This window comes from Stenotrophomonas sp. AS012628, from assembly GCF_010608305.1.
Taxonomy (GTDB): Bacteria; Pseudomonadota; Gammaproteobacteria; order Xanthomonadales; family Xanthomonadaceae; genus Stenotrophomonas; species Stenotrophomonas geniculata.
Genome location: NZ_VMBJ01000017.1, coordinates 1 through 56,096 on the forward strand (window position 1 = coordinate 1; position 56,096 = coordinate 56,096).

General features: G+C 64.6%; 53 protein-coding genes (1 of these 53 running past the window's edge). 9 read left to right on the forward strand and 44 right to left on the reverse strand.

All coding sequences use genetic code 11. The annotated features are described in order from the left end of the window. Positions 1 to 83 precede the first annotated feature (83 nt). A complete protein-coding gene (locus G5A07_RS09720) occupies positions 84 to 434 on the reverse strand; it encodes a DUF1304 domain-containing protein (protein WP_019338688.1) in 351 nt (116 codons plus the stop codon). 30 nt (positions 435 to 464) lie between these two features. Next, a complete protein-coding gene (locus tag G5A07_RS09725; protein WP_191863228.1) occupies positions 465 to 1,793 on the reverse strand; it encodes an MFS transporter in 1,329 nt (442 codons plus the stop codon). Positions 1,794 to 2,080: 287 nt separating this feature from the next. Here G5A07_RS09725 and G5A07_RS09730 point away from each other — a divergent pair, with 287 nt between their 5' ends. After that, positions 2,081 to 3,478: a serine hydrolase domain-containing protein gene (locus G5A07_RS09730; RefSeq protein WP_019338690.1), complete on the forward strand. Its 1,398-nt coding sequence runs from the start codon at positions 2,081 to 2,083 to the stop codon at positions 3,476 to 3,478. 141 nt (positions 3,479 to 3,619) lie between these two features. Here the strand turns inward: G5A07_RS09730 and G5A07_RS09735 are convergent, their stop codons facing one another. After that, positions 3,620 to 4,378: an SDR family oxidoreductase gene (locus G5A07_RS09735; protein ID WP_019338691.1), complete on the reverse strand. Its 759-nt coding sequence runs from the start codon at positions 4,376 to 4,378 to the stop codon at positions 3,620 to 3,622. A 114-nt stretch (positions 4,379 to 4,492) separates the two neighbouring features. On the opposite strand from G5A07_RS09735, the gene G5A07_RS09740 reads away from it, so the two are divergent. Further along, positions 4,493 to 5,386, forward strand: a complete 894-nt coding sequence (locus G5A07_RS09740) for a LysR family transcriptional regulator (protein WP_019338692.1) — start codon at positions 4,493 to 4,495, stop codon at positions 5,384 to 5,386. Between the two features lie 120 nt (positions 5,387 to 5,506). On the opposite strand, the gene G5A07_RS09745 is transcribed toward G5A07_RS09740, so the two are convergent. After that, on the reverse strand, positions 5,507 to 5,899 hold the full coding sequence (locus tag G5A07_RS09745) for a hypothetical protein (protein ID WP_191863229.1): 393 nt from the start codon (positions 5,897 to 5,899) through the stop codon (positions 5,507 to 5,509). A 111-nt stretch (positions 5,900 to 6,010) separates the two neighbouring features. Here G5A07_RS09745 and G5A07_RS09750 point away from each other — a divergent pair, with 111 nt between their 5' ends. Next, positions 6,011 to 6,382, forward strand: a complete 372-nt coding sequence (locus tag G5A07_RS09750; RefSeq protein ID WP_160317669.1) for a hypothetical protein — start codon at positions 6,011 to 6,013, stop codon at positions 6,380 to 6,382. A gap of 292 nt (positions 6,383 to 6,674) precedes the next feature. Here the strand turns inward: G5A07_RS09750 and gcvH are convergent, their stop codons facing one another. The 9 genes from gcvH to nudE form a co-directional block, all read right to left on the reverse strand. After that, complete coding sequence (gcvH, locus tag G5A07_RS09755) at positions 6,675 to 7,070, reverse strand: glycine cleavage system protein GcvH (protein WP_010482723.1); 396 nt, start codon at positions 7,068 to 7,070, stop codon at positions 6,675 to 6,677. Between the two features lie 93 nt (positions 7,071 to 7,163). Continuing rightward, positions 7,164 to 8,276: a glycine cleavage system aminomethyltransferase GcvT gene (gene gcvT / locus G5A07_RS09760; protein WP_010482722.1), complete on the reverse strand. Its 1,113-nt coding sequence runs from the start codon at positions 8,274 to 8,276 to the stop codon at positions 7,164 to 7,166. A 144-nt stretch (positions 8,277 to 8,420) separates the two neighbouring features. Then, the gene (locus G5A07_RS09765; protein WP_010482721.1) at positions 8,421 to 8,864 is read right to left on the reverse strand and encodes an NfeD family protein; all 444 of its coding nucleotides are present in this window, start codon (positions 8,862 to 8,864) and stop codon (positions 8,421 to 8,423) included. Between the two features lies 1 nt (position 8,865). Continuing rightward, a complete protein-coding gene (locus G5A07_RS09770) occupies positions 8,866 to 9,825 on the reverse strand; it encodes an SPFH domain-containing protein (RefSeq protein ID WP_191863230.1) in 960 nt (319 codons plus the stop codon). Positions 9,826 to 9,891: 66 nt separating this feature from the next. After that, complete coding sequence (locus G5A07_RS09775; protein WP_010482717.1) at positions 9,892 to 10,194, reverse strand: DUF962 domain-containing protein; 303 nt, start codon at positions 10,192 to 10,194, stop codon at positions 9,892 to 9,894. A 160-nt stretch (positions 10,195 to 10,354) separates the two neighbouring features. Continuing rightward, positions 10,355 to 10,684: a YnfA family protein gene (locus G5A07_RS09780; RefSeq protein ID WP_100446428.1), complete on the reverse strand. Its 330-nt coding sequence runs from the start codon at positions 10,682 to 10,684 to the stop codon at positions 10,355 to 10,357. Continuing rightward, positions 10,681 to 11,520, reverse strand: a complete 840-nt coding sequence (gene mazG / locus G5A07_RS09785; protein ID WP_019338695.1) for a nucleoside triphosphate pyrophosphohydrolase — start codon at positions 11,518 to 11,520, stop codon at positions 10,681 to 10,683. The genes G5A07_RS09780 and mazG overlap by 4 nt, the downstream gene beginning before the upstream one ends. 13 nt (positions 11,521 to 11,533) lie before the next feature. Continuing rightward, positions 11,534 to 12,337, reverse strand: a complete 804-nt coding sequence (gene cysQ, locus G5A07_RS09790) for a 3'(2'),5'-bisphosphate nucleotidase CysQ (RefSeq protein WP_010482714.1) — start codon at positions 12,335 to 12,337, stop codon at positions 11,534 to 11,536. Further along, positions 12,334 to 12,897 (reverse strand): ADP compounds hydrolase NudE, encoded by a 564-nt coding sequence (gene nudE, locus G5A07_RS09795; RefSeq protein ID WP_010482713.1) that lies wholly within the window; start codon positions 12,895 to 12,897, stop codon positions 12,334 to 12,336. The genes cysQ and nudE overlap by 4 nt, the downstream gene beginning before the upstream one ends. Before the next feature lie 77 nt (positions 12,898 to 12,974). Here nudE and bioA point away from each other — a divergent pair, with 77 nt between their 5' ends. Both bioA and G5A07_RS09805 read left to right on the forward strand, forming a co-directional pair. Then, entirely contained in the window at positions 12,975 to 14,366 is a 1,392-nt protein-coding gene (bioA, locus tag G5A07_RS09800) for an adenosylmethionine--8-amino-7-oxononanoate transaminase (RefSeq protein WP_223107650.1), read from the forward strand. Then, positions 14,357 to 15,094, forward strand: coding sequence for a 16S rRNA (uracil(1498)-N(3))-methyltransferase (locus tag G5A07_RS09805; RefSeq protein WP_043399181.1), 738 nt, complete (start codon positions 14,357 to 14,359; stop codon positions 15,092 to 15,094). Before bioA ends, G5A07_RS09805 begins: the two co-directional genes overlap by 10 nt. A 104-nt stretch (positions 15,095 to 15,198) precedes the next feature. Here the strand turns inward: G5A07_RS09805 and G5A07_RS09810 are convergent, their stop codons facing one another. The 7 genes from G5A07_RS09810 to pilG form a co-directional block, all read right to left on the reverse strand. Continuing rightward, positions 15,199 to 15,663, reverse strand: a complete 465-nt coding sequence (locus G5A07_RS09810; protein WP_010482710.1) for a chemotaxis protein CheW — start codon at positions 15,661 to 15,663, stop codon at positions 15,199 to 15,201. Further along, entirely contained in the window at positions 15,660 to 17,000 is a 1,341-nt protein-coding gene (locus G5A07_RS09815; protein WP_191863232.1) for a chemotaxis protein CheB, read from the reverse strand. Before G5A07_RS09815 ends, G5A07_RS09810 begins: the two co-directional genes overlap by 4 nt. Continuing rightward, complete coding sequence (locus G5A07_RS09820; protein WP_191863233.1) at positions 16,987 to 23,691, reverse strand: Hpt domain-containing protein; 6,705 nt, start codon at positions 23,689 to 23,691, stop codon at positions 16,987 to 16,989. Before G5A07_RS09820 ends, G5A07_RS09815 begins: the two co-directional genes overlap by 14 nt. Before the next feature lie 100 nt (positions 23,692 to 23,791). Continuing rightward, positions 23,792 to 25,828, reverse strand: coding sequence for a methyl-accepting chemotaxis protein (locus tag G5A07_RS09825; protein ID WP_010482706.1), 2,037 nt, complete (start codon positions 25,826 to 25,828; stop codon positions 23,792 to 23,794). A 41-nt stretch (positions 25,829 to 25,869) separates the two neighbouring features. Next, a complete protein-coding gene (locus G5A07_RS09830; RefSeq protein ID WP_010482705.1) occupies positions 25,870 to 26,400 on the reverse strand; it encodes a chemotaxis protein CheW in 531 nt (176 codons plus the stop codon). After that, positions 26,400 to 26,762 (reverse strand): response regulator, encoded by a 363-nt coding sequence (locus G5A07_RS09835; protein ID WP_005410717.1) that lies wholly within the window; start codon positions 26,760 to 26,762, stop codon positions 26,400 to 26,402. Before G5A07_RS09835 ends, G5A07_RS09830 begins: the two co-directional genes overlap by 1 nt. An 18-nt stretch (positions 26,763 to 26,780) precedes the next feature. Then, a complete protein-coding gene (gene pilG / locus G5A07_RS09840; RefSeq protein WP_005418455.1) occupies positions 26,781 to 27,182 on the reverse strand; it encodes a twitching motility response regulator PilG in 402 nt (133 codons plus the stop codon). A gap of 240 nt (positions 27,183 to 27,422) precedes the next feature. On the opposite strand from pilG, the gene gshB reads away from it, so the two are divergent. From gshB to G5A07_RS09855, 3 genes are all read left to right on the forward strand, one after another. Next, complete coding sequence (gene gshB, locus G5A07_RS09845; RefSeq protein ID WP_019338700.1) at positions 27,423 to 28,370, forward strand: glutathione synthase; 948 nt, start codon at positions 27,423 to 27,425, stop codon at positions 28,368 to 28,370. Then, complete coding sequence (locus G5A07_RS09850; RefSeq protein ID WP_010482701.1) at positions 28,370 to 29,254, forward strand: energy transducer TonB; 885 nt, start codon at positions 28,370 to 28,372, stop codon at positions 29,252 to 29,254. The genes gshB and G5A07_RS09850 overlap by 1 nt, the downstream gene beginning before the upstream one ends. A 191-nt stretch (positions 29,255 to 29,445) precedes the next feature. Continuing rightward, positions 29,446 to 29,754 (forward strand): transposase, encoded by a 309-nt coding sequence (locus G5A07_RS09855; protein WP_262405885.1) that lies wholly within the window; start codon positions 29,446 to 29,448, stop codon positions 29,752 to 29,754. 226 nt (positions 29,755 to 29,980) lie between these two features. Here G5A07_RS09855 and G5A07_RS09860 read toward each other — a convergent pair whose 3' ends face one another. The 21 genes from G5A07_RS09860 to G5A07_RS09960 form a co-directional block, all read right to left on the reverse strand. Continuing rightward, positions 29,981 to 30,226 (reverse strand): DUF2274 domain-containing protein, encoded by a 246-nt coding sequence (locus G5A07_RS09860; protein WP_191863234.1) that lies wholly within the window; start codon positions 30,224 to 30,226, stop codon positions 29,981 to 29,983. After that, positions 30,223 to 31,500, reverse strand: a complete 1,278-nt coding sequence (locus G5A07_RS09865) for a TrbI/VirB10 family protein (protein ID WP_191863235.1) — start codon at positions 31,498 to 31,500, stop codon at positions 30,223 to 30,225. Before G5A07_RS09865 ends, G5A07_RS09860 begins: the two co-directional genes overlap by 4 nt. 2 nt (positions 31,501 to 31,502) lie before the next feature. Continuing rightward, positions 31,503 to 32,495: a P-type conjugative transfer protein TrbG gene (gene trbG / locus G5A07_RS09870; protein ID WP_191863236.1), complete on the reverse strand. Its 993-nt coding sequence runs from the start codon at positions 32,493 to 32,495 to the stop codon at positions 31,503 to 31,505. Continuing rightward, positions 32,492 to 33,196 (reverse strand): conjugal transfer protein TrbF, encoded by a 705-nt coding sequence (gene trbF, locus G5A07_RS09875; RefSeq protein ID WP_191863237.1) that lies wholly within the window; start codon positions 33,194 to 33,196, stop codon positions 32,492 to 32,494. The genes trbG and trbF overlap by 4 nt, the downstream gene beginning before the upstream one ends. Before the next feature lie 29 nt (positions 33,197 to 33,225). Then, positions 33,226 to 34,617 carry a P-type conjugative transfer protein TrbL gene (gene trbL / locus G5A07_RS09880; RefSeq protein WP_010280360.1) on the reverse strand — a complete coding sequence of 464 codons (1,392 nt, stop codon included), beginning with the start codon at positions 34,615 to 34,617 and terminating at the stop codon, positions 33,226 to 33,228. Further along, a complete protein-coding gene (locus G5A07_RS09885) occupies positions 34,614 to 34,928 on the reverse strand; it encodes a hypothetical protein (RefSeq protein ID WP_191863238.1) in 315 nt (104 codons plus the stop codon). Before G5A07_RS09885 ends, trbL begins: the two co-directional genes overlap by 4 nt. A 12-nt stretch (positions 34,929 to 34,940) precedes the next feature. Beyond that, positions 34,941 to 35,684, reverse strand: a complete 744-nt coding sequence (gene trbJ / locus G5A07_RS09890; RefSeq protein WP_191863239.1) for a P-type conjugative transfer protein TrbJ — start codon at positions 35,682 to 35,684, stop codon at positions 34,941 to 34,943. Next, a complete protein-coding gene (gene trbE, locus G5A07_RS09895; RefSeq protein WP_191863240.1) occupies positions 35,681 to 38,131 on the reverse strand; it encodes a conjugal transfer protein TrbE in 2,451 nt (816 codons plus the stop codon). The genes trbJ and trbE overlap by 4 nt, the downstream gene beginning before the upstream one ends. Before the next feature lie 12 nt (positions 38,132 to 38,143). Next, positions 38,144 to 38,413, reverse strand: a complete 270-nt coding sequence (locus tag G5A07_RS09900; protein ID WP_010280369.1) for a VirB3 family type IV secretion system protein — start codon at positions 38,411 to 38,413, stop codon at positions 38,144 to 38,146. Continuing rightward, a complete protein-coding gene (locus G5A07_RS09905; RefSeq protein WP_191863241.1) occupies positions 38,410 to 38,796 on the reverse strand; it encodes a TrbC/VirB2 family protein in 387 nt (128 codons plus the stop codon). Before G5A07_RS09905 ends, G5A07_RS09900 begins: the two co-directional genes overlap by 4 nt. Then, complete coding sequence (gene trbB / locus G5A07_RS09910) at positions 38,793 to 39,863, reverse strand: P-type conjugative transfer ATPase TrbB (RefSeq protein WP_191863242.1); 1,071 nt, start codon at positions 39,861 to 39,863, stop codon at positions 38,793 to 38,795. The genes G5A07_RS09905 and trbB overlap by 4 nt, the downstream gene beginning before the upstream one ends. Further along, the gene (locus tag G5A07_RS09915; protein ID WP_010280375.1) at positions 39,860 to 40,348 is read right to left on the reverse strand and encodes a ribbon-helix-helix protein, CopG family; all 489 of its coding nucleotides are present in this window, start codon (positions 40,346 to 40,348) and stop codon (positions 39,860 to 39,862) included. The genes trbB and G5A07_RS09915 overlap by 4 nt, the downstream gene beginning before the upstream one ends. Then, the gene (locus tag G5A07_RS09920; protein ID WP_191863243.1) at positions 40,345 to 42,351 is read right to left on the reverse strand and encodes a conjugal transfer protein TraG; all 2,007 of its coding nucleotides are present in this window, start codon (positions 42,349 to 42,351) and stop codon (positions 40,345 to 40,347) included. Before G5A07_RS09920 ends, G5A07_RS09915 begins: the two co-directional genes overlap by 4 nt. 234 nt (positions 42,352 to 42,585) lie before the next feature. Continuing rightward, a complete protein-coding gene (locus G5A07_RS09925; protein WP_191863244.1) occupies positions 42,586 to 42,852 on the reverse strand; it encodes an EexN family lipoprotein in 267 nt (88 codons plus the stop codon). Further along, positions 42,849 to 43,793, reverse strand: a complete 945-nt coding sequence (locus G5A07_RS09930) for a LysR substrate-binding domain-containing protein (protein ID WP_010280381.1) — start codon at positions 43,791 to 43,793, stop codon at positions 42,849 to 42,851. The genes G5A07_RS09925 and G5A07_RS09930 overlap by 4 nt, the downstream gene beginning before the upstream one ends. Positions 43,794 to 43,897: 104 nt before the next feature. Next, complete coding sequence (locus G5A07_RS22590; RefSeq protein ID WP_191863267.1) at positions 43,898 to 44,284, reverse strand: hypothetical protein; 387 nt, start codon at positions 44,282 to 44,284, stop codon at positions 43,898 to 43,900. A gap of 74 nt (positions 44,285 to 44,358) precedes the next feature. Then, positions 44,359 to 44,979: a DUF1349 domain-containing protein gene (locus tag G5A07_RS09940; RefSeq protein ID WP_191863245.1), complete on the reverse strand. Its 621-nt coding sequence runs from the start codon at positions 44,977 to 44,979 to the stop codon at positions 44,359 to 44,361. Positions 44,980 to 45,126: 147 nt separating this feature from the next. Beyond that, a complete protein-coding gene (locus G5A07_RS09945) occupies positions 45,127 to 46,308 on the reverse strand; it encodes an MFS transporter (RefSeq protein WP_191863246.1) in 1,182 nt (393 codons plus the stop codon). An 18-nt stretch (positions 46,309 to 46,326) separates the two neighbouring features. Next, complete coding sequence (locus G5A07_RS09950; RefSeq protein WP_191863247.1) at positions 46,327 to 49,020, reverse strand: excinuclease ABC subunit UvrA; 2,694 nt, start codon at positions 49,018 to 49,020, stop codon at positions 46,327 to 46,329. 338 nt (positions 49,021 to 49,358) lie between these two features. Then, positions 49,359 to 50,543, reverse strand: coding sequence for an MFS transporter (locus G5A07_RS09955; RefSeq protein WP_129485092.1), 1,185 nt, complete (start codon positions 50,541 to 50,543; stop codon positions 49,359 to 49,361). Between the two features lie 318 nt (positions 50,544 to 50,861). After that, the gene (locus G5A07_RS09960) at positions 50,862 to 51,566 is read right to left on the reverse strand and encodes an NAD(P)H-dependent oxidoreductase (RefSeq protein ID WP_191863248.1); all 705 of its coding nucleotides are present in this window, start codon (positions 51,564 to 51,566) and stop codon (positions 50,862 to 50,864) included. A gap of 112 nt (positions 51,567 to 51,678) precedes the next feature. On the opposite strand from G5A07_RS09960, the gene G5A07_RS09965 reads away from it, so the two are divergent. After that, complete coding sequence (locus tag G5A07_RS09965; RefSeq protein WP_191863249.1) at positions 51,679 to 52,602, forward strand: LysR substrate-binding domain-containing protein; 924 nt, start codon at positions 51,679 to 51,681, stop codon at positions 52,600 to 52,602. Between the two features lie 151 nt (positions 52,603 to 52,753). Here the strand turns inward: G5A07_RS09965 and G5A07_RS09970 are convergent, their stop codons facing one another. The 3 genes from G5A07_RS09970 to G5A07_RS09980 form a co-directional block, all read right to left on the reverse strand. After that, positions 52,754 to 54,742 (reverse strand): relaxase/mobilization nuclease and DUF3363 domain-containing protein, encoded by a 1,989-nt coding sequence (locus G5A07_RS09970; RefSeq protein ID WP_191863250.1) that lies wholly within the window; start codon positions 54,740 to 54,742, stop codon positions 52,754 to 52,756. A 436-nt stretch (positions 54,743 to 55,178) separates the two neighbouring features. Beyond that, positions 55,179 to 55,766, reverse strand: a complete 588-nt coding sequence (locus G5A07_RS09975; RefSeq protein WP_191863251.1) for a S26 family signal peptidase — start codon at positions 55,764 to 55,766, stop codon at positions 55,179 to 55,181. Further along, a protein-coding gene (locus G5A07_RS09980; protein ID WP_191863252.1) for a DUF2840 domain-containing protein crosses the window boundary here: on the reverse strand, positions 55,763 to 56,096 show its 3' portion. The gene runs 212 nt beyond the window's last position; only the last 334 of its 546 coding nucleotides appear in the window; its start codon lies beyond the right edge, outside the window; its stop codon occupies positions 55,763 to 55,765. Before G5A07_RS09980 ends, G5A07_RS09975 begins: the two co-directional genes overlap by 4 nt.

Below are 56,096 nucleotides of genomic sequence, written 5' to 3' on the forward strand. Positions count from 1 at the left end.
CCCCGCGAACCCAACCCGCCCGGCCAACCCCATGACAAGCTCTACGCGAGCAACCCACGAGGGGCTGCGCCGTTGGCTGGAAACTACGCTACCGCGCGAAACACCAACGCCAGGATCGCAGGCACCGCCTGGATCATGAAAATGCGGCGGCTCACGCTGTAGGCGCCATAGCACCCGGCCACCACCACGCAGGCCAGCGAGAACGTCACCAGCACCGGCTGATTGATCACCAGCCCCACCACGATGCCCGCCGCCAGGAAGCCGTTGTACAGGCCCTGGTTGGCCGCCAGCACGCGCGTGGTCTCCGCCTTCTCCGGCGTGTTGCGGAACGTCTTCAAGCCCAGCGGACGGGTCCACAGGAACATCTCCAGCACCAGGAAGTACAGGTGCAGCACCGCGACCAGCACGGTCAGCAGCAGCGCGATCAGCGACATGGTTTCTCTCCTCGAAATGACTGGACGGGATCAGCGGTCGCGCGGCAGCTTTTTTTCTTCGCGCAGTACACCAAACGCGGCGGCGGTCATGCACGCGGCAACCACCACGCCACCGATGAACACCACATGTGAACCAAACAGCGACAAGCCCTTGTGCACCCACGCAAAGCTCAGGTCCGCGCCGCGGTACACCACCGTATCGATGGCCGCGCCGGCCTTGTAACGCCACTGCCGGTCCACGCGGGTATAGATGGTTTCACGTGCCGGCTTGGCCAATGCGAACTCGCTGGCGCGGGTCATCACCTGCACCACGGCCACCATCAACGGCATGGGTGAAACGGCAAGCACCGAGAAGCCGATCAGGATCGCAAAGCCAGGGATCAACAGGGCCGGCGCGATGCCGTGGCGCGACAGCAGCCAGCGGGTCAGGCCCAGCTGCATCAGCAGCGCCAGTGCGTTCACCGCCAGATCGATACGCGAGAAGAAGGCCGTGGCAGCGCCTGCATCGTTGAACGCTGCACGCACGATACTGGCCTGCTGGTTGTACAGCAGGGTGCCCACGCCCACACCGAAAACCACCATGATCGCCAGCCAGCGCAGCAACGGCTCACGCACGATCAGTTTCAGGCCGTCCAGCACGCTGCCGCCCATCGGCTGCTCGCCGGATACCAGCTGCTGCTCCTGCTCACGCAGCACCGCCCAGTGCCGCAGCCGCCAGATGCTCAACAGGCAGATGGCGAGAAAGCCTGCCGAGACCAGCATCAGATTGGCAATGCCCACGCGCTGCACCAGCGCACTGGTGATGACCGGACCAAGGAAGGCCCCGATGGTGCCGGCCGCGCCGATGTAACCGTAGAAGGCACGTGCCTGCGCGTTGGAAAACACATCGGCCATGAAGCTCCAGAACACCGCCACCGCGAACAGGTTGAAGACGGTGATCCAGAAAAAGAACGCCATCCCGCGGCCTGGCACACCGCTATCGAACAGTACGTAGAAGCCCAGCAGAGTGACGATGAAGAACCCATACACCGCCGGCAGGAACACCCGCCGCGGGAAGCGGCTGACCAGCCAGCCGTACACCGGCTGCAGTACCAGCATGATCACGAACACGCAGGAGAACAGGAACTGCAGGACAAAGTCCTTCAGCGCGATGCCATGGCTGGCAAACCAGGCGATCAGCATCGGCGGAAACACGGTCTCCAGGTCAGCCGAGGCAGCCATCGCCTCACGCACCGGGCGCAGCACGTAGTAGCCACTGAGCAGGCAGAAGAAGTACAGGAACGACCACCACAGCGCCGGCGACTCACGCAGTGCCGCCGTCAGCCCACGCAGCGGCCCCTTGCCCTTCACCGCGCTCACGCGGCGTCCCTCGCCAGAAGACGGCGGTTGGACAGCGGCATGGCAGGCTCCGGGGGGCGGTGAAGCGCGTACGTTAGCCAATGCACTGCAACATCGCCAGCAGCAGCCACGCAGAAGGCTGCAACGCAGTGTCACGGCCCCACCCATACGACACGTTCCGACACATGCTTTCAGGGCGTCAAAATTCCAACTTTTTCAACGAGATGCGCATTCATCTTCGCTTTGTTTGTGCACAAGGGAAAAGCGGCGCTAGAATCGCCATCAGCAGTCGCGCACGGGTCTCCACGATGAAAAAGAACAGCCTGCGTCGTCCGATCCGTTCGGCGGCCACCGGTTTGCTGGGCATGTTGATGCCCGTTGCCTTGTCCACCACCGCGCAGACCCCGCCGCCATTGCCGCCGATGCCGGCCAACATCGAATCCGCCGCCACCGCCGTCGCCCACACGCAGCCCGCCGCCTACCGCACCGGCCTGGTGCCGCAGGTGCAGCTGCCGGCGGCCGGCTTCAACGTGGCCAATATCGAATCGATGGCGCAGCAGCTTACCTATGGCGAGCGCGTGCCGGGCATGGCGGTGGCCATCGTGCAGGGCGGGCGCATCCTCAGCGCGCGCGGCTATGGCGTTACCGACGTCAACAACCCGCTGCCGGTCGATGCCCACACCGTGTTCCGCCTGGCCTCGCTGTCCAAGGCCTTCGCCGGCACCATGGCCGGCCTGCTGGTCAACGACGGCACGCTGCGCTGGGACAGCAAGGTCACCGACTATGTGCCGGGCTTCCGCCTGAACTCGCCGGAAGCGACCGATCGCCTGACCGTGGCCGACGTGCTCAGCCATCGCGTCGGCCTGCCCTACAACGCCTACGACCGCGACATCGAAGGCAACGCCGAGTACTACTCACTGACCCAGAAGCTGGCCAACACCAGCCTGAAGTGCCTGCCGGGCGACTGCTACGCCTACCAGAACGTGGCCTTCAGCCTGATCGGCGATGTCGTCTACGCGGCCTCCGGCAGTTTCTACGAGCAGTCGGTCGAGCGCCGCATCTTCAAGCCGCTGGGCATGAACGATGCCAGCCTCGGCCTGGCCGGCATCCAGGCCAGCTCGCGCTGGGCGCGTCCGCACGTGCGCAGCCGCAATGGCTGGGTGTCGCTGACACCGAAGCCGACCTACTACCGCGTCGCCCCGGCGGCCGGCGTCAACGCCAGCGCCAGCGATATGGCGCAATGGCTGCTGGCCCACACCGGCCACCGCCCGGACGTGCTGCCGGCACCGCTGCTGGCCACCCTGCACTCCAGCCTGATCAACACCCCCGGGGAGATGCGTTCGGGCTGGCGACGCGAGCGCCTGCATTCGGCCGGCTACGCACTGGGCTGGCGCACCTTCGACTATGCCGGCCACGATGTGGTGTTCCATGCCGGTGCCGTGCAGGGCTATCGTGGCCTGGTCGCGCTGGTGCCGGAGCGCGATCTCGGCATCGCCATCATGTGGAACGGCGAAAGCGGCCTGCCCAGCGGCCTGCTGCCGACCGTGCTCGATTCCGCGCTCGGCCTGCCGACGCAGCGCTGGCTGGATGTGGACACCGACTTCGGCAGCGACAACCTGATGGCCGAGGGCGCAAGCCCGGCGCAGCAGGACAAGCGCAAGGGCAAGGGTGCCTCGAGCAACCGCGCGGTGGCGTCCCCGCGCTGATCAGGCGGGCTCGACCGTAAACATGAAGGGCGGCCTGAGGGCTGCCCTTTTTGTTGTTGTGTAGAGCCGAGCCGTGCTCGGCTGAGCGGAATTCTGGCGCGAGGCAGCCGAGCATGGGCTCGGCTCTACAGCTCCGCAGCGCTAATGCGCGAAGTAGTGCATGCCGCCATCCACCGGAATCACCGCACCGGTGATGTAGCCGGCCAGCGGCGAAGCCAGGAAGGCCACCAGCGGCGCCACTTCGTCCGGCTCGCCGAAGCGCCCGATCGGAATGTTGCGTGCAATGAACTCGCGCCGGCTTTCCTCGGTGGGATGCAGGCGATCAAGAATCTGCGGGCTGTTGATGCGCCCCGGTGCAATCGCATTCACCGTAATCCCCTGCCCGGCCACCTCCGACGACAACCCCTTGCTCCACAGATGCAGCGCCGCCTTCGCCGCGGTGGCGGCATTCACCGAACGTGGCTCCATCGAACCGCTGAAATTGATCACCCGCCCCCATGCCTGCGCCTGCATGCCGGGCAACAGCGCCTGGGTCAGCCGTCGTGCGGCGGAGAAGTTCAGGGCGATCGCTTCCTCCCAGACCTTGTCATCGGCATCCGCCGTGGTCGGCCGGGAGCCCCCTGCGGCATTGACCAGGATGTCCACGCGCTGCAATGCCTCCCGGGATGCCTCCGCGATGGACCGGACGTCGTCGGCGACGGTGACATCGCCGACCACGATGACCGGTGCCGCGCCGCCTTCGGCTTCGATCCGCGCCGCCAGCGCCTGCAGGGGCGCGCGCTGCCGCGACGTGATGGCGACGCGCACGCCCTGGGCCGCCAGATGCCTGGCGACGGCGGCACCGATGCCACTGCCCGCCCCCGTGACCAATGCGGTACGGCCTGCAAGATTCAAGTCCATGGTGTTCTCCTGTCCACGTGGCCGGCCAATCCAGCCCTTGCACGACATGCTGTTTGATCACCCCTGATTGATAAACTCCGCGCAGGTTTCAGCATTCAACACCCGGAGTGTCAGATGAACCTGCTGGAAAGCATGCAAGTCTACGTGCTGATCGTGGACAAGGGCAGCCTCAGTGCAGCGGCGGCGGCGATGGATATCTCCGCGACGATGGTCGGCAAGCATCTGCGCGCATTGGAGGCACGGTTGGGCATGCAGTTGTTGAGCCGTACCACCCGGCGCCAGCATATGACGCCCTTCGGCGAGGACTACTACACCCGCTGCCGGGAGATCCTGCGCCTGGTGGAAGAAACCGATGCGCAGGCGCAGCACCAGCAGCTGGCACCGGCGGGTACGCTGCGCATCAGTGCGCCGGTGATCTTCGGCACGCATGCGCTGGTACCGGCACTGGCCGAGTACATGGCGCGCCATCCGGAGGTCCGGGTCGAAGCCACGCTGACCGACCGCGTGGTCGACCTCGCCGAGGAGGGTTTCGAAGCGGCGCTGCGCATCGGCACGCTGGCCGACAGCAGCATGCTGGTGGCGCGTGCGCTGGCACCGTATCGCTTGATGATGTGCGCATCGCCCGGATACCTCGCCCGGCACGGTACGCCCTCCGACCTGCAGGCGCTTGCCCGGCACCAATGCCTGTCCTTCGAACCCAGCGCACTGGCGCAGTGGCTGCAGGTCGATGCTGGCGGGCTTGAGCGTGTGCCCGACGGCCGGCTGCAGATCAACAACGGCGAAGCACTGCGCACGGCGGCGCTGCATGGGCTGGGCATCGTGCTGCAGTCGGCACTGCTGCTGGCTGCCGACGTCGACGCCGGACGCCTGGTGCAGCTGTTCCCGGAGCATGGCCAGACCGGTCGGCCGATGCACGTGGTCTACGCCCACGATCGCTACCACTCGACCCGCCTGCGCAGCTTCCTGGACTTCCTGGTGGAGCGCTTTCCACCGGCGCCGCACCGCTAGCGTCGACCGTCAGAAAAGCCGTCGGGCATGGCCCGACGCTACAAACCGCTCCATAAAAAAACCCCCTCCCCGCTGGGCAGCCAGGGAAGGGGGTTTCAGGATGCGGCTATCGGGAAGTACTTAGATCAGCGGCGCCGGGGTTGCCGGCAGAGCGACCGGAGCGGCCTTCTTCTTGCGGGCGGCCGGCTTGCGCTTGGCAACCTTCTTCGCTGCCTTCTTCGGGGCAGCCTTCTTGGTGGCCTTCTTCGCGGTCTTCTTTACTGCCTTCTTGGCGGTCTTCTTGACGGCCTTCTTGGCAGTGGACTTCTTGGCTACCTTCTTCGCCGCCTTCTTCACTGCCTTCTTCGCAGTGGCCTTCTTGGCGACCTTCTTCGCAGCCTTCTTCACTGCCTTCTTGGCGGTCGCCTTCTTCGCGACCTTCTTCACTGCCTTCTTGGCAGCAGCCTTCTTCGCGACCTTCTTCACCGCTTTCTTGGCGGCGGGCTTCTTCTTCGCAGCTTTCTTGGTTGCCATGGGATGGCTCCTCGTCAGTGATAGGGAGTTGAAACGCCCAGTTGGATCAAACCCGCGGATGCTGCGTGCGGGGACCGCCGGCGCGTCAGGCGCGCCGTTACGGATGCGGCAATGCCCGCCTCGATCGGCGGAGCGGACATCGGAACGGGAGTTGCCTTGCATTTCTCCGGGGGAAGCGGGGCCATGTCCACCGTCATCAGGGTCGCGGTGGTCTTGAAGGGGCTGCTTCGCATCGGACGATTGATTCTGCGCACTCGGTTGGGCAGGCAAGGTCTGCTGAGGCGAAACCTAATCACGGTTTTTTTTACTGTCAACAACCCCCGCGAAAAATTTTCACATCCGCGCCAGCCCGGACGCCGCCCGCGCCACCGCCGTGCGCGCCCTGCAACGACCATTGAAGCGGCGCGCACGCGCGTCGCATGCGACGACGTCGATGCGCTCTCTGAACAAAAAACACTTGAAATAAGCACTCTGCGCAGATAGGCACATGTTCTGGACAACAGCGCACGTGCATCGCCGATGGTCACCGGTACCGTCGCCAACGCCAGCACAACGGGGCCGCAACGGGGGGCGAAAAGTTTTCACATCTGATCGCTTCGGCGCAGGGCGGAAACGCGGATTTGCGCAAAACTGCGCACGCCGATCGGCACCGTTCGTCTGTCGGCTGATGCCACGCCGAGGGTGCAGAGCGAACCCGCCGTCATGAGTCCGACGCACTCGCCAAAACAAAAACGGCCACCCGAAGGTGGCCGTTCCAGAACCCGGAAGTGACGACTCAGTGGTCGTCGTTTTCCAGGGCTTCGGCATACGCGTCCGGATCCAGCAGTTCGTTGAGCTCTTCGGCGTTGGTCAGTTCGACCACGAACATCCAGCCTTCGCCGTAGGCATCTTCATTGATGGTTTCCGGCTTGTCGGACAGCGCCGAGTTGACCTCGACGACCTTGCCGCTGATCGGGCTGTAGACGTCCGAGGCGGCCTTCACCGACTCGACAACGGCGATCTGCTCGCCAGCCTTTGCGTCGGCACCGACTTCCGGCAGTTCGACGTAGACCAGGTCACCCAGCAGGCCTTGGGCGTGGTCGGAAATACCGACGGTGACACGGCCATTGCCTTCGACACGGGCCCACTCATGGGACTTGAGGAACTTGAGGTCGCCGGGGATCTCGCTCATGGGACTGCTCCAGAGATATGCAGGGGTGGAAAAAACGGGGCTAGTGTAACCAACCGGCCGCCACTGCTGTCAGTGACGATCGGCAGTTTCGGATCAGGCGTCGGCGAGCACGCCGGGCTGGGCCTGGCCTTCGCGCACGAACGGGAACTTGACCACGCGTACCGGTACCTGCCGGCCGCGGATGTCGACGGTGACCTCGCCGAGTTCACCGGCCGGTACGCGGGCGAAGGCGATGCCCTTGGCCAGGGTCGGCGAGAAGGTGCCGGACAGGATCTCGCCCTGGCCGCCCGCGGTGGTCACCGCCTGGCCGTGGCGCAGCACGCCCTTCTCGTCCATCACCAGGCCGATCATCTGGCGTGCAGTGCCCGCGGCCTTCTGCGCTTCCAGCACGTCGCGGCCGATGAAGTCGCGGCCTTCGTCCAGCGACACGGTCCAGGCCAGCGCCGCTTCGTACGGGCTGATCTCTTCGTCCATGTCCTGGCCGTACAGGTTCATGCCGGCTTCCAGGCGCAGCGTGTCGCGTGCGCCGAGGCCGGCCGGCTTCACGCCCGCCGCCAGCAGGCGGTTCCAGAACGCGACCACGGCGTCCTGCGGCAGCAGGATCTCGAAACCGTCTTCGCCGGTGTAACCGGTACGGGCGACGAACAGTTCGACGCCGTCATCGGACTGCACCTGCAGGGCGGCGAAACGGCCCAGCTTGGTCAGCGCCTGACGGTCCGCGTCACGCGCCAGGCCGATCACGATGTCGCGCGCCTGCGGTCCCTGCACGGCCAGGATGGCCAGGTCCGGGCGCTGCTCGACGGTGACGCCGAACGGCGCAGCCTGCTCGCGCAGCCAGGCCAGGTCCTTCTCGCGGGTGGAGGCATTGACCACCATGCGGAAGAAATCGTCGCCCAGGTAGTAGACGATCAGGTCGTCGATGACGCCGCCGCGCGGGTTCAGCATGCACGAGTACAGCGCCTTGCCGGTCACCTTCAGCTTGTCGACCGAGTTGGCCAGCAGGCGGCGCAGGAACGGCTTGACCTGCTCACCGCGCAGGTCGACCACCGTCATGTGGCTGACGTCGAACACACCGGACTCGCGACGCACCTGGTGGTGCTCGTCCAGCTGCGAGCCGTAGTGGATGGGCATGTCCCAACCCCCGAAATCGACCATCTTGGCGCCAAGGGCGCGGTGGGTATCGTTGAGCAGCGTCTTCTGGGTCATGACCGGGTCCGGCAGCAGAGGAAACAAGAATCCCCATTATCCCAGATCGGTCGCCCACAGGCGTGCCGCAGCGCAGCGCCGGAGCTGTAGAGCCGAGCCCATGCCCGGCTGCTCTTCGTGTGGGAGCCGAGCGTGGGCTCGGCTCTACAGGGGGCGGCCTGCGTCCTCGACCACCAGCACCGTGCCCTGCACGCTGCGCACCCGCACCCACGTACCCGCAGGCAGCTCCGGACCGCTCACCTGCCAGGACGCATCGTCGATGCTGACCCGTCCCTGGCCACCGACGATGCCCTGCTGCAGTACCACCTCCCGGCCGACCAGCTGCTCGGCGCGGCGGTTGAGCAACGGCGCATCGCTGGGCCGTGCCCGCGGCCGCCCCCAGCGCCGGTAGCACTGGATCGAGACCACACTCAGCAGGACGAAAGCGATCACCTGCCACAACAGCGGAATGTCACTGAACACCGCAACCAATACGAACACCGCCGCTGCGCCGATGCCGATCCACAGCATGAACGCGCCAGGTGCCAACGCCTCTGCCGCGAACAGCAGCAGCGCCAACGCACCCCAACCGACGACTTCCCAGCGCATGTCAGCCTCCGAGCGGCGGCGGCCGCTTGCCGGCGGCCTTGTTGTCCTGGCTGGCCAGTGCCTGCTTGGCCAGCTCGGCCACGCCGGCGATCGAACCGATCACACCGCTGGCCTCCATCGGCATCAGCACCAGCTTCTGGTTCGGCGAGCTGGCCAGCTCCTTGAACGCTTCCACGTATTTCTGGGCAACGAAGTAGTTGATCGCCTGCACGTCGCCTTCGGCAATCGCCGCCGACACCATCTGGGTTGCCTTCGCTTCGGCCTCGGCCAGGCGCTCACGCGCCTCGGCGTCGCGGAACGCAGCTTCGCGACGGCCTTCGGCCTCCAGCACGGTGGCCTGCTTCTCGCCATCGGCGCGCAGGATCTCCGACTGGCGTGAACCCTCTGCCTCGAGGATCTGCGCGCGCTTTTCGCGCTCGGCCTTCATCTGCCGCGCCATCGCGTCCAGCAGATCCCGCGGCGGCTGGATGTCGCGGATCTCGATGCGGTTGACCTTCACGCCCCAGGGATTGGTGGCATGGTCGACCACGCTCAGCAGCTGGGCATTGATCACCTCGCGCTGGCTGAGCGATTCGTCCAGGTCCATCGAACCGATCACGGTACGGATGTTGGTCTGCACCAGGGCGATCATCGCCACTTCCAGGTTGGCCACCTCATAGGCGGCCTTGGCAGCATCCAGTACCTGGAAGAACACCACGCCGTCCACGCGCACGGCGGCGTTGTCCTTGGTGATCACTTCCTGGCTGGGCACATCCAGCACCTGCTCCATCATGTTCACCTTGCGCCCCACCCCGTACACGATCGGGATCAGGAAATGCAGGCCGGGGGTCATGGTATGCGTGTAGCGCCCGAAGCGCTCGACGGTCCACTCGTAGCCCTGGGGCACCATCCGTACGGCCTTGAACAGGATCACCACGGCCACGAAGGCCAGTACCACCGTAAAGAACATGGTCGGGAACATCTTGCTTTCCTTATCGATGACGTCCAGGCCCCAGCATAGCGCGTGAAGGCCGCATTCACAGCGGAGCTACCAGGGCACGCGCCCGCGCAGGATGTCGGCGAACATCACCCAGTCGCCCATGAACGAGTACAGCGGGTGCTGGAAGGTGGCCGGGCGGTTCTTCTCGAAAAAGAAATGGCCGACCCAGGCGAAGCTGTAACCGCAGAACAGGGCGGCCAGCACAAGGATGGGTTGGCCGCGCAGGATCGCCGCCGCAACCAGCAGCAGCACCCCGCAGCTGCCGACGAAGTGCAGCCGGCGCGACACCGGATGGCGGTGCTCGCTGAGGTAGAACGGATAGAACTCGCGGAAGCTGGCGAAGCGGGACATGCGCATGCTCCGGGGCCATGGTCAGGCCCATCATGCGCCTTTCGGGGGGCGCTGCGCTGCCTTGCAGCACCGAACCATGCTCGGCTTGCGCGTGCCAGCGCGGTCGGAAAGAAGAGCAGCCGAGCGTGGGCTCGGCTCTACAGAACCGCCTTGCCCGGACCTACACCGATGAGGTGCGCGGCCCGAACATGATCACCGCCATGCCGGCCAAGCACAGCGCGGCGCCGAACAGGTCCCAGCGGCTGGGACGGATGCCATCGACCAGCCACAGCCAGAACAGCGCGGTGCCGATGTAGACGCCACCGTAGGCGGCATAGACCCGACCACTGGCGGTCGGATGCAGGGTCAACAGCCAGGCGAACAGGGCCAGGCTGGCGGCCGCCGGCAGCAGAAGCCAGATGCTGCCTTCCTTGCGCAGCCACAACCAGGGCAGATAGCAGCCCACGATCTCGGCCAGCGCGGTCAGCAGGAACAGGCCGAGCGTCTTCACGCTTTCTCCGCCGCCTTGGCGTGCTGCCAGAGGGCTTCCTGCGCCTCCAGGTCCATCGCAGCCAGCGCCCCACCCTGCGCATCGGCCTGCGCTTCCATCGCACGGAAGCGACGTTCGAACTTGTGGTTGGCCCCGCGCAGCGCCGCACCCAGATCGATATCGGCGTGGCGCGCCAGGTTGGCGCAGACGAACAGCAGGTCGCCCAGTTCTTCCTGCAGGCGCGCCTTGTTGCCGGCGATATCGCCGCGCTCGAACTCCTCGCGCAGCTCCTGCAGTTCCTCGGCCGCCTTGTCCAGCACCGGCAACGGGCCCGGCCAGTCGAAGCCGACCTTGGCCGCGCGCGACTGCAGCTTCACTGCCCGCTGCCATTCCGGCAGGCCGCGCGAGATGCCGGCCAGCGCGGAGGTGTCCTGTTCGCCCTTGGCGGCGCGCTCGGCCCGCTTGATCGCCTCCCAGTTGCGCATCACCCCATCGGCATCATCGACGCTGACCTCGGCGAACACGTGCGGGTGGCGGCGCTGCATCTTGTCGCTGATCGCGCGGGCCACGTCTGCGAAGGCGAAGCTGCCCTGCTCTTCGGCCATGCGCGCATGGAACACCACCTGCAGCAACAGGTCGCCCAGCTCGTCGCACAGGTCGTCGAGGTCGCCGCGGTCGATCGCATCGGCCACCTCGTAGGCTTCCTCGATGGTGTACGGCGCGATGGTCGCGAAGTTCTGCTCCAGGTCCCACGGGCAGCCGCCCTGCGGGTCGCGCAGGCGCGCCATGATCGCCAGCAGGCGCTCCAGTTCGTTGCTTGCGGCGCTGCCGGTGGTGGGGGTGTCGTGCGCGCTCATGCGGCCTCCAGGGTCAATCGGACAACCAGTCACGCCATGGCAGGCTGGTATCACCAAGGGCAATGAAATCGCCGTTCAACAGGGTCTCGCGGCGGTTGTAGCGGAACGGCTTGCCGGTCGCGGCCGACAGTACCGCACCCCCGGCGGCGTGCAGCACGCACTGGCCGGCAGCGGTATCCCATTCGGAGGTCGGACCCAGCCGCGGATAGACATCCAGGCCACCTTCGGCGATCCGGCAGAATTTCAGCGACGAGCCCTGCGCGATGGTCTCGATGCGGCCCATCCTCGCCAGCAGCGCCTCGGTCTCCGGTGAGCGGTGCGAACGGCTGGCGGCAACCCGCAACGGTGCGGTGGCCGGTGTACGGGTGCGCAGCACGGTGTCGTGCAGGCCCTGCCGGCGATAGGCCAACTCGCCGCGCATGGCATGCCAGACGATGCCGGTGACCGGGGCCAGCACCACGCCGAAAGCCGGTGCGCCCTGGTAGATCAACGCGATGTTGACGCTGAACTCGCCGTTGCGCTTGACGAACTCGCGGGTGCCGTCGAGCGGGTCGACCAGCCAGTAGGCCCCCCAGTGGCGGCGCTGCTCCCAGCCCACCTGCGCCGATTCCTCGGACAGGATCGGCAGGTCCGGGGTCAGCTGCTGCAGGCCCTGTTCAATGACCTGGTTGGCCGCCAGGTCGGCACTGGTGACCGGGCTGTTGTCGTCCTTGATCTGCACCTCGAAGCCATCGGCATAGACCTGCATGATGGCCTGTCCGGCTTCCTGGGCGATGGCGATGGCGGTCTCGCGCAGGTCCGTGGTCAGTTTGATCATCGCAATCCCTGCAGCCACTGGCGGGCGATGAACAGCGCCGCCAGCGAGCGTCCCTCGGAGAAGTCCTCACGCAGCATCAGCTGGTCCAGCTCGGCCAGCTTCCACGGGACAACTTCCAGTTCTTCCGGCTCGTCGCCGGCCAGCTTTTCCGGGTACAGGTCGCGCGCCACCACCAGCCACGACTGGTGGCTCATATAGGTCGGGGCAAGGGTCATTGCGCGCAGCACGTCGACCCGGCGCGCACCGTAACCGGCCTCTTCCTTCAGTTCGCGGTCCGCAGCCTGCTCGGGAGTCTCGCCGGCATCGATCCGGCCCTTGACCAGGCCCAGTTCGTAGCGGTGCATGCCTGCGGCGTATTCACGTACCAGCAGCACGGTCTCGTCGTCGAGCATCGGCACCACCACCACCGCACCATGGCCACGGCTGACCAGGCGCTCGAAGCGGCGGCGTTCGCCGTTGGAGAACTCCAGGTCCAGGTGCTGGCGCTGGAAGGGACCGTTCTCCTCATCGGTGATCCGATGGATGATCGGCAAGCGACGGCCGGCACGGTCATCGTTCATGCGGAATCTCCGCGGCGGCCGGCGCCTGCGCCGGGGCCGATAGAATGTGCAGGCAGCAACATGTTCATGAGCCCGAAATGCTAGCAGACCCAACCCCCTCCCCGCTGGCCCACCATTGGCGGCAGCGCGACCTGCAGGTGCTGTGGCACCCCTGCACGCAGATGCGCGAGCATCCGGACACCCTGCCGCTGGTGCCGATCGCCCGTGGCGAAGGTGCCTGGCTGATCGACCACGATGGCAACCGCTATCTGGATGCGGTCAGCAGTTGGTGGACCAACCTGTTCGGCCATGCCGAACCGCGCATCGGTGGCGCCATCGCCGCCCAGGCGACGCAGCTGGAACAGGTGATGCTGGCCGGCTTCGGCCATGAGCCGGCCATTACCCTGGCCGAACGCCTGCTGGCGCTGGCACCGCGCCAGCCCGGCCGCGCGCCGCTGGCCAAGGTGTTCTACGCCGACAACGGTTCGGCCGGCGTGGAAGTGGCCCTGAAGATGGCCTTCCAGTATTTCCAGAACCGTGGGGAATCGCGGCGTACGCGTTTCATCGCACTGGAGAACGGCTACCACGGCGAGACCCTGGGCGCGCTGGCGCTGGGTGACATCCCGCTGTATCGCCGTGTCTACGCGCCGCTGCTGGCCGAAGGGCTGTTCGCGCCCTCGCCCGACGCTTACCTGGCCGAGCCCGGCCAGAGTGCAGCAGATCGCGCACGGCAGGCCGCCGATGGCCTGGCCACCCTGTTCGACCAGCATCCGGGCGAGATCTGCGCGGTGATCCTGGAACCGCGCCTGCAGTGTGCCGGCGGCATGCGCATGCACGATCCGGTGTACCTGCAGCGCGTGCGCGAACTGTGTGATGCGCATGGCGCGTTCATGATCGCCGACGAGATCGCCACCGGCTTCGGCCGCACCGGCACCCTGTTCGCCTGCGAACAGGCCGGGGTGATGCCGGACCTGATGTGCCTGTCCAAGGGCCTGACCGGCGGCTTCCTGCCGCTGGCCGCGGTGCTGGCCACGCAGGCGCTGTACGACGCCTTCCTTGACGACTCGCGCGAGCGCGCGTTCCTGCACTCGCACAGCTACACCGGCAACCCGCTGGCCTGCGCGGCCGCGCTGGCGACGCTGGACATCTTCCGCGACGACGATGTGATCGCCCGCAACCGCAGCATCGCTTCCGTGATGGGTACGCTGGCGGCACCGTTCAACGACCATCCGCACGTGGCCGACGTGCGCCAGGCCGGCATGGTGGTGGCCTTCGAGCTGTCGCGCGACGGTAACAAGCGCACGCCGTTCGACCCGGCCATGCGGCTGGGCCTGCACGCCTACAAGGCCGCCTTGAAGCGCGGCGTGGTGCTGCGCCCGCTGGGCGACGTGCTGTACTGGATGCCACCCTACTGCGTGGACGACGAACAACTGGAGCTGCTGGCACATACCACACTGGCAGCGATTGACGAGGCGATTGCATGCGCGTGACCCGCTGCCCCATCGACCTGGCGCTGCACAGCGGCCAGACCGTGACCCTGCCGGAAGAGACGGCCAACCACCTGGTGCGGGTGATGCGCCTGCGCGAAGGCGATACCTGCGTCCTGTTCAACGGCGATGGCCACGACTACAGCGCGACGCTGACGGTGGCCGGCAAACGCGAGGTGCAGGTACGCATCGACGCCGTGCAGGCCATCAAGAATGAATCGCCACTGGCGATCACTCTGCTGCAGGGCATCGCGCGCGGCGAGAAGATGGACCTGATCCTGCAGAAGGCCACCGAACTGGGCGTGGCGGCGATCATTCCGGTCAACGCCGAGCGCACTGAGGTGAAGCTTGATGCAGCTCGGGCGGAGAAGCGCGTGGCGCACTGGAACAACGTGGTGACCTCGGCCTGCGGCCAGTCCGGGCGCGCGCGCATCCCGCAGGTGGGTTCGCCGCTGTCGCTGGCGCAGGCCGCGGCGGCACTGCCAGTGGATACGCTGCGGTTGACGCTGGACCCGCAGGGCGCACATCGCCTGTCGACGCTGGCGGCCGCTCCGGCAGGCGGCATCGTGATCGCGATCGGCCCGGAAGGCGGCTGGTCGCCGCGCGACCGCGATCAACTGGCGGCGGCAGGCTTCCAGGGGCTGCAGCTGGGCCCGCGCATCCTGCGCACGGAAACCGCCGGCCTGGCCGCGATCGCGGCACTGCAAGCGCGGTTGGGCGATCTGGGATAAGGAGCAGGTCCGGTGACCGCGGCGCTCGCCGGGCATGGCCCGGCGCTACCCCGGGAATCCGGGTCACCTGTGGTAGCGCCGGGCCATGCCCGGCGGATTCCCCATCAGGCCGCCAGTGAATCCAGCGCGGCTTCCAGTGCATCCAGGTTTGGCAGCAGCGCGCTCTGCTCACCCAGCAGCACGCGCATGTGCACGATCTGCGGCAGGGTTTCTTCGGAGGCGTCGGCCAGCAGGCCGTCGCGCGGCACCGAGATCAGCTGCGGGAAATTCTGCGTCAGCAGCGCATAGTAGGGGCGCTGCGCGTTGCCGCTCAGGGCCTTCAGCACCACCACTTTGTTGTGGCCGGCCACCGCCTCTTCGCCCAGCCCCGAAAGGCGTGCGAACGACACCAGCGGCACCTGCCAGCCGTGCCAGCCGATTTCGCCAACCAGCCAGCGCGGCGCATCGGAGACCGGCTGCACCGGCACGCGCGACATCATTTCGGCCACGGTGGCATTGGGCAGCAGTACGCGCTCGTTGCCGGCCTGGATCAGGACGCCGCGGATTTCGTCATTGCTGGCATAGCTCATGGTGCGTCTCCGTTATCGTCTTCCACGCCCCAGCGCGAGGCGATGGCCTGCGCCAGTTCCTGTGGTTCACCGGCCACCATGCCAGCGGCGACCACCGCCGTGGCCGCGGCAGGGTCATAGCAGCCCTCGCCGACCTGCCCGGCCACCCACGCACCGGCGGCGGCCAGATCCAGTGCCGGCCCCACAAGCGCAAGGTCGGCGCCGCTGAGCAGGACCAGCGCGGTGTGCTCAGCCGGCAGCGCGGCAATCGAGATCCCTTGCGCGTCGCTGACGAAATGCAGGCCGTCACTGGCTGCCTGCACGCCAATGTCATCGGCCAGCACGTGCACTTCACCGGGTGTTGCACGCTGGCCAGCTTCGGCCAGCTGCACCGGCAACGGCGACACGCGTGCCATCTGCTTGACCAGGTTGCCGTAGCGTCCGCCATCCAGGCGCATGTGCACCAGGACCGGCACGCTCAGCGAAGACGGCAGCGCGCCGAGCAGGCGACGCAACGCGTCCGGGCCACCGATGCCGGCCAGCACCAGCAGCGATCCGGCGCGTGCGCCCACGGGCGCTGCGGCATCCAGGTCGACCAGGCTCAGATGACCGGTATCGAAGGAAGGCAGCGATGCCTCCACTGCAGCGTGGTGCGGAGCGGCGGCCGGGGCATCGGCCCCGTCTTCGACCAGGGACCAGGCGGTGTGGTCGAAGGAGACCGGCGGCAGGGGCGCTGCTGCGGGCGCGGTATCTGCCAGCGACGGCAGTACGGGCGGCTCCAGCGGCTCGGGCACGACCGGCTGCAACGCCGCCAGCGCCTGTTCCAGCGCGATCGGTTCGTGCAGCTGCGCGGGCGGCGAGTACAGGCTGTCAGCAGGGACCTCGTCGGCCCAGCTCAATGCCTGGTCCAGGTGCGGCTGCAACGCTTCTTCCTGCGGCGCCGGCGGTGGTGCCGGGTGGCCCGGCTCCAGCTGCAGGCCGGGTTCTTCTTCGGCCCCCGGCGGCAACACGTGCTGGTGGCCATGCAGCTTGGCGGCCAGATGACGGCCCCAGCGCTGAGCCTCCCAGCCATCACGACGTGCGGCCAGCTCGGCCTCGTCGAAGACCAGGGTCAGGCCCGGTGCGGACAGCACCGCTTCCAGGCGCTCCAATGCATCCTCAATGGCGGCCTCCAGCGCGATCACCACGAACTGCGGGCGCGCCTCCTGCAGGACCCGCACCTCCAGCGTATTGGGATCATCTTCCAGCACCAGCTGTACATCGGCGTGCGACAACGCCTCGCGCAGGCGCTCACGCGCCGCGCCGGGGCGGGCCAGCAGGGCAACGGCCGGAGCCGTTTGGGTTTCACTCACGGGCACGGGCGATCCCCAGCAGGTCGTACACGTTACGCATCAGGTCCAGTTCCTGGTACGGCTTGCCCAGATAGCGCTGGACACCAATCTCGAAGGCGCGCTGGCGGTGCTTGTCGCCGCTGCGCGAGGTGATCATCACGATCGGCACATCCTTGTAGCGCGGGTCGGCGCGCATCGCGGTGGCCAGCTCGTAGCCATCCATGCGCGGCATCTCGATATCCAGCAGCATCAGGTCCGGCACGCGCTCTTCCAGGCGTTCCAGCGCCTCCACGCCGTCGCGGGCAACGCTGACCTCGAAATTGTGGCGTTCGAGGATGCGGCCGGTGACCTTGCGCATGGTCAGGGAGTCGTCCACCACCATCACCAGCGGCACCTGGCGCTCCTGGCGCGGCGCATTGGCCAGTACCGGCAGTGTCGGATTGGCGAGGAAGCGGCGCACCAGCGGCGCCACGTCCAGGATCACCACCACACGGCCATCGCCGGTGATGGTCGCGCCGTAGATGCCCGGCACCGATGCGATCTGCAGGCCGACCGGCTTGACCACGATTTCGCGGTTGCCCAGCACCTGGTCGATTGCCACGGCGGCACGCAGGTCGCCGGCGCGGACCAGCAGCAGCGGCACCTGGTCCTGGCCGTCGGCACGCGCCGGAGCCTGCCCGACCAGGCTGCCGAGGTCGTACAGCGGATAGTCCTCGCCGCTGTAGCGATAGCTGCTGTCGGCCGCTTCGAAACGCTCACGCGACAGGCGGCCGATGCCACTGACCGAGGCGACCGGCACCGCAAAGGTGGTTTCGCCGATCTGCACGAACACCGCCTGGGTGACGGCCAGCGTCTGCGGCAGGCGCAGGGTGAAGCGCACGCCCTGGCCCCGCACCGACTGGATGTCGACCGAACCGCCGAGCTGGCGCACTTCGTTGCGCACCACGTCCATGCCCACGCCGCGGCCGGCCAGCTGGCTGACCTGATCGGCGGTGGTGAAGCCGGACGCGAAGATCAGGTTGTCCAGCTCCTGCTCGTTCGGCTGCGCATCGGCGGCCAGCAGGCCGCGGTCGATGGCGCGGCGGCGGATCGCTTCGCGGTCCAGGCCGGCGCCGTCATCGGCCACTTCCAACACGATTTCCGAACCTTCGCGGTGCAGGCGGATGGCGATCTCGCCCTCCTCCGGCTTGCCGGCGGCGCGGCGCTGCTCCGGCGCCTCCAGGCCATGGGCCACGGAGTTGCGCAGCATGTGTTCCAGCGGCGCGACCATGCGGTCGAGGACGTTGCGGTCCAGTTCGCCGTGGGTACCTTCCAGGGTCAGATGGACCTGCTTGCCGGTATCCATGCCGGACTGGCGGACCACGCGGCGCAGGCGCGGCACCAGGCCGTCGAACGGCACCATGCGCGCGCGCATCAGGCCATCCTGCAGCTCGGAGCTGACGCGCGATTGCTGCTGCAGCAGCGAATCGTACTGGCGCGACAGATCGTCAAGCACGCCCTGCAGGCCCCCCAGGTCGGCCGCCGACTCGTTCAGCGCACGGCTGAGCTGCTGCAGGGTGGAGAAGCGGTCCAGTTCCAGCGGATCGAATTTCTGGTCGGCCTGGTCCTGTTCGCGCTGGTAGCGGGCGACGATCTGCGCCTCGGTTTCCAGGTCGAGTCGGCGCAGCTGGTCGCGCAGTCGCGCATTGGTGCGCTCCAGTTCGCCCATGGCACCACGGAAGGCACCGAGCTGCTGTTCAAGCCGCGAGCGGTAGATCGCCACTTCACCGGCATGGTTGACCAGGCGGTCGAGCAGGTCGGCGCGCACGCGCACCTGCTCCTGCTGCGGACGCGCCAGCGGATCTTCATCGACCACGCCTTCTGCCGGCAGCGGTGCCGACAACGGCGCATCGAGGAGTGCCGGAGCCGGGCTGGTGACCGCTGCCGAGTCGGTTTCTGCGACGCTCGCCACGTTGGCCGCCGCTGCCGCAGCGATATCGGTGGTGGTACGCACTTCGAACGCGTCGACCAGGTCCTGCGCCGGTTCCACCACGCGATGATCACCGGTGCGGGTCAGCAGCTGGTGCAGGCGATCGAAGCCACGCTCCAGCAGCTGCACATCACGGCGCTCGATCTCGGTGCGACCGGCGGCGACGGCTTCCAGCAGCGATTCGATGCTGTGGCCGAGATCGCCAATGGCGTTGATGCCGGCCATGCGCGCGCCCCCCTTGAGGGTGTGCAGGTCACGCTGCAGGCCGGCCAGCACCTCGCGATCCTGCGGTGCATCGCGCAGTTCGCTGATCAGGCCATCACAGTGGTCGAGCAGGTCCTTGCCTTCATCGACAAAGATATCGACCAGCTCGCGGTCGTACACGCTGAAGTCAAGTGCGTCGGCGCCGTCTTCGGCATCGGCCGCATCAGGCACCTGCTCGAGGTGCGGCGCACGGGGCGTGACGTCGGCCTCTGTAATCTCGGCATCGGCGTCGGCATCGGCATCGGCATCGGCTTCGACCATGCCCTGGCCCGGCGCCTCTTCCATCTCGAAGAAGCGCACCGCAGCAGCGCTGCCCTGCGGGGGCTCCGCGGTGATCTCCTCAATCACCGTCGCCGGGGACGGCTGATCGGCGCTCTCTCCTTCACCGACCGCCGCCTCCCCGCCGACGTCCGCATCCTCGGCAAAGGCATCTGCCTCGCCCGGCGCGAGTTCGCTGGCCTGGAGGCCGATCACGGGCCATTGCCCGTCGTCGTCCAGGGTCTGCTCTTCCTCGATCACGTGCAGGCCGGCCTCGAGTGCGGCTGCCAGCGTGACCGGTTCTGCAAAACCCGGCACAGCCATTTCATCCTGCAGGCTCGACAGCTCGCTGTCGAGTGGCAGTGCAGCAGCGTCGTCAATGACGCGGTCATCGCCACGGCCCGAATCAAATGACAGCGACGTATTCAGGTCGATCGCGTCAACATCCGCAGACACCGGCAGCTCTTCCGCGTCACGGTCATCCACCGGCAGCGCACTGGCGTCGAGGTACGGCGACAGATCGTCGGCCATGGTCAGATCAGCGTCTTCGACCGTCGCGATCGTGGGCACGGCATCTACGTCGGCCACTTCGACAACAGGCGCACTCTCGACCGGCTGGATCGATTCAATCGTGCCGATGTCCGCCACGGCAGGTTCATCTTCGCCTGGCACCGACGCCCAGCCGGCGTCGAAGTAACGCGAAAGATCGTCGCTGGCGGTCAGCTCGCCCACGTCCAGGCCGCTGTCGGCCGCGACATCCAGCGGCTGCGGCTCGGCTGCAGCTGGAACCGGTTCCAGCGCATCTTCGGCAAGCAGTTGCGGCTCGGCAATGAGATCGGGCTCCGCATCGAAAGCGGACGGCATGCTGGTTTCGTCCAGCGCGTCCAGCCCAGCCAGCGGCGCTTCGGCTTCGGATGCCGGCTCGACATCAGCCGCCAGCTCGACGCCCTCCTCATCCTCGTCTTCCAGCGCGAACAGCGGCCAGCGTGCTTCCGGCAGCTCGCCGGCCAATGCCTGCAGCCGCTGCACCAACGCGCCCTGCGAAACAATGCGCGGCTGTTCGGCCTGCAGCGCCTCCATGGTCGCGGTGATCGCCTGCGCAGTCGCATCCAGTGCGGCAACGCCTTCGTCGCCAGGCACCACGTCAGCGGCCAGCGCGCGCTTGATGTAGGACTCGGCACCGCCGGTGACCGCCGTGATTTCCGGCACTTCGGTCATCGCGAAGGCGCCGTTCATGGTGTGCACTGCGCGCAGCAGCGCGTCGCTGACCGGCTGCGGTGCCTGCTGCGCCGAGCGCAGCCAATCCTGCAGGGTGGCCTGGTGGACTTCCACTTCGGCTTCGAGGATCTCGCGCAGCACGCTGTCGATGTTGGCTGGCGTGCCCACGGCCTCGGGCACCAGCTCGGCTTCGTCCTGCACCGACGCGATGGCTTCGGCCGCCAGGATGCGGCTGATCTCGTCCTCGCCTTCGGCCTCGGCCACCGGTGCGGCCGCTACCGGCAGCGGCACGTAATAGGTTTCCTCACCGGCGCCGACACGATCGGCGATGGCCTGCATCGCCTGCAGGTCCACGCTGATGCGCTGGCCATGGCGCAGCGCGGCGTTCAGCTGCGGCAGCGCGGCATGTGCGTTATCGACCATCGCCAGCACGGCCGGAGTGGCCGGGCGGCTGCCATCAAGCACGCGGTTGAGCATGCCTTCGATCTTCCAGGCGAACTCGCCCAGGGTGCGCGCCCCCACCAGGCGGCCACTGCCCTTGAGGGTGTGGAAGATGCGCCGGATCGGCCGCAGCCGGTCCATGTTGTCCAGCTGCACACGCCATGCCGGCAGCAGCGTGCCAAGGTTGGCGAGCTCGTCGTCGAACTCTTCCAGGAACACCTCGCGGATGTCCTCGTCGATGTTCTCGGCATCGTCGTCGAAGCCCGCCTCGAAGCCGGCCTCGGTCCCAGCCACGACCGGGATGTCCGCAGCGGGCGGAGCCGCCATGGCCTGCGGATTGAAGTCGGCCGCCGCGGCGCTCAGCTCGGCAAAGAACTGCGCGTCGGCTTCGCTGAAATCGATGGGTGCGATGGTGTCGATATCAATCACCGAAACCGCCGGTGCCGGTGCATCGGAGGCCGGCGCCAGCATCTCGGCCATCGGCGCGGGCACGTCCTCCGACACACCCGCCGGAACGGCGTCCACTCCGGCAACCACAGGGCTTTCGTCTACCCGCAGAGGCGTGGCGGCATCGACGATCTCCAGCGACGGATGCAATCCGGCGTCGTCGTCCAGCGACAGCGTCTCCATCGCGTGCAGCGACAGCACGTCGTCGGCATTGTCCAGCGCATCGGCGTCGAAGCGGAATACCACGTCCTCGCCGGCGGCAACCGCATCGTGCTCTGCAGCGACCGGGTCGAACACCGGCGCGGCAAAGTCAGCGGTGTCGAAGGGCACCGACGCGTCGACGTCGCCCTCGACGGCCATCACGGCCGCATCGGCCACTGCCGGCGGCGTTGCCTCCGACAGTGTCCACTGCGGCGCCGATCCCACTCCGGTTTCGACCCGTTCGAAACTGACCGGCTCGAAGCTGGCGAAGGTCGGACTGCGCTCATCTTCGGCACTCGCGGCCGGATCGGAGTCGGAATGGAACGGTGCGAGATCCCATTGCGGCACGTCGGGTGCAGGCGCGCTGGAGGCGGCGAAGACCAAGGGCGCATCTGCGTCGTCCTGCAGCGACAGCGGTGCGGATGCAACGGTCCCCAGCGCACCGAACATCAGGCTGTTGTCCACCACCTCCGGTGCAGGCGTGGCCGGTGGCGGATCAAAGGTAAAGTCCGGCAGCGGCACCGGCACAGTGCCGGCGGCGGGCGCGGCCGGCTGCACCGGAATCTCGATGCGCTCCGGCTGCAACGGCTCGGCCTGCAGCGCGACCGGCTCGCGTTCGATCAGCAGCGATGCGAACGGAATCGGCGCGGCGGCAACAGGTTCCACCGTGTTGCGATCCGGCAACGGCCAGTAGCGCAGCGCTTCAAGGCTGCTGCGGGTGATGTCGAGAATGTCCTCGCGGCCCGGGCGGCGGTCGCGCAGTGCTTCGAGGTAGTACTCCAGGCTGGCCATGGCATCGGCCAGGGTGTCCAGCTGACGACCACTGGGCACGCGCTGGCGACCGATCAGCTCCGCTTCGATGTACTGCTGCACACCGCGCAGGTAATCGGCAGCCGTGCCCAGATCCAGCATGCGCAGCGCGCCGGAGACATCCCCCAGCAGGCGCGGCACGTCCTGCAGCTCGGCATGGTTCCAGCTGGTTTCAATGAAAGCGACGAAGTGCTCGCGGGCGGCGGCGAAGTTGGCGATGGCCTCATGCGCCAGCACCTCTACCGTGCGCCGGTTCTCCACCGCGCTCGGATCGTCCTCGCCACTGCCGCCGGCGCCCAGATGGGCGACCTGGTCATCCAGCGAGGCATCCACGTACAGCAGTGCACCGGCGATATCCAGCAGCAGGTTCTCGTCGATCTGCTGGCGCCCTTCGACCACGCCACGCAGTGCATCACGCTGCTGCACGACCACGCCGCGGGCAACGCCCAGGCCCATCATGCCCAGCGTATCGGCCACCGCACCGAGCTCGTTGGCCTGGGTCTGCAGCTGTTCGGGCGCGCCGCCGGTACGCAGGTGCAGGTCCAGCGCATCCTTGATGCGCAGCAGTTCTTCCTTCACCGCACTGCCGACGGTGTCGAGCAGTTCGCGATTGCGTCCACTCAGGCTGCCACGGGCATGGTCCAGTTCGGCCTCGGTGGCGGTGACGCTGTCCGGTGCGAATGCCAACAGCACGCTGTCATGCACCCCTTCTTCGCCACGCGCGGCACGGATTTCGTTGAGCAGTGGCATCAGCACGATCGGGATGTCGCGATGCCCGTTCTGCAGGCGCTCCAGGTAGTCGGGCAGCAGCACGCTGCCACGCATCAGGGTCGCGCAGGCTTCATCCCGATCTGCCACACCACCGGCGCCGATGGCATTGGCCAGCTGTTCAAGCTCCTCGGCCACCATCGCCGGGGCATACAGTTCGACCATGCGCAGGGTGCCCTGCACCTGGTGCAGGTAGCCGGCGCAGATGCGCATGCGGCTGGCATCGGCCGGGTCTTCTGCGTAGTACTCGACCTCGTTGCGCACCTGGCGCAGGGTCTCGTCCAGCTCAGGCTTGACCCAACCCAGCGCTGCGTGGCTCATCGCATCGCGCAGACTGCTCATGGACGCGCTCCGTTCGCCGCCGCGCGGAAGCCGCGCGAATTCTGGCGTGGGGAATGGAAATGCTTCATCGACTGGTTCCTTGCTCGCCGCCCTGCCCGCGTCACGCCGGCAGCTTGAAGTCGGCGACCGAACGACGCAGGTCGGCCGCCAGCTGCGCGAGGTGGCCGATCGATTCGGCGGTCTGCCCGGCACCCTGCGAGGTCTGGCCGGTGATCTGCCGGATCACGCCCATGGTGCGGGTGATGTCCGAGGCCGCGGCCGACTGCTGCTGGGCGGCGATGGAGATGTTCTTGATGAGGGTGTTCAGTGCATTGGACACGCGCTCGATTTCGGTCAGCGCGGTGCCGGCGTCCTCGGCCAGGCGTGCACCGGACACCACCTCGGCGGTGGTCTGTTCCATCGACGTGACCGCTTCATTGGTGTCGGCCTGGATGGCCTGCACCAGGTTCTCGATGCGTCGGGTCGCGCCGGAGGTACGTTCTGCCAGGCGCTGCACTTCGTCCGCCACGACCGCGAAACCACGGCCGGCTTCACCGGCCGAGGCCGCCTGCACCGCCGCGTTCAACGCCAGGATGTTGGTCTGCTCGGAAATGTCGTTGATCAGTTCCACGATCGAGCCGATTTCCTGCGACGACTCGCCCAGGCGCTTGATACGCTTGGAGGTTTCCTGGATCTGGTCGCGGATCTGGTCCATGCCCTGGATGGTCTCGCGCACCACGCCGGCACCCTCGGCGGCGATCACCACCGAGCGCTGTGCCACGTCGGCCGACTCAGCCGAGTTGCGCGACACCTGTTCGATGCTCGCCGCGATTTCGCCGATGCGGTCCGACGCCGAAGTGATCTGGTTGGCCTGGTGGCCCGCCGCCTCTGCCAGCTGCATGGCGGTGGCCTGGGTTTCCTGGGTGGACAGCGCGACCTTGGCCGAGGTGTCGTTGATGGTGGTCACCAGGTGGCGCAGCTCGTCGACGGCGTAGTTGATCGCGTCGGCGATGGCGCCGGTCATGTCCTCGGTCACCGAGGCCTTCACTGTCAGGTCGCCTTCACCCAGCGAGGAAATTTCGTCCAGCAGCCGCATGATCGCCTGCTGGTTGCGGCTGTTGAACTCCACCTGGGTCTGGTAGCGCAGTTCCTGCTCGCGCGAGCGGCTGCGCACGTTGGTGGAGACGAAACCGATGATCGCGATCAGCGACAGCGCGCCGGACACCACGCCAATCCAGAAATTCGGGAACAGGCGGGTATCGGACACCGAACCGAACGAGGAGAACGCCTCGAACAGCTTGCGGCTGTCGTCCAGCATGTGCGCAGAACCCTGGCCCAGTGCGGTGGCCGCCGACTGCGCGGCGAACAGCTGGCGCGAGCTGGCCAGGATCGCGTCGGCGTCCTGCTTCATCGCTTCCCACTTCTGCTGCGACTGCTCCAGCGCGGCCACGGCGGCAGCACCGCGCACGGCGGTGATGCCCAGTTCCTCGTTGCCGTTGCGCAGGCCGTCGAGCACCTGCGAGAACACGGTGATGTCGCGGGCCAGTGCATCGCCCGAGGTGGCAGCGGCGCTGCCACCGGCACGCATTTCCGTCACGCGGCGGGCCATGGAGCCGGCCACCACCACCTGCTGCAGGGCGCTGTACACCTGCGACGACGGGGCGCCGGAAGCGGACATCGCACGCACCAGCTCGTTCAGCTGGGCCTGTAGCCCCGGCACGGCGCCGGTGAAGTTGTTGGCGTTGCCGGCCAGGGCCAGCACCGCCGGTTCACTGGCGACCAGCTGCCCGGCCTGCTTGCCCAGCGGCGCCCAGGTTTCGCCCAGGGTGGCGATCGCACCGGACACGCCCGGTTCCTTGCCGTAGCGCCCCTGCAGGGTCGACACGTTCTGTTCGATCGCGTTGCGGGTGGCCTTGAAGGCGGTGAACGCCTGCGCGTTGCCGCCCACCGCGTCACGGCCCTGGTTGGCCAGCTGCTGTGACAGCACCTGCAGGTCGGCCGCCTTGGAACCGGCATCGGCCAGGCGACTGCCCTGCCAGGTGGCGACGCCGGTGTTGACGCCGAACAGGATCATCGATGCCAGCAGCAGGAACAGCCAGAGGTTGCTGCCGCCCAGCCGCAGCTTGCCGGTCTTGGTGGCGTCCGAAGCAGTACTCATCGTTCAACCTCGATCTTCAATGCAGGGGGCGTTGCCCGGCCTCAGGCCGCGGCTTGCCGGAATTCAGGGGTACGCGACAGCAGCGAGAGCGAGAACACGCCCCAGTCGTGGCCGTCGGCGTGGAAGGCGCGATCGACGAAGTGGCCGTAACGCCCTTCGGCCAGCGTGCCGGCTTCGATCTGCTGGTCCAGTTCGAAACTGCGCTGGCCGAACAGCTCATCGATGGTCAGCGCGACGTCGCCGCCGGCCTGGCGCATGATCAGCACGCGCTGGCCTTCCTGCTGCACGGTACGCGTGCCTTCCAGGAAGTACTTCAGGTCGACCACCGGGAACAGGTTGCCGCGCAGGTTGCCCACGCCCAGCAGCCACGGCTGTGCGCACGGCACCGGGGTGACCGGCGGCATCGGCACGATTTCCACCACTTCGCGGAAATCGGACACCAGCCGACGCTGGCCGACGCGGTAACCCACGCCACGCCAGAGGTCCTGCGCGAACTGCCGCTCGGGCAGCTGCACCGCGTGGGCCAGGCTTCGCCGTTCGTAGGCTTCGAGGATGTCGAAGGGCGAGCGCATCAGGCCACCAGCTCGTTGATCCGCGCGATCAGTTCATCCTCGCGCGGCGGCTTGACGATGTAGTCGGCCGCGCCCTGGCGCAGGCCCCAGGCCTTGTCGGTTTCCATCGCCTTGGTGCTGACGATGATCACCGGGATGTGCTTGATCGCTGCATCACGGGCCATCGCGCGGGTGGCCTGGAAGCCGCTCATGCCAGGCAGGACCACGTCCATCAGCACCAGCTGCGGCACCTGGTCGCGGACCAGCTGCAGTCCATCCTCGGCGTTGTCCGCTTCCAGCACCTCGTGGCCGGCACGGCGCAGCCACTGGGTGAACACCGCACGGTCGGTCGGTGAATCCTCGATCAGAACGATACGAGCCATTGTGCCTTTCCCCCCTGGTCAGGCGTTGACGTATGTGCGGATGGCACCCAGCAGTTCTTCACGCGTGAAAGGCTTCGTCAGGTATTGCTCCGAGCCGACGATGCGTCCCCGCGCCTTGTCGAACAGGCCATCCTTGGACGAGAGCATGATGACCGGGGTCGCCTTGAACAGCTGGTTGCCCTTGATCAGCGCACAGGTCTGGTACCCGTCCAGGCGCGGCATCATGATGTCGACGAAGATGATCTGCGGTTGCTGGTCTGCGATCTTCGCAAGCGCTTCGAAGCCGTCGGTGGCGGTGACCACCTCGCAGCCTTCGCGCTTGAGCAGCGTTTCCGCAGTCCTGCGGATGGTCTTCGAATCATCGATGACCATCACCCGGAGTCCTGCGAGTTCCCCGCCCGCAGTCGTGTTTTCAGTCATTGCCTATCCCCAAGCGCACGGCCCGATCTCTGGCGGGGGCCGCTACGAAAGCGTATCTATATCGCACTTTCCGCGCCCGCTTCAAGGCCGCCCCATGGCGCGGGGCATGGCACCCTCCTGAACGTGACGGGTTTCGCAATGCGTGCGCGGGCGCCGGGCGGACGCTGCGTTGCAGTACGGCGGGGAGGCGCGCGGGCGGCGTTGCCGCTACCATCAACGCCTTGCCTGACAGGTGCGCCCATGCCGTTGAACGTCATCGTGGTGATGGACCCCATCGCCCACATCAAGATCGCCAAGGACACCACCTTCGCCATGCTGCTGGAAGCCCAGCGCCGCGGCCATGCCCTGCACTATGTGCGCCCGGGCGGCCTGGCCCTGGAGGGTGGCGTAGCGGTGGCCCAGACCGCACCATTGCAGGTGCGCGACGACCCGGCCGGCTGGTATGAGCTGGGCGCATTCAGCCGCACCGCATTCGGCCCCGGCCAGATCGTGCTGATGCGCAAGGATCCGCCGGTCGACGCCGAATACATCTACGACACCCAGGTGCTGGACGTGGCCGCAGCGGCCGGCGCCTGCGTGGTCAACAACCCGCAGGGCCTGCGCGACTACAACGAGAAGCTGGCCGCGCTGCTGTTCCCGCAGTGCTGCCCGCCGACCCTGGTCAGCCGCGACGCCAAGGCGTTGAAGGCCTTCGCGCTGGAGCATGGCCAGGCCGTGCTGAAGCCGCTGGACGGCATGGGCGGCCGCTCGATCTTCCGCAGCGGCCAGGGCGATCCGAACCTGAACGTGATTCTGGAAACGCTGACCGACGGCGGCCACAGGATGGCGCTGGCGCAGAAGTTCATTCCCGACATCACCGCCGGCGACAAGCGCATCCTGCTGGTCGATGGCGAACCGGTCGACTACTGCCTGGCGCGCATCCCGCAGGGCGACGAATTCCGCGGCAACCTCGCCGCCGGCGGCCGCGGTGAAGGCCGCCCGCTGAGCGAGCGCGACCGCTGGATCGCCGCCCAGGTGGGCCCGGAGATGAAGCGTCGCGGCATGCGCTTCGTCGGCCTGGACGTGATCGGTGATTACCTTACCGAGGTCAACGTGACCAGCCCGACCTGCGTGCGCGAACTGGACGCGCAGTACGGCCTGAACATTGCCGGCACCCTGTTCGACGCACTCGAGGCCGGCCTGCGCTGATGCCGTCCGCACCTGCCGTCCTGCCCCCGCCGCCGCGCGAAGCGCAACGGCTGGGGGCGACCATCGCGCTGTCTGTGCTGGTCCACGCCCTGCTGATCCTGGGCGTGGGCTTTGCCGTGAAGGGCGATGCACCGCTGGTGCCGACGCTGGAAGTGATCTTCAGCCAGACCCGCACCGCGCTGACGCCGAAGCAGGCTGATTTCCTGGCCGCGGCCAACCAGGAAGGCGGTGGCGAGCACGACCGCGCACAGCGTCCACGCGACAACCAGGCCGGCATCGTCCCACAGGCCCAGTCCGGGCTGAGCCCGGTGCCGCAGCAGCAGCAATCGGCCGCGCCGGTTCCGCCGCCGCAGGCACGGGTGGTCAGCAGCCGCAATGGCGAAGAGGTGGTGGCGCAGGCACAGTCCCGCCCCACGCCGGATCAGCCCGAACCGGACGCACCGCTGAGCGCGCGCGAGCAGCGCGATGTGGAGATGGCGCGGTTGGCTGCCGAAGTGCATCTGCGCTCGGCGCAGTACGCCAAGCGCCCGAACCGCAAGTTCGTGTCGGCCAGCACGCGCGAATATGCCTATGCCAATTACCTGCGTGCCTGGGTCGACCGCGCCGAGCGCGTAGGCAATCTGAATTACCCGGACGAGGCCCGGCAGCGCCGCCTCGGTGGCCAGGTGGTGATCAGCGTGGGGGTGCGCCGCGATGGCAGCGTGGAGAGCAGCCGGATCCTGCGTTCGAGCGGGACGCCGCTGCTGGATGAGGCGGCACTGCGGGTGGTGAAGCTGGCCCAGCCGTTCCCGCCGTTGCCGAAGACCGAAGACGAGATCGACATCCTGCAGGTCACCCGCACGTGGGTGTTCCTGCCGGGCGGCACCCTGCACGACGACCGGTAGGGGTTTGCTGCCCGGGCCTGCGGCCCGGGACCCGCAGAGGCAACGGCCACAGCCGAAGCAACAGCAGAAGCGGCGGCGGGGATGCTGGACCTGGCGGGGCGGTGTGGGCTTGCAGGACACGCCGTAAACCTGTGGTGGTCTAATCAACTTGGACACTCGATAGGATCAATTTCAAGCATCGAGGTAGACCCATGGCAAAGCAGATCACTCAGGGCATGAGGGACGAGGCGGTTCGCCTTGTGGTTGTGGAGGGGCAGACAGTCAGGGACGTCTGCCAGCTGATGGATGTCGGCCCGACGGCGCTGAGGCGCTGGATCGAGCAATGGCGTCGAAAACATGACCCGCAGGCCGAGGCACCGCCCGTAGATGCCCAGGTCAGAATCGCCGAGCTGGAGGCCCAGAATCGCAGGCTCAAGGAGGAGCGCGACCTACTAAAAAATGTCCAGTGTCAAGCCTTTCGTGGAAACACGGCGGGCTTGAAACCATATACGGGGCAATAGGTTAGCTCTGTTTCGTGCCGCTTGCCGTGGAGGCGGCGTTGTGGGCTGGGAGCCACATAGGAGCCTTGAGAAAGCAAGCCGGGTCGCGCTGTGGCGGTGACGATTGCCAAGGGATGGCGGGCTTGTTCGGCCATCATAGTCCAATCGTTCGCGGCACCCCAGAACGAAGAACGCGCAGCGTTCGGCTGCGCGTTCAAGGGGTGGCCTGCTTGGTTACTGCGGATCATCAGCTTGGTTTTGGTGGCGCGACCTTACCCGCACTACCCTTCCTGAATCCTCTATCCCCAGCGATGAACGCCTCCAGCATGTGCGGGATCAGCGTCGTGGCATCGACCGCCTCGCCATACGCATGCGCGTGCAACGCGGCGTAGCGGTCGAGGTCGGCTTTCAAGCTGGCCGGGCAGGCAAAGGTCAGCTTGACGCTTTCGAGCTTGGGTAGTGGCCCCAGCCGCAGTTTCCTGGTCGTGTTCATCGTAAAGTCCCCTTGTTGAAGAACAGCGGCTGATAAGGCCGTAGCACCAGATCGCGGTTTACGATGATGCGCACCGGCAAGCCGGGGCGGCTGGTCAGCGTGGGTTGGATGTTGAGGTTGCGCCGGGTCACTTCCTGGCCGACTTGGTTCACGGTGTCCTGCAGGCTGTCGCGCCCGGCGATGATGACGCGATCACCGTCCTGGTGGTTTTCAGGTGCAGCCAGTTCGGCTCCCACACCCAGCAGTGTCGTCAGCACGGCACCAGCAAAGATCCGATCCCAGTGCCAGTCCACGTCGTCTTCCAGACCGGCATAACCCGCCGGGTCGGTGCCGATCAGGTTGTCAATCGTGAGCGAAGACGTGTCCGGCAGGATGATGCGGTTCCACACCACTTGGACGCGGCTCTGCCCGTAGCTGACCTGGCTGTTGTACTTGCCCAGGATGCGCGAGCCCTGCGGGATCAGCAGGAACTTGCCAGTGGCCGTGTCGTAAATCGGCTCCGTCACCGTGGCGATTACGTCGCCCGGCAGGTCGGACTTGATGCCCGTCACCAAAGCTCCGGCTATGACGGTTCCAGCCATCACCTGATACGGCGAGGTGGGCATTTGCAAGTTGCCGGAGTTACGGGTTTCCGTAGAGCCGCCCGTCAGGAACGCCTCTTTCTGGTCTTGCCGGTTCTGCACGGCAGTTGGATCAGCGGGCTGGGCCGCCGTCGAGGCCGGGCCAGCGGCCAGCGGATCGAACGCAGCATTGGCAGCGAAGCCTGGTGCGGCAGCGACCTGCGACTGCGCCACGGGCGCTGCCTGCGTGGAACCAGTGGAGAAGAACACCGATGAAGCCGCAGCCGCTTCTGCTTCCTTGCGTAGCGCATCGTTAGGGTCGTAGCCCGGCGCGGCATAGGTGGCGGCAACTGGCTGCTGCGAGTTGACGATGGCTGGCCCCAGGTCGCCGGGCAAAGGAGGCCCCAGCTCCGGCACGTCAGGCGGCAGCGCTGGCAGTTTGGAATAGTCGGTCGGTAGCGCATCCAAACCTTCCGACTTGGACACGCGATCCACGTTGTACAGCTCGGTGGATTCGCCCGCGCCGCGTTGCTGCGGTTGCAGTGACCAGATCAGCGCGCCCATCACGCCAACCGACAAGCTGCCGGCTAGGATGGCCAGCGTGCGCCGGTTCAGGCGCGTGACTGGGCGCGGTTGGGCGCGCAGCGCCACCGCCTCGGGTGCCACCTTGCCCACCTGCGGCGTGGCAAGGTCGGGAGTATCGTCCTGGCTCATGCTCAGTTCCTCCCGGCAATGCCACCCGTGCGCTCGATGCGTATCACATCGCCCATGTCGTCTCCCAGGCGCAGTTCTGCCGCACCGAACAGGCGATCAACGATGTAGTACGGTGAGCGGAAGCGATAGTTCACCAGTTGCCCGTCGCCCTGCGCACCGATGACGAACAGCGGCGGCAGCTCGCCCTGAGCGATGCCTGCCGGGAACTGGATGTACACCTTCTCGCCATCGTCGAAAGCGCGCAGCGGCTTCCATGGTGGATTGCTGCCGCTGATCGCATAGCGAAACCGGATGTTCTCCAGCGACAGGCCCGCATCGACCGGCGCGGCAGCGCTGGCAGCCTGTGCCTGTCGCTGCAAGGCCAGCATCCGATCCTTGGGGTAATCCCAGGACACCGACGCCATCCATGCCTTGTCGGTCGAAGTCAGTTCCAGCAGATAGGTGCGGCGGCTGGTGGTGATGACCAGATTGGTCTTCAACCCGGAACGGATAGGCTTGACCAGCACATTGACGCGCAGATCGGCCCCGCTGCCGCTGGAGGTGTCGCCCACAATCCATCGCACGGTATCGCCCGCAGCGACCGTCACCAATTCCTCGCCGGGCTGGAGCGCAATCACGGTTACGCGGCCCACGGACGCATAGACCTGATACAGCGCGCCATCGGTGAAGGGCCAGACCTGGATCGCATTGACATAGCCCTCACGAGTCGGCGCAATGCGCGCCTCGGCATTGGCGCGGGAGACGCGCACCTTCTCGTCGACAGGCTCCGGTGCCACCGGGGCCGCATCAACGTCCGGCAGTGGCTTCAACTGTGCGGGCAGCGCCAAGGGCTCGGGCACTGCCACGACTTCGATGGGCTTGGGCGGCTCGGGCAATGGTTGAGCCTGGATCGGCTCATCGAGTGATATCACAGGCGGCGGCTTGCCCTGCGTGGCGCAGCCCGCAAGTCCCAGCAGGATTAACGGCAAAGCGTAAAAACGGAAAGGCACACTCATGGTTTCACTCCTTCAGAAGAATCCAGTTCACGGCTCCACGACAAGCCATTGACGTAGATGCCCAGCGGGTTGCGGCGCAGGCGTTCTTCGGTGCGCGGGGTCTGCTGCACGATGGACACCACCGCCGTCCATCGCTCCAACCCGGCAGCCGCTCCATTGACGTAGCGGCGTTCCGTCCAGCGCACGTTGAAAGACGCATCGCTGGCGCGTACCACGCTGGTGATCTGTACCGTCACCGACTCCTTGCCGATGCGGGCGAACGGGTCATTCACCCGCGCATAGTCGTTGAGCACCGCCGCGCCCCGGTCGGTGGTGTAGTCGTAGGCATCGAGCCAGTTCTGCCGCACGACGATGGGGTCGATGGACAAAGACCGCACCAGCGTCATAAAGCGCGCGATGTGGTGTGCCGTCTGCGCATCGGTGGGCCGGTACGGCGTGGCCGCTTCGCCCACGGTGCGCACCTGGCCGGACTGATCGACCTCGATGACATAGGGCGTGACGATGGATTGGGCCGAGCGCCACACCAGGCCACCGGCCATCAGCAGCGCGAGCACCAGGCAGCCAAAAGCCATCAGCCGCCAATTCTTGGCCTGCACGCGGGCCGAGCCGATGCGCTCGTCCCACACCTGGGCGGCGGCTTGATACGGAGTGGCAGGCTGTGGCGTATCGGCATAGCGCACCTGCGGTCGTTTGAATCGCATGGGGTTCTCCTTAAAAGTCAGCTATCGGGTCATTCATCGGGGCGCAGGCTCGGGCCTTGGCCCGAACCGCCGCCGTCGCCACCGCGCAGCGTGTGCGCGACCGTGGCGGTGGCCTGGGTGAGTTGTTGGCGGCGTTGCAGGCGCTTGGCCCAGCCGGGTTGCTCCTGCTTCTGCGCATTGGCCGTGTTGCCGGCGGCATCGTCTGTGGTGGCCTGCCCGGAACTGGCAGCGCCACCGCCTGAACCACCATCGGTGCCGGAGCCTTGCCAGCCTGCTTTGAATGGCGCGGCAGTCTTGGCAGCGGCTGCTTTGATGCCAGCACCCGCGCGTTGACCTGCCGCCTGTGCGCCGCCCTTGGCGACAGTGCCCAGCCCTGCCAGCGCGCCTTTGGCCCCGCCGCCCGCAGCGGCGGAACCGGCCTGGAAAGCCGTCTTCGCGCTGCCAGCCGCCGAGGTTGCGGCCCGCGCACCAGACCCGGCGAGCTTGGCGGCAGCCGGTGCCATGCGCGCCCCGGCCATCACGGCTCCGCCCACGCCGGTGGCGGCGGCACCTACGGCAACCGCCGCGCCTGCGGCACCCACAGCAGCACCGGCCATCGCCCCGGCACCCAACTGCGGTGCGCCGGAAACCAGCCCGGTGGCAATGCCAGGGCCGAAGATTCCCAACGCCAGCAGCGTCAGTGAGGCCAGCATGATGACCACCGCATGGTCGATGGACGGCTCGGCTGGATGCACCTGGAACTCGGCAAACAGGCCCGAGCCGATGCCGACGATGACGGCCAGCACCAACACCTTGATGCCCGAAGACACCACGTTGCCCAGCACTTTCTCGGCGAGGAAGCTGGTCTTGTTCCACAGCGCAAACGGCACCAGCACGAAGCCCGCGAGCGTGGTCAGCTTGAACTCGATCAGCGTGATGAAAAGCTGGATCGCCAGAACGAAGAAACACAGGATCACCACCGCCCAGGCCAGGAACATGACCACGATGGGCGTCATGTTCACGAACACTTCGGGAAAGCCCGCCATGTCGCTGATCTGCTCAAGAATCGGTGCCGCCGCGTCGATGCCAGTCTTGGCCAAACGTCCCGGTTGCAGGAATTCGCCCATGCTCATCGTCGAGCCGCTGGCCGTCAGGCCCAGGCCCGCGAATGAGCGGAAGACGATGCTGGCCAGCCAGTTGAAGTTGTTGATGATGTAGGCGAAGGCACCGACGTAGAGCACCTTGCGCAGCAGCTTGGCGATCACGTCATCGCCTTGGCCGGTGGCGTGGCTCATCGCCCAGTACAACCCGGCAATCGTCATGTCGATGACGATCAGCGTGGCGGTGAGGAACGCGACTTCGCCCTGCAGCAGCCCAAAACCCGAGTCGATGTAGCGCGAGAAAGTAGCAAGAAAGCGGTCGATCACTGTCACGTCATTCATGGCACGTCCCCCTCGAAGGGCATGGCGTCTTGGTCACTGGCGGGTGTGTCAAAGCTCGGCGGGATCGGCGGCAGATCAGCCAGCGTGCGAAACTCGTCAGGCCCGGTTTCCCCGGCGAAGAAGCGCCGCCGGAAGGCATCGGCCGCGGCCAGGCAGGCGTCTTCGCCTGCCGTCGTCCTGTCGGCGGCACACTGCGCACGCAAAGCCTTTAGCCGCACGGGATCGGCGGCCAGAGCAGCGGCCAGGTCTTCGATCGGCTGCTGGCCGCAAGCGACCAGCAGCACGGGCAGCACCAAGAAAACGCATCGCATGGCCGTCTCCCGTCAGTTGCCGTAGAAATCCACGCGCTGCGGTGTGTAGGGCGTGCCATCACCTAGAAAGCGACGCGTCACTTCACGTCCACGTTCGACAGCAGCTGCTTGGCGTGCCAGTTCGAGCGCGGCAGCCCGTTCCTGCGTGATCTGGAGTTGCTGCGCCTGGATGGATTGCTTGGCCTGCAAAGCCAGAAGCTGATTGGTCGCCTGCATGGCTTGCAGCGCGCCGGTGGCGGACTGACTCTGGCTGATCAGATCGGACAGTGCGCTTTCGTCTTGTGCCAGGTTCTGCGACACCTGCGCCTGCATCCGCATGGCGGTATGCAGGCCATTCAAAGTGTTCTTCCAGCGTTCCTGCGCATCGCGCAGCATCTGGTCGCCGCTGACGGTCGCGGCGTATTGTTCCGGGTACAACCGGGCGAAAGTGGCATCCATGCTCTGCACGTCAAAGGCCAGGCCGCGCGCCTCGGCGATCAGGCGCTCAGTGGTTGCCAGCGTCGAGCGCAGGCGATTGACGATGTTGAAGTCCAGATTCGCCAGATTGCGCGCCTGGTTCATCAGCATCTGTGCTTCGTTTTGAAGCTGGTTGATTTGGTTGTTGATCTGCTCCAGCGTGCGAACAGCGGTCAACGTGTTCTGCACGAAATTGGACGGGTCAAACACCGTCAGCGCAGACGCAGGCTGTGAGGCCAGCAGCGATACCGACAGCACGGCGGCGAGTGAGACAGAGAGCAAACGGGGTTGGGTGTTCATGGCGAAACCTCCAGAGGATCAGAAGCGAGGAAGGACGCTGCCGCCGGTGAGGAAGGCAGCAGGTCTGCGGCCCAATCGAGGCCGCGATGGCGCAGCCAGGCACCGGCAAAGCCCGGTGTGCCTGCGTCCAGCAGCACGCGATCCATGTCGCGTTGGTCTTGCGGAGTGGAAGCCCCGGCAAAGGCCAGCGTGGCTGGCCCCAGGTCGAGGTCGAACAGGCGATTTCCCAACCGCGATTGGTAGTAGTAGTCACGCTTGGGTTGCGCGGTCGCCACGATCTCGATCTGGCGTGAGTTCAGCCCGAAGCCTTCGTAGATCGTGCGGATCTGCGGCTCTGTGGCCTGCGGATTGGGGAGGAAAATGCGACTCGCGCAGCTTTCGATCACCGCCGCAGCAATGCTCGAATCCTTGATGTCGGCTAGCGACTGAGTAGCGAAGATGACGCTGACATTCTTCTTGCGCAGCGTCTTGAGCCACTGGCGGATGCGGGCGGCGAACACCGGGTCATCGAGGAACAACCAGGCTTCATCGAGGATCAGCAGCGTGGGCGCGCCGTCGAAACGTTCATCGAAGCGGGCGAACAGGTAGCCCAGCACCGCCAGCACCGCCGCCTTGCTGTGCATGAGTTCTTCCATCTCGAAGCACTGCACAGAACCCGAACCAAGACGATCCGAATCTGCGTCCAGCAGCTTGCCGTGCGCGCCGCCCAGTACATAGGGCGCGAGCGCCTGGCGCAATGCGTTCGATTGCAGCAGCACCGACAGGCCCGTCAGCGTGCGCTGCTCCGCCGGCGCACCCGCAAGGCTGCCGAGTGCCGACCAGATCGCGGCCTTCTCCTCTGGGCCGATGGCCACGCCTTCGTGCAGCAAGCGGCCTTCCACCCATTCGGCGGCCCAGGTGCGGTAGCCCTCTTGGTCGACGCGGGCCAACGGCTGGAAACCAATCGCCCCATCGCTGCCTAGGTCGTAATGCTCGCCCCCAAGCCCCAGGATGGTGGCGCGCATGGAGCGGCCCATATCGAAGGCGAAGATGCGCGAACCGAAGTAACGGCGGAACTGCATTGCCAGCGTGGCGAGCAATACCGACTTGCCCATGCCGGTTGGCCCGGCGACCAGCGTGTGGCCCACGTCTCCGATGTGCGTCACCAGCCGGAACGGCGTCGCGCCATCGGTGCGCGTGACGATCAGCGGCGGGCCATCCAGATGCGCGTTTTTCTCCGGCCCTGCCCAGACCGCTGACAGCGGCATCATGTGCGCCAGGTTCAGCGTCGAAACGATGGGCTGTCGCACATTCGCGTAGGCGTTGCCGGGGATCGAGGACAGCCAGGCATCGACAGCGTTGAGGGTTTCGGGGATGGTGACGAAGCCGCGCCCCTGGATGACGCGTTCCACCATGCGAAGCTTCTCGTCGGCGGTCGCCGGATCAGCATCGAGCACCGTCAATGTGGCAGTGAGATAGCCGAAAGACACCTGATCGCTGCCCAACTCCTGCAGGGCGGCATCGGCATCGGCGGCCTTGTTGTTGGCGTCGGTATCGACCAGCGGGCTTTCCTGCTGGAAGATCGTTTCACGCAATAGCGCGACGACGTTCTTGCGCTTGGCGAACCACTGGCGGCGCAGGCGGCCCAGTTCTTTTTCCGCTTCGGCTTTGTCCAGGCACAGAAAGCGCGTGCTCCAGCGATAGCCAAAGCCCAGACGGTTGAGGTCGTCCAGAATCCCCGGCCAGGTCGAAGTCGGAAAGCCCCGCACCGATACCACTCGCAGGTGCTGGTCGCCCAGCATGGGGGTCAGACCACCGACCAACGGCGAGTCAGTTAGCAACGCGTCGATGTGAAACGGCACGCCGGGCACACCGACGCGGTAGCGTCGCGTGGACACCGTGGCGTGCAGGTAAGTCAGTGTCTGCGCGTCATCCAGCCAGCCAATTTCCGGCATCACGCCATCGAGCAGGTCGAACACGCGATCTGTTTCTGCCACGAAAGCTTCAAGCCGACCCTGCCAGTCCACACCGTCGCCCGGTGCGTTCTCATAGAGCATCTTGGCGGCGCGGGCGCGAGATTCTTCTGGTGGCAGATAAGCCAGCGTGAGGTGATAGGCGCTCTCGTAGTGATGGCCGGATTCCTTGAAAGCCGCGCGGCGTTCTTCTTCCACCAACCAGGACAACGGCTCGGGGAAGTCGGAACGTGGATAGCCCGCCGCTGCGCGGCGCTCGGCTTCGATGAACAAGGCCCAGCCCGATCCCAGGCGGCGCAGTGCGTTGTTGAGCCGCGCCGACGTGGCGATCAGCTCGCCTTGCGTGGCGCTGTCCAGATCCGGCCCACGAAAGCGTGCTGTGCGCTGAAACGAACCATCCTTGTTCAGCACCACCCCCGGCGCAATCAGCCCGGCCCAGGGCAACCAGTCGGCCAGCAGCGCGGGCCGCTGGCGGTATTCGGCAAGGTTCAGCATGTCGGCTTCTCCCTATGCGTCCAGCAGCGGCTTGTGCTTGATGTGCCGGGCGAAGACCTGCATGAACTGCGGATCGACGCGCGCGCCCCAGACCGCCAGCGAGTGCCCGACGATCCAGAGCACCACACCGGGAATCCACAGTTGCAGGCCCAGCCCGACGGCGGCGGCCAGCGTGCCGTTGGCAATGGCCACGGTGCGGGGCGCACCGCCCAGCAGGATCGGCTCGGTCAGCGAGCGATGCAGCGGCACTTCAAAACCCGGAAGATCGGTGGCCGTGCTCATACGACGGCCCCGCCGGAGAAGCTGAAAAACGACAGGAAGAAGCTGGAAGCCGCAAAGGCAATGGACAGACCGAAGACGATCTGGATCAGCTTGCGGAAACCGCCACTGGTATCCCCAAAGGCCAGCGCCAGACCCGTCGCAATAATGATGATGACCGCTACGATGCGGGCTACCGGCCCCTGGATGGATTCGAGGATGGATTGCAGTGGGCCTTCCCACGGCATTGAGGAACCGGCGGCCTGAGCCGTACCCGCCAGCAACAGCATCAACACCGCGAGCAGCAGCCCTTGTCCTGCGGGGCGAACCAGACTACGCAGCCGCGGCAGCGTGGGCGGCGGAGAAAGTGGATTGACAGAAAGACGGAAAGCATCAACGTGCGTCATGGCAGTTCTCCAGGTTGATCAGTGGTCAGGGAAGGCGCAGCGGCACCGGCTGCAAGAGGAACCGGCGGCAACTCGGGAAGCGGTGCTTCCAGCGCATCCGCCAGGCGGTAGCCCGCGCCGTCGAAGCCGACAACGCGGGAAATGGTTTCGACGTGGCGCTTGCGGCCGCGTCCGGCGATGTGGATGACGATGTTGACCGCCTCGGCGATCAGGGCGCGGGGCGGGTTCACCGCCACTTCGAGAATCAGTTGCTCCAGGCGCAGCAGTGCGCCCAAGGCGGAGCCGGCATGGATGGTGGCGATACCACCGGGGTGGCCGGTGCCCCAGACCTTCACCAGATCCAGCGCTTCGCCGCCGCGCACTTCGCCCACGATCACGCGATCCGGGCGCAGCCGCATCGTGGCGCGCACCAGCTCCTGCATCGACACCACGCCCGCACGGGTGCGCAGCGGCACATGGTCACGGGCTGCGCATTGCAGTTCGATGGTGTCTTCCAGCACCAGCACGCGGTCGCCGGTGGCGGCGATCTCGGCCAGCAAGGCGTTGGCCAGCGTGGTCTTGCCGGTACTGGTGCCTCCGGCGATCAGGATGTTGTGCCGCTCGCGCACGGCATGACGCAGAAACTCGGCCTGCCCAGCGGTCAGGATGCCGTCGGCCACATACCGATCCAGACCGATGATGCTCACGGCGCGCTTGCGCAGCGCAAAGGTCGGGCCGGGTGCGGCGGGCGGCAGAATGCCCTCGAAGCGTTCGCCGGTTTCCGGCAGTTCGGCGGTCAAGAGCGGTTGGCCGCGATGCACCTCCGCACCGACATGGGCGGCGACCAGGCGGATGATGCGTTCGCCATCGGCTTCGGGTAGTTCAACGCCGAGCGGCGCACGGCCAGAGGACAACCGATCTACCCACAATGTCCGATCGGGGTTGAGCATCACTTCCACCACGTCCGGGTCTTCCAGCGCGGCGGCAATCACCGGCCCCATCGCCGTGCGCAGCATCTGGATGCGGCGATCCTGGGACGCCGCAGCGGATGAGCGTGGATCGGGCGCGATCTGTGGAACGGCACTCATGACGCACGCTCCGCTGTGCGTTCATGGGCGGCAGCCATTGCCGCCGCGTCATCCATGCGCATGCCGAACTCACGATCTTGGGGGTGCAGTTCTTCCACAACGTCGCGCACCAGGCTGCGGCCACGCAGCAGGTGGCGACCCAACTGTTCGACAAACTGCTCGAAACGCGCCTTGCCCTGCGCGCGAGCCGCGTCCTGATGGGCCTCCGGCACCGGCGTGCTGACGGTCAGGTAGTAGCGGACGAACAGCGCCAGCGTTTCGATCTGAATGTTCTGGTCGCGCTCCAGGCGCTCGGCCTGCCGCGACAGACGATCCAGTCGTTTGGCAATGGCGGCCTCACGCTGGTCGCCGGCATCAGGCGACAGCCAGGATGCCAAGGCAGCGGCGACGATGCTGGACTTGGACACGCCTTTCTTGGCGGCCAGTTCGTCCAGACGCTTGGCGTGCTCATGCTGGATAAACAGGTTCAATCGGTATTGACTCATAGGTCGATTCCGTCGTTGGGGTCGAGAGATGCCAGCCGCGCCGTGCGTTGCAGAGCCGGATCGAGCTGGCCGGGAAGCACCGGGGGCATGTCGTCGTCATCGAGCAGCGACAGATCGCTGGTCGTAGCATCCATCTCGGGGGCATAGGCGATGGCTTCGGACAGTTCGGGCTGACGGCGGGGGCCGCCGTCATCGGTCGAACCCAAGGCCTCCAGGCCATCGGCGGATGCCCTGACTGGTGCCGCAGGAACTGCAGGTATTGCCAGGCCGCTCCAGTCGTCGGGTCGTGCAGGCGGCACATCGGCATAGCGGCCTGCCGTCACCGCAGGCGGCGGAATTACCCGTTGCTTGAAATTGGCGTCGGCGAAATAGCGCAGCTTCTTCGCCTTGATCGGCGCGACGCTGGACACCATCACCACGGATTCATCGGGCGGAAGCTGCATCACTTCGCCCGGCGTCAGCAGTGGCCGCGCCGTCTCCTGCCGCGACACCATCAGGTGCCCCAGCCACGGTGCAAGCCGGTGGCCGGCATAGTTGCGCTGTGCGCGCAACTCAGTGGCCGTGCCCAATGTTTCGGAAATGCGTTTAGCGGTGCGTTCGTCGTTGGTGGCGAACGTCACTCGCACATGGCAGTTATCGAGGATGGAATGGTTCTGCCCATACGCCTTGTCGATCTGGTTGAGCGACTGCGCGATCAGAAAGCTGCGGATGCCGTAGCCCGCCATGAAGGCGAGCGCTGTCTCGAAGAAGTCCAGCCGACCCAGCGCCGGAAATTCATCGAGCATCAACAGCAGCTTGTGGCGGCGTTGGATGCCGTCGCTGCCGTCCAACGATTCGGTGATTCGTCGGCCGATCTGGTTGAGGATCAGCCGGATCAGCGGTTTGGTGCGCGAAATGTCCGAAGGCGGCACCACCAGATAGAGCGATACCGGGTGCTTGGCGGAAATCAGGTCGGCAATGCGCCAATCGCAGCGCGAGGTGACTTCTGCCACTGTAGGGTCGCGGTACACCCCCAGGAACGACATGGCGGTTGAGAGCACACCAGAGCGCTCGTTGTCCGACTTGTTGAGCACTTCGCGGGCAGCGGAGGCGACGACGGGATGCTGCGCATCACCCAGGTGTTTAGTCGTCATCATCCGATGCAAGGTCAGCTCGAACGGGCTGGCTGGATCGCTGAGAAAGTTGGCGACGCCACGCAGCGTCTTGTCTTCCCCCGCGTACAGCACATGCAGGATCGCGCCGACCAGTAGCGCGTGACTGGTCTTCTCCCAGTGGTTGCGCTTCTCCAGCGCGCCTTCGGGATCGACCAAGATGTCGGCGATGTTCTGCACGTCGCGCACCTCATGCGCGCCGCGCCGCACTTCCAGCAGCGGGTTGTAAGCCGCCGACTTCGCATCTGTCGGGTTGAACAGCAGGCAGTGGCTGAATCGACTGCGCCAGCCAGCGGTGATCTGCCAGTTCTCGCCCTTGATGTCGTGGATGACGGCGGATGTCGGCCAGGACAACAGCGTTGGCACCACTAGGCCCACGCCCTTGCCCGAGCGAGTGGGCGCAAAGGTCAGGACGTGTTCCGGCCCTTCGTGCCTCAGGTAATGGCCGTCATGCTGACCGAGAAAGACGCCGGCGGGCTGCGTCAGCCCGGCCTTGCGAATGTCGGCGGCATCGGCCCAACGGGCCGAGCCATAGGTCGTCACCTTGCGCGCCTGCCGCGAGCGCCAGACAGACATAGCGATGGCGACCGCCACGGCCAGCAGGCCGCTGCTTGCCGCGATCATGCCTCCGGTGTCGAACACCTGCGGCGCGTAGGCGTCGAAGAAAAACCACCACTCGAAGAGCTTCCACGGGTAATAGACCGGTGTGCCGTGGAAGTCGAACCAGGGCGAGCCAAGGCGTAGCTGGTAGCCCAAGGCGGCGGCTGTCCATTGCGTGGCACCCCACACACCGGCGATCACGATGCCGAACACGGCGGCGATCTGCCCGAACAAAACGCCCTGAGCTTGCATACCTTGGCCTCCGATTTCTCCTGCGCTGATTCGCCGTGGAAAACGCGGCACGAAGGCGTGCCGCAGGCGTCAGGATCGGTGCCGGTTCAGTGCCGGTCAAAGACCGTTATCGGCAGCAAGGTGATGCAAAAAGCATGGCTCCATGTAGAGAAGAAGCCAGTAGAAACGCCGCAGGCGTGGGCGCGCTGCGGCGTGTAGAGAAAATAACGAAGATACGCGGCAAGCCGCCAACAGTTAGAACTTGGGCGGCGTGTCCGATGGCGTGTAAGGCACCTTGCCGTCGCCCAAAAAGCGCTTATTCGTCGCCTCCGCTACCCGGTTGCAGAGTACGTCTTCCATTGCCGTACGCTTGGTCTTGCACTGACGGCGCAGTTCCTTCAAGCGTTCGGGATCGGCCGCCAGTTCTTCCACGGTCGGGACACCGAAGTCCTGCTTCGGCGACTCCGACGGGTCGCATGCTGTAAGCGCCGCGACCAGCAGCAAAGGGGTCATTCGCTTCATGGCTCGGTGTCCTCCGGGGCATCAGGTTCAGGTGGTTGTTCGGGCCTCGCGCCTTCGAGCAAGTCAATAGCTTGCACCCGCTCGATAAATCGGGACAGCGCTTCCGAAGGCTCACCTTCGCGATGCAGTAGATAGGTCGTCAGCACTGGGGAACAGCCTGCCAAGGGCCGCGCAACTACGCCCGGTTCGCGGCTGGCCTCGATGTGTGGTGCGGCAGTCAGGCCCAGCGCGAAGCCCGCTGATACCAGCGCCATCATCAGGTCGTATGAGGACACACGCTCTGCAATCAGTGGCTCCATTTCCGCGCGGCGCAGCACCCGCTCGACCTGGCGCGCGTGTCCTTCACAAGCGAGCGGATCACACAGTACGAGGGGGTAACGTATCATCTCCTCCAGCGGAATGCGCTTGTGTCTGAGCAGCGGGTGGCGAGCTGGCACCGCCACCATTAGCGGATCACTCCACACAGCCTGGGCTGCAATGCCTTCACCCACTTCATTGGATTGTGCGAAACCAACGTCGTAAAGGTCGTCGTGCAGCCCTTTGATCTGCTGTGAAAGCGGCACCTCAAACAGACGGATCTCGACTTCGGGTTCCTCCTGCCGGCACAAAGCCAACAAGTTCGGCAAGCGCGATGACGTCGTGCCGTCGGACAGTGCAATGCGTAATTGCCCATGAAAGCCATTGGCCGCAGCCTGCACGCTGTCTCGGGCTTGCTGCAAGGCTGTGAAGATGCGCGGCACATGCTCAAGAAAAAGCTTGCCTGCCCGTGTCAGTCGTGTGCTGCGGCTGGTGCGTACGAACAATTGCTCGCCCAGATCTTCTTCCAATTCCCTGATGGTGCGCGACAAGGGCGACTGTTCTATATGTAGTTTTTCCGCAGCTCGGGCAAAGTGAAGCTCTTCCGCAACAGCGAGGAAACACCGTAAGTGCCGCAGTTCCATAGTTTCCCTTGTTCCCAATCGTTCCTATAAGAGCCTTGGTTATTCAACAGTCCCACTCACCACAAGAACCACAGTCAAGGCAACGCTCAAAGCGTGCCGAAAGCTTATGCCTTATGCCTCTGCAGGGTGGGAGCCAACAGCAACGGCAGAGCCAACAGCGTTAGAACAACAAGCATGGTGAGCCGAAGGCCGATGTGCTCGCCGATGAAGCCGAGTGGCGGAGGGCCGACGAGAAAGGCCGTGTAGCCGATCGTGGCCAAAACCGCGATGCGCGCGATTAGACCGAACCCGCCGTTCGCGAATCCAGAGAGGTGAACGTGATGCCAGTCATATGGCACGCCATCTTTAGACATGTACTGACACATGGGGGCTACCCAAGCCCTGTTTGGGATCGTGACGCCGCCTGTAACCAAAGGCGAAAAAAGGTGGGTTTGTGCCGAAGCCATCAAACGCACATGAATGGTGTAATAGGAGAAAATGGGCAGGGACATAGAGTCCCGGTCTCTTGGCATGCATCCAATTACCGATTGCGCAATCTGATGCATGCAGAGACGTCGAGATACCATCAGAGCCCGTTGCGGAAGTCGGCGATGCTCACGTCGGTCAACGCGTAGTTGCTGAACGAGACATTGCAGCCATCGGCATTGGGGGATTGCGCCTCAAAGCCAATTTCCGGCTCCGCCTCGGTGTTGTCAAAAGCGAATGCCCGCACGAAAATCCACTTCACGCCATCCACTGAAGCATGCAGCGCGTACACGTTCTCTTTACGAGAAATGCGCAGATTTACCTGCTTGCCATCCACAGTAAAGGCATTCGCGTCGTCGGAGGTGCCACCTTTATTGATGACTGAAACCACCATGGGCTCCCCGTCTGGGGAATATTCGAAGCACAGCTTCGCCCAGGTGCTCTCATCGACCCGCAAGAGCAGCACACCCGCGTCAAAGGTGGCTCCGAACTCGACGTGTACTGTGGCACTGAATTGAAAGTCACCGGCCGGAATGCGAGTCATCAACGTCGCCGCATTGTGACGGCTGGCAGACGACACTACGGATCCAGCGCGGCCCGGATCTATGAAGATGTCGCTATGCTTGGGTGCGGTGGTGGTCACGCGACCGCTTTTGTTGTCAACCTTCCAGTCAGACCCTTGCGAAGCAACGAAGTCGTAAGGGACGTTGTGTAGTTTCATGACGCTCTCCAGTTCTAGGTTGGCAGAAAGAATCCGCGCGTATTGAAAGTGTCTGATCAGCGTGTGATGACGCGAACCAGCCATGGTGAAACTATGTCGCTCGCGTGCCTAGTGCGGGCTCAAGGTTTTGAAGAATCCTGTGAAGGCTCATGAACTACGCCTTTGCAAAGTGGTTGCCAACAGCAATGGCAGAGCCAATAGAGCCATGACAAATAGCATCGTGAGCCGTAGGCCTATGTGCTCGCCGATGAAGCCGAGTAGCGGAGGGCCGACAAGAAAGGCCGTGTAGCCGATCGTGGCCAGAACCGCGATGCGCGCGGATGGATCATGTCCAACTGAGGCACCGGCTGACATCGCTACAGGAAAGCCCAGTGATGCACCGATTCCCCAAAGGAATACGCCGATACCTGCCACAGACAAGGTTGGGGCCAGAACTACTATTAGTATTCCGACTGCGCCGATAAGCGCACTGGCGCGAATTACGTTGACGGGTCCGAAACGGCTCAGCACCCCGGTTCCCAAGAACCGTCCCAATGTCATCGTCGCAGCGAAAGCGACGAACAGAAGCGAACCAATGGCTTCAGAGGTTTCGTGCGCGTCCACAATCAGCAGTGGTAGCCAGTCGTTGGCGGAGCCTTCGGCCAGCGCCACAGCCAGCACAATTGCACCGATGAGGATGAGCTTCGGATCATCCTTGATGGTCGTGATGAAGCCTCGCTTATTTGCGGAATCAGTCACGCGTGCGCCGTGTGATCCGACCACACCGTAGGCGACATAGACCAGCATCGGACACAGCAGCGCACAGACGAAGAGCATGTGCGAGGTAACGGACAAGCCTTTTGCAACCAGTAGCAGACCACACACGGCACCGAGCGTCGTACCCAGGCTGAAGCAGCCGTGTACCAGCGTCAGCACGGATCGCCCCAGCCCACGTTCCACATGCGCCCCCAACACGTTGACGGCCACTTCGGCCTGGGCCATTCCAAAACCAACCAGGCCCAAGCCAAAGCCTGTCATCCAAGCCAAAGCGAGGTGAGTACCGCTCGACAGCACGATCAGGCCCGCCAGAGCGAGCGTCATGCCAGCGCAGACTGCACGATCTGCACCAATACGGGCCACGATGTTGCCGGCCAGCAGAATCCCGCCCATCGAGCCAAGCGAGAACCCGAAAAGGATCAGACCCATCTCTGCTGTGGATGCGCTCAGAGCGTCGCGGATAGAGGGCGTGCGCACGATCCAGGAGGCCATGACAAAGCCGAGCACGAGGAAACATCCGAACAATGCCCGGCGCGTTTTGAGCAATCTTGCGTTTTCAGTATTCACATTCATTCTTGGTTGCAGGAGGCCTTAGGCCTTGCTGGTTGATCTGACGAAGCGAGCCGTTTGTTTGCCTACCAGTTCATTGGAGAGATAAGGCGCTGTCCGGCTTGCCTTTACGGCAGCCACTACCTCTGGAGGCCCACTGACCACCACTCGGCCTCCCGAATTGCCAGCCCCTGGTCCCATGTCGATGACCCAATCACACGCCGCGACCACGCGCATGTCGTGCTCGACCACCACAACTGTGTTGCCTGCCTGGACCAATCCATCGAGTTGCAGGAGCAAGCGATCGACATCCGCCGGGTGCAGTCCAGTGGTGGGCTCGTCCAGCACGTAAAGGGTGTTGCCATGCTGCAGCCGCTGCAACTCGGTGACGAGCTTGATGCGTTGCGCCTCACCCCCGCTCAACTCGGTCGCAGGCTGCCCCAGTCGCAGATAGCCCAGGCCGATGTCGTGCAACAGCATCAGTGGTCGCAGTACGGCAGGCTCATCCGAAAACACCTCGCAGGCATCCTTCACTGTGAGGTCAAGCACCTGCGCAATCGTCAGATCCTTCCACTTGATCTCAAGCGTTGCCGGGTTGTAACGAGCACCGTGGCATTCCGGGCACGGTGCGTACACGCTCGGGAGGAACAGCAACTCCACGCTCACAAAGCCTTCGCCTTCGCACTTTGGGCATCGTCCCTGTGCGACGTTGAAGGAAAAACGCCCGGGCCCATAGCGGCGCCGCTGTGCTGCAGGTGTGGCCGCGAACAGCTTGCGTACGCCGTCGAACAAGCCGGTGTAAGTTGCCAGGTTGGACCGTGGCGTGCGGCCGATGGGCTTTTGATCAACCCGAACCAGTCGTTTGATACCGACCAATCCCGCCAAGCGGCCCGCCGTCACGACGCCCGCACTATTGCTGGCAGCACCCGGATCATCGTCTTGCAGGTCGCTGAAGGATTGCGCGCTACTGGGCGAGCTATCGCCATCGTTGTGCTCGGCGTCAACCAAAGGCGTGCCGAGCTCCTGCGCTACAAGTTCGACCAGTGCATGACTGACCAGACTCGACTTCCCAGAGCCAGAAATTCCGGTCACCGCCGTCAGACACCCTGTCGGAAACGCGGCGTCCACATCTTTAAGGTTATGGCGCACAACGCCTTCAAGGCGTAGCCACTCAAGGGCATCCCGGCGAACTTGAACCTTTCTGTCGCTCTTGGCCGGGAACAGGTAGCGCGCCGTTTTGGATCGACTAACTTTCGCTAGCCCAGCAGGAGGGCCGCTATAGAGAACTTCTCCTCCATGGGCGCCAGCGTCGGGTCCGACGTCTACCAACCAGTCCGCTTCGCCCATGGTGGCCAGATCGTGCTCCACCACAAACAAGGAATTGCCAACTCTTTTGAGCCGATGCAGTGCAGCAATCAGTGCTTCGCCGTCTGCGGGGTGTAATCCTGCAGACGGTTCATCGAGTACGTACACGACTCCGAAAAGCTGTGATACCAGTTGCGTGGCCAGACGCAGGCGTTGCAGCTCGCCCGAGGACAGCGATGGCGTCGCGCGGTCGAGCGACAGATACCCAAGCCCGAGCTGTGTCATCGCGCTGATGCGCGAGGTAATTTCCTGGGCTAATCGCTGGGCAGCAAGCACCTGCTCCTGGGCATATTCAGGTACGGGCTTTGTCGTCGATCCCGAGCGGCGTTTACCGCCAGCCGTGGTGGGAAGACCCGCATGAATGCTGGCTGCTGGGATCTCCTGTCCGAGCCTGCCTTCGGCCGCCGGAGTAAGGTGCACTGCCATCTCGTCGAGCGTCAACCGCCCGAGCTCAACGATGTCGAGACCCGAGAAGGTGACCGCCAAAGCCTCAGGCTTGATGCGCTTTCCACCACAAACATGGCAGTCGCTACTGACCATGAATGCCGCGGCCCGCTCGCGCATACGCGCGCTCTTGCTGTGTGCGAAGGTGTGCAAGACATGCCGCTTCGCACTGCTGAATGTGCCCATGTAGCTTGGCGACAAACCAGTCTTTTGCGCGGCCTTGGCTTCCTCATGGCTGGCTCCGGCATACACCGGGACGGTAGGCTGCTCTTCAGTAAAAAGAATCCAGTCGCGCAATTTCTTGGGAAGCTTTCGCCATGGCACATCGACGTCGTGTCCCAGCATGACGAGGATGTCCCGCAGATTCTGCCCACCCCACGCAGTGGGCCAGGCCGCTACAGCGCGCTCGCGAATCGTCAGGCCGTCATCCGGAACTATCGACTGTTCGGTAACTTCATAGACTTTGCCCATGCCGTGGCAATGCGGGCATGCACCTTCCGGTGTGTTGGGCGAAAAGTCTTCCGCATACAGCATGGGGTGCCCCACGGGATACCGGCCCGCACGGGAGTAAAGGAGCCGCACCAAATTGGAAATGCCACTCAGACTCCCAATAGAGGACCGAGCGGTAGGTGTACCCCGACGCTGTTGCAGCGCCACGGCGGGTGGCAGACCGTCGATAGCGTCCACATCCGGCGTACCCGCTTGGTCGATCAGCCGACGTGCATAAGGCGCAACTGATTCCAAGTAGCGACGCTGCGACTCGGCATATAAGGTGCCGAAAGCCAAGGACGACTTGCCCGAACCCGAGATACCCGTGAAGACCACCAGCGAATCACGGGGAATCTCAACGTCAATGTTCTTTAGGTTGTTTTCCCGTGCCCCGCGAATACTTACAAACCCGTGATTTTTAGATATTTCGTTCTTCATAATGTCGACTGATATCGTGGTTTCTTCCGAATTTGCAGGAGCGCAAAATGCTGTGCCCCCGCAATGATTCCGTTGCCTCCGTATTGCGTTGCTACACCCATCGAGGCCACAGCATCCACATCACAGCATTTGCATACGTTGGATTCGGACGAATTGCCACAGGTGCGTTCTCCGTTTTCCCTAAGGTCCGGACAACGCCGCACTGCGCTTACGCTGCCCAAGACGAATCAGTTGCTCCCAGCAGCCGTAACAATATCAACCGAGCTATAAGCCAGTACCAGCCTCAGTTCTAATTTTTATCTGGTTTCTGACTGTATACATGACTAAGCAATAAAGGATCAACATTCCGCTAAATGATCAGCTCGCTTTCTTCTATCGAGAAAGCCCGCCCATACTGTCAGAGCGAATGCCAAAAATACGAATATTGCAGCGATCAAAGGTGTGGATGTCAAACTTCCCCTTGCCACGATCATCCCCCCTATAGAAGCGCCTCCGGCGATCCCCAAATTGAATGCCGCGATATTCAGCCCGGAAGCGACATCCACGGCAGACGGCACATAGCGCTCGGCTTGTTTAACGGCATAAAACTGAAGACCAGGAACGTTTCCGAAGGCGACTGCACCCCATATCAGAACGGTGATGAGCATCATCCATTTGCTTGATGCAGTGAATGCCAATGCGGTAAGAACGACTGTTAATGCCAAGAATATCGAACGAAGCGCAGGCACCGCACCATAGCGATCTACAAGCTTTCCACCATAGAGATTTCCAGCTGCAACAGACACACCATACAAAAGCATCACGCCACTCACTGCTGCTGCCGAGAAGCCCGAGATTTCTTCAAGAATTGGCGCGAGGTAGGTAAAGGCTACGAAAGACCCTCCGTAGCCGATAGCCGTAATTGCATAGGCCAGTATCAGGCGAGGGTGCGTTAGCACCTTGGCAAGTTGCCTCAATGTTGCAGGCTTGCTACTGGGGATGCTGCTAGGAACGAATAAAAGTGTTCCCAATATTGCGATTGCACCTAAAGCAGCTACAACAAGGAAGGTCGAGCGCCATCCAAAAATCTGCCCAATAAAGGTTCCAATCGGCACACCAGTGACAAGTGCTACGGTCAGCCCTGTAAACATGATCGCAATAGCGCTGGCGGCTTTTTCCTTTGGAACAAGCCCTGCGGCAATGATGGTCGCGATTGAGTAAAAGACTCCGTGAGCTAGTCCTGTCAAAACCCGAGCTGCGACTAATGTCTCAAAACTCGGCGATGCCCATGCCAATATGTTGCTCGCAGTGAAAATCGCCATCAATGAGATAAGCAGAATCTTCCGGTGAACTTTTCCCGTGGCCGCAGTGAGCAAAGGGGCACCTACCGCGACACCCATTGCATAAAGGCTGACGAGCAAGCCTGCGGATGGCAGGCTAACGCCCAGGTCCGTTGCTACGATTGGGATCAACCCCACAATGACAAACTCGGCAGTGCCGATTGCAAAAGAACATATCGTCAGGGCTAGCAATGCAATTGGCATCAGATCCTCTTAAATCATCAAAAAAACAGCTCCCTGTAGAACTCAGGAAGTGGACTTTCCTAAGTCAACCCTTTCGCTACGCTCGCGTTAAGGGGGCACCTACGGAGGAACTTGGCTTATTGAAACAGGCCGCCTTAATTATCGAAAATGTGTAGACAGCCATGTCGAACCCTACGCTAGTGGTTTTTGTCAACTGGCGCTATCAGGTGTCAACAGAATTTGAGACGAAAATATCGGAACTAGACACTTTTCGTTAGAAATGGTGGCTAGTTCCATTCGTCGATCAGATGACCAGCTAGAGTTTCAATATGCCAGTGCTTACTTTTTGGAATTAAGGCTTTCCTGCGTATTAGCCCAGCCGGTCAGATTCTTGACCAGGTTATCAACAGCCAACTCGGCCTTCTCGATAGACTCGACGACTCGCGCATCCCTGAACTCATCGAACTCGATAGCGATTGAATCGAAATCCTTGATGCCGATATAGCGCAGAGCGGCCATTACGCCACCCTCGACATGGTTGTCAGCAGACAAACGTCCCCCTGCGTCGTAACCGTAGTCTCCGCGCGAACTCAGGAGCACAGCCCGACGACCTTGATCGGCCAAGAGCGGCCAATACGGTACATCGCCACGAGCCAGATCAAAACCGAATGTGCGCCCCACGCGGATAAGGTTATCGAGCCAGGCTTTCACTTGTGTTGGCACGCCAAAGTTGTACATGGGCACACCGAGCACTATCAAATCGCTTCGCAGAAGTTCATCAATCAATGCGTCGCTCTCTGCAAGTCGCTCAACCATCCAAGGCTCTCGCTGCTCAGCTGGCGTAAATGCGGCATGGATCCACGTCGCGTCAACTTGGGCAGGAGGAGCTTTTCCAAGATCCCGGTAGACGACAGAGTCTTGGGGCCGGATGCTCTGCCATTTCGACACGAAGCGCGACGTTAACCGCCTGGTGTGGGAGCCGTGAGGTTGCTCAGCGGAGGAGCCAGGACGAGCGCTTCCATCGAGGTAAAGAACATTAAGCATAATTCATCTATCCTTTTCAATTGCAGGCATGGAACAGCCAATAAGCGTATGATCCACGGGAGCAAGCTTTACGACAAACGATCTTTTCTCAGTCGACAGGTGATAGAAATTCATGCATCAGCACATCTTCGGGAACATACCTCTTAGCGCGCTACGCGCTTTTGAAGCAGCGGCACGACTGAAGAGCTTCAAGGAAGCGGCCACAGAGCTGTCGATCACTCCAACAGCAGTAAGTCATCGCATAAAACAGTTAGAAGATGCTCTTGATATCCGGTTATTCGCGCGTGAGGTACGCAGCGTCAGCCTCACCGATGCTGGCCAACTTTTGTATCCTGCTGTCCACACAGCGTTTACCGGCATCGTGGGTGCGATCGAGGAGCTGCAACGTCGAGACCGCAGACCGTCCGTTACATTAAGCACAACCTGCGGTTTTGCCGCTCGTTGGCTTTTGCCTCGTCTTCCTGCCCTCTCAGCGGCTATTCCTAACGTCGATTTGCACCTACATTCTTCTGATTCACCAGTTCAACTCAAAGCTGGCAGTGCAGACCTTGCTATTAGATTTTGCACACCACCCGATTCAAGTGTTGAAGGCGAGGTATTGCTTCCTGGCAGATATGTGCCAGTTTGCGCTCCCTCACTTAATGCCGAAAACCGCGACGATTTCTCCAATATTGCGAGATTGCGTTTCCGTTCGAGTAAAAATGACGACTGCATTCCGGATTGGCCGCAATGGCTAGCCACTTCAACCATGGATGGAAAGCCGTCTGGACCAGAAATCGGCTTTTCTGACGAAGCACATACCATTCAAGCCGCAATTGCGGGTCAAGGAGTTGCACTTTCAAGTGTTGCCCTTGTTGCGGATGCTCTCGACGAAGGATTGCTTCGCGTGCCTTTCGGCCCGGCAGTGGATGGTCGTGATTTCTATCTGCTCTCAGCCTTAGGTTCTTGTGAACATCCCGCAGTCGTGATGGTAAAAAATTGGCTTAGGGAAGAAGCGCGATTATTCGTGGCCAAACATTCAAATTATTTTTCATAGGATGCCCCTAAGACTAGAGATTAAATCTGTCAGCTCAAAAATAGTTCTGCTCATAGCTCGCGTCATGTGTACAAGGCGGTTATCAATTCATCTCCAATGATGGTGTCTTGCTCGCCAAAAGAATTATTTCGTGGTGCCTACTCTATCCAATTCACAGGCCGCGTTGTTTTCTGAAATCCCACGCGACCCCGTTCCCATGCACTGTCGCAGCAATCTGCTGCCCTAGCCGCTGTTCGATTACTGGCCGCCACGGCACTAGACTGAATTCCTTGCCATGGTCCAGGAGCGCGTAGCGGCCACTCACAAGCATCAAGGAGCGCCGGTAGATGCCGACCACCCTTTGCCCATCCGCAATCGGACGATGCTCCAGGCCGGTTGCAATGGCAATTCCTTCGGCAGCTTGCGCGATCTCCCGATTGCGCAGCGTGCTCAGCAGGTTGCGTGCGAGGATGACACGCTGCCCACGCCGCTGCGCCAGTCCCTGTTCTTCGAGGAAGTCGATGCGCTGCTGCAAGGCCTGCTTGGCATCACCGCCAAAGCCGAGGTCGCCCATCCCACGGCCGCCGCCGATCAGTTGCTGGTCCAGCCAGGTGGCCCCAATCACGCGGGCCTGACGCTCAATTGCAAGATGCGATTTCAGTTGCACCGCCACGTCGCCCAGCCGCTGCACGTCGTACTGGCGGCCACGCTCGGCCAGGTCGTCCGGCACCTTCCAGAGTCCATCGGCCACGCGCTCCACGATGCCGGCGCGGCGCAGGGCCTCCAGCCGGCGGACATGGGCAGCGACAACCTCCTGCGGATCGCGTCCGGCCTTGGCCCGGCCCTGTTCGATGGCCAGGTGATGGTCGGCGCGGTACAGGCCATCGCTCGCCAGCGCGGCGATGTTCTTGTCGGCCGCGCGTATGTTGGCCGAATCCTTCACTTCCACCACCGCGCCGGTGGGATAGTTCGCCAGCTCGTCGCGGGCGTTCAGTGCGACGTAGTGGGCCTTGCCATCCACACCGTCGATGACCAGATAGCCACGGTCGTGCAGCTCGTCGGCCAGCCCCTTCGCAGCCACGCGGCCGAGGATGCTGCGGCCACCTCCATCATCATTCTGGCTCGGCTCGAACACTGCCAGCTCGCGCTGCTGGCCGCTCATGGCGCGCTGCATAGTGCGGATGATGTCGCCACGCACGCCCAAGGCGCGCAAGGTCTTCTCAGCATCGGCATGGACGGCCCAGATGCCGGGCTGCATTTCGTCGGCCAGGCCCAGCCGTTGTAAGCGTTGCAGCCGGCCGATCAGCAACAGACGCTGGCGTTGCAGCACCGGTGCGTTGAACTGTTCGATCTGCACTCGGCCATCGTCGCCGGCTTCGCGTTGCAGGGTGCGATCCAGGTTCGTCCACCGCTCCTGTTCCACCTCGCGCCCCAACGTCTGCTGGATCTCCAGTTCGGTGCGCGGCCCCAGCCATTCGGTCGCCAGTTCGGCGGCCCGGTGGCGGAAGCCGTGGGCGATGTAGTCGCCGGCGATGATGAGGTCTTTGCCGGTGTCGTCGCGCCCGCGCACGATCAGATGGGTGTGCGGGTTGTCGGTGTTCCAGTGATCGACCGCCACCCAATCCAGCCGCGTGCCCAGGTCGGCTTCCATGCGGTTCACCAGATGCCGGGTATAGGTGCGCAGGTCGTCCAGTTCCGCGCCGTCTTCCGGGGAAACGATGAAGCGGAAATGGTGCCGGTCGTCCTGGCAGCGTTCCTTGAAGGCATCAAGGTCGGCTTCATCGGCCTGTGGCCCGTAGGCCCGGCCCGGTTCGCCATCGCGGCCCGCGCCATCGCGCTCGATATAGCGCAGATGTTTCGCCAGCGACTGTGGGCTGGCGTTGCGCTGATTGACCAGCAGCGTCTTGATAGTCACGCGCCGCGACATGGGGGTCAGCTTCCCGCCTGCGAAGCGCGCCGCCGTATGGCCGCGCCCCAAGCGCGAGCCGGGCCGCTGGCCTTGGCCGCCGGACGCGGCGGAATGGCGCACCGCCGACTTCCCGCCGCTGGCCTTGCCCGTCTGCTTGAGCACCTTGGAAACGAAGCTCTGGCCTTGGCCGTTGCCCCGGTTCTTCGGGGCGCTCGGGCGCACCCGGAAATCGTCGTCGCGGCGGTCGGTCATGGCTGTGCTCGCTGCAAGCTCTGGCGTGTCCTGGCGTGCGAAGCACGCGGACATGCCTGCATTGGCGCGACCCTCGCGCCGAACGCGGCACGGCGGCGAAGCCGCACCGTGCCACGCCACCCCCATGTGCAGACAGGCTTTCGATGCGGCCAGGTGCCGCGTCCTTTTGTCTTGCCTTCCGCCTTTGCCTTCCGCTGTCGCTCCAGGCACCGGCGGCCCGGCGGCGCTGCTGCGTGAGCAGCCAGCGCGCCGGCGAATGCGCCGATGGCCATAGGCCGGGCGCGTTCGAAGCAAGACGCCTGCACGTTGGACGGCTGCGCCGGATGCTGCGCGACGTGCGGTGCGAATGCACCTGCACGGCAGGCGCGGCGACATGGCGGCAGCAGCGAGAACCACATGCCCGATGGCACGCCGGAGCGCAGCGAATTGGCGGCCATCATGGGCGTGTCTCCAGCCAGATCGGGCGCGCGACGCCGATCACGGCGAATGCGCTGACCGGCCCGAAATAGCGGCTGTCGAACGATGCCGGATTCGTCACGCTCAACAAGAACAGTTCGCCGGGTTCAAGGCGGCGGCAAAGCTGCAAGGACGGTAGCGCCCGGCCCAGCCGGTCGGCAGGCAGCACGGCGGCCGAAGGCACGCCGTCGATGTAAACGAGGCCCCCCGAAATGCACACCTCCTGCGGCGCGACCGCGCCCACACGTTTGAGCAGCGGCACGCGCATCGGCAGGTAGCCGCGTTGCGCAGCGAGCGCGGCGGCCGTAGCCGGAAGCGGCACCAGCACGATGCTGTCCACGGACAACGGACGTGGCAGCGAGACGGTGCGCGGGTCGAACGGTTCGACGCGATACCAGCCGACCGCCACGCTGTCGGACGGGTTGTAGATCACGCGCGGCGGTGGTGTGCCGAAAGAGGCCCAGGCCAGTGCGGCAAAGCCGAAAATGGACAGGCCCGCCAGCACGAGGCGGGCGCGCAGGCGCGAGCGAGGACGCGGCGCGGAGCCGGTCGCGGGAATCATGGTCATGGCAATGCCCTCCCGGCCAGCCAGGCGGCGTGCCGTTCTGTGGTGTATTCGGGGAGCGGCGAGCGCGCCGCGAGCCGGTTGCCCAACGTGCGCCAGTACGCGGGCGACGCGGCAGCGGGTGCGATGCCCAGCGCCTCGATAGCGTCGATGCGTTCCAGCACGGCTCGCACGTTGGCATTGCCTTCGGCGTGCAGCAGCAGGCGCGCGCCCGGCTGCACGCCGGGGATGCGCTGCACGGCATCCAGCGGCGTGGCGGTCTGCATCACCATGAGCTGCCAGCGCACGGTGCCGTAATCGTTGGCCTGCCAGCGGATGCGGCAGAGCATCGCA

Bases quoted from the DNA above. Each gene is read 5' to 3' on its own strand.
- G5A07_RS09920 (WP_191863243.1), bottom strand. From the start codon at position 42,351: ATGCAAGCTCAGGGCGTTTTGTTCGGGCAGATCGCCGCCGTGTTCGGC.
- G5A07_RS09830 (WP_010482705.1), bottom strand. From the start codon at position 26,400: ATGCGCTCGCCCTTCGACATCCTCGAAGCCTACGAACGGCGAAGCCTG.
- G5A07_RS09805 (WP_043399181.1), top strand. From the start codon at position 14,357: ATGCGCGTGACCCGCTGCCCCATCGACCTGGCGCTGCACAGCGGCCAG.
- G5A07_RS09745 (WP_191863229.1), bottom strand. From the start codon at position 5,899: ATGGCAACCAAGAAAGCTGCGAAGAAGAAGCCCGCCGCCAAGAAAGCG.
- G5A07_RS09810 (WP_010482710.1), bottom strand. From the start codon at position 15,663: ATGAGCTATGCCAGCAATGACGAAATCCGCGGCGTCCTGATCCAGGCC.
- G5A07_RS09915 (WP_010280375.1), bottom strand. From the start codon at position 40,348: ATGAGTCAATACCGATTGAACCTGTTTATCCAGCATGAGCACGCCAAG.
- G5A07_RS09865 (WP_191863235.1), bottom strand. From the start codon at position 31,500: ATGAGCCAGGACGATACTCCCGACCTTGCCACGCCGCAGGTGGGCAAG.
- G5A07_RS09885 (WP_191863238.1), bottom strand. From the start codon at position 34,928: ATGCGATGCGTTTTCTTGGTGCTGCCCGTGCTGCTGGTCGCTTGCGGC.
- G5A07_RS09950 (WP_191863247.1), bottom strand. From the start codon at position 49,020: ATGAAGAACGAAATATCTAAAAATCACGGGTTTGTAAGTATTCGCGGG.
- G5A07_RS09855 (WP_262405885.1), top strand. From the start codon at position 29,446: ATGGCAAAGCAGATCACTCAGGGCATGAGGGACGAGGCGGTTCGCCTT.
- gcvH (WP_010482723.1), bottom strand. From the start codon at position 7,070: ATGAGCGAGATCCCCGGCGACCTCAAGTTCCTCAAGTCCCATGAGTGG.
- cysQ (WP_010482714.1), bottom strand. From the start codon at position 12,337: ATGATCAAACTGACCACGGACCTGCGCGAGACCGCCATCGCCATCGCC.
- G5A07_RS09860 (WP_191863234.1), bottom strand. From the start codon at position 30,226: ATGAACACGACCAGGAAACTGCGGCTGGGGCCACTACCCAAGCTCGAA.
- mazG (WP_019338695.1), bottom strand. From the start codon at position 11,520: ATGAGCGCGCACGACACCCCCACCACCGGCAGCGCCGCAAGCAACGAA.
- pilG (WP_005418455.1), bottom strand. From the start codon at position 27,182: ATGACTGAAAACACGACTGCGGGCGGGGAACTCGCAGGACTCCGGGTG.
- G5A07_RS09770 (WP_191863230.1), bottom strand. From the start codon at position 9,825: ATGTTCCCGACCATGTTCTTTACGGTGGTACTGGCCTTCGTGGCCGTG.
- G5A07_RS09820 (WP_191863233.1), bottom strand. From the start codon at position 23,691: ATGAGCAGTCTGCGCGATGCGATGAGCCACGCAGCGCTGGGTTGGGTC.
- trbB (WP_191863242.1), bottom strand. From the start codon at position 39,863: ATGAGTGCCGTTCCACAGATCGCGCCCGATCCACGCTCATCCGCTGCG.
- G5A07_RS22590 (WP_191863267.1), bottom strand. From the start codon at position 44,284: ATGTCCCTGCCCATTTTCTCCTATTACACCATTCATGTGCGTTTGATG.
- trbE (WP_191863240.1), bottom strand. From the start codon at position 38,131: ATGCTGAACCTTGCCGAATACCGCCAGCGGCCCGCGCTGCTGGCCGAC.
- G5A07_RS09905 (WP_191863241.1), bottom strand. From the start codon at position 38,796: ATGACGCACGTTGATGCTTTCCGTCTTTCTGTCAATCCACTTTCTCCG.
- trbG (WP_191863236.1), bottom strand. From the start codon at position 32,495: ATGAGTGTGCCTTTCCGTTTTTACGCTTTGCCGTTAATCCTGCTGGGA.
- trbJ (WP_191863239.1), bottom strand. From the start codon at position 35,684: ATGAACACCCAACCCCGTTTGCTCTCTGTCTCACTCGCCGCCGTGCTG.
- G5A07_RS09970 (WP_191863250.1), bottom strand. From the start codon at position 54,742: ATGACCGACCGCCGCGACGACGATTTCCGGGTGCGCCCGAGCGCCCCG.
- G5A07_RS09730 (WP_019338690.1), top strand. From the start codon at position 2,081: ATGAAAAAGAACAGCCTGCGTCGTCCGATCCGTTCGGCGGCCACCGGT.
- G5A07_RS09750 (WP_160317669.1), top strand. From the start codon at position 6,011: ATGCCCGCCTCGATCGGCGGAGCGGACATCGGAACGGGAGTTGCCTTG.
- G5A07_RS09940 (WP_191863245.1), bottom strand. From the start codon at position 44,979: ATGAAACTACACAACGTCCCTTACGACTTCGTTGCTTCGCAAGGGTCT.
- G5A07_RS09850 (WP_010482701.1), top strand. From the start codon at position 28,370: ATGCCGTCCGCACCTGCCGTCCTGCCCCCGCCGCCGCGCGAAGCGCAA.
- G5A07_RS09740 (WP_019338692.1), top strand. From the start codon at position 4,493: ATGAACCTGCTGGAAAGCATGCAAGTCTACGTGCTGATCGTGGACAAG.
- G5A07_RS09960 (WP_191863248.1), bottom strand. From the start codon at position 51,566: ATGCTTAATGTTCTTTACCTCGATGGAAGCGCTCGTCCTGGCTCCTCC.
- G5A07_RS09945 (WP_191863246.1), bottom strand. From the start codon at position 46,308: ATGAATGTGAATACTGAAAACGCAAGATTGCTCAAAACGCGCCGGGCA.
- trbF (WP_191863237.1), bottom strand. From the start codon at position 33,196: ATGCGATTCAAACGACCGCAGGTGCGCTATGCCGATACGCCACAGCCT.
- bioA (WP_223107650.1), top strand. From the start codon at position 12,975: ATGCTAGCAGACCCAACCCCCTCCCCGCTGGCCCACCATTGGCGGCAG.
- G5A07_RS09975 (WP_191863251.1), bottom strand. From the start codon at position 55,766: ATGACCATGATTCCCGCGACCGGCTCCGCGCCGCGTCCTCGCTCGCGC.
- G5A07_RS09955 (WP_129485092.1), bottom strand. From the start codon at position 50,543: ATGCCAATTGCATTGCTAGCCCTGACGATATGTTCTTTTGCAATCGGC.
- G5A07_RS09825 (WP_010482706.1), bottom strand. From the start codon at position 25,828: ATGAGTACTGCTTCGGACGCCACCAAGACCGGCAAGCTGCGGCTGGGC.
- nudE (WP_010482713.1), bottom strand. From the start codon at position 12,897: ATGAACGATGACCGTGCCGGCCGTCGCTTGCCGATCATCCATCGGATC.
- trbL (WP_010280360.1), bottom strand. From the start codon at position 34,617: ATGAATGACGTGACAGTGATCGACCGCTTTCTTGCTACTTTCTCGCGC.
- G5A07_RS09925 (WP_191863244.1), bottom strand. From the start codon at position 42,852: ATGAAGCGAATGACCCCTTTGCTGCTGGTCGCGGCGCTTACAGCATGC.
- G5A07_RS09965 (WP_191863249.1), top strand. From the start codon at position 51,679: ATGCATCAGCACATCTTCGGGAACATACCTCTTAGCGCGCTACGCGCT.
- gcvT (WP_010482722.1), bottom strand. From the start codon at position 8,276: ATGACCCAGAAGACGCTGCTCAACGATACCCACCGCGCCCTTGGCGCC.
- G5A07_RS09930 (WP_010280381.1), bottom strand. From the start codon at position 43,793: ATGGAACTGCGGCACTTACGGTGTTTCCTCGCTGTTGCGGAAGAGCTT.
- G5A07_RS09720 (WP_019338688.1), bottom strand. From the start codon at position 434: ATGTCGCTGATCGCGCTGCTGCTGACCGTGCTGGTCGCGGTGCTGCAC.
- gshB (WP_019338700.1), top strand. From the start codon at position 27,423: ATGCCGTTGAACGTCATCGTGGTGATGGACCCCATCGCCCACATCAAG.
- G5A07_RS09835 (WP_005410717.1), bottom strand. From the start codon at position 26,762: ATGGCTCGTATCGTTCTGATCGAGGATTCACCGACCGACCGTGCGGTG.
- G5A07_RS09765 (WP_010482721.1), bottom strand. From the start codon at position 8,864: ATGCGCTGGGAAGTCGTCGGTTGGGGTGCGTTGGCGCTGCTGCTGTTC.
- G5A07_RS09775 (WP_010482717.1), bottom strand. From the start codon at position 10,194: ATGTCCCGCTTCGCCAGCTTCCGCGAGTTCTATCCGTTCTACCTCAGC.
- G5A07_RS09900 (WP_010280369.1), bottom strand. From the start codon at position 38,413: ATGAGCACGGCCACCGATCTTCCGGGTTTTGAAGTGCCGCTGCATCGC.
- G5A07_RS09735 (WP_019338691.1), bottom strand. From the start codon at position 4,378: ATGGACTTGAATCTTGCAGGCCGTACCGCATTGGTCACGGGGGCGGGC.